The sequence below is a fragment of the Prauserella shujinwangii genome, from assembly GCF_003001955.1.
Classification (GTDB): Bacteria; Actinomycetota; Actinomycetes; order Mycobacteriales; family Pseudonocardiaceae; genus Qaidamihabitans; species Qaidamihabitans shujinwangii.
Map to the genome: position 1 here is coordinate 54,545 of NZ_PVNH01000011.1, position 56,814 is coordinate 111,358.

At 71.3% G+C, this 56,814-nt stretch carries 54 protein-coding genes and 3 tRNA genes (2 of these 57 only partly in view); 43 read left to right on the forward strand and 14 right to left on the reverse strand.

The features are described from left to right. Positions 1-228 carry the 3' end of a zinc metallochaperone AztD gene (gene aztD / locus B0I33_RS24420; protein ID WP_106181227.1) on the forward strand. Its footprint begins 951 nt before the window's first position, so the window shows 228 of its 1,179 coding nt (coding positions 952-1,179); its start codon lies beyond the left edge, outside the window; it ends in the stop codon at positions 226-228. 53 nt (positions 229-281) lie between these two features. Here the strand turns inward: aztD and B0I33_RS24425 are convergent, their stop codons facing one another. Next, positions 282-785, reverse strand: a complete 504-nt coding sequence (locus tag B0I33_RS24425) for a MarR family winged helix-turn-helix transcriptional regulator (RefSeq protein WP_106181228.1) — start codon at positions 783-785, stop codon at positions 282-284. A gap of 93 nt (positions 786-878) precedes the next feature. Here B0I33_RS24425 and B0I33_RS24430 point away from each other — a divergent pair, with 93 nt between their 5' ends. The 3 genes from B0I33_RS24430 to B0I33_RS24440 all read left to right on the forward strand — a co-directional run bounded on the left by B0I33_RS24430 (position 879) and on the right by B0I33_RS24440 (position 4,040). After that, positions 879-2,939, forward strand: coding sequence for an MMPL family transporter (locus B0I33_RS24430; RefSeq protein ID WP_106181229.1), 2,061 nt, complete (start codon positions 879-881; stop codon positions 2,937-2,939). After that, the gene (locus tag B0I33_RS24435; RefSeq protein ID WP_106181230.1) at positions 2,936-3,724 is read left to right on the forward strand and encodes a crotonase/enoyl-CoA hydratase family protein; all 789 of its coding nucleotides are present in this window, start codon (positions 2,936-2,938) and stop codon (positions 3,722-3,724) included. The genes B0I33_RS24430 and B0I33_RS24435 overlap by 4 nt, the downstream gene beginning before the upstream one ends. 61 nt (positions 3,725-3,785) lie before the next feature. After that, positions 3,786-4,040, forward strand: a complete 255-nt coding sequence (locus tag B0I33_RS24440; RefSeq protein WP_106181231.1) for a Prokaryotic metallothionein — start codon at positions 3,786-3,788, stop codon at positions 4,038-4,040. 50 nt (positions 4,041-4,090) lie between these two features. On the opposite strand, the gene B0I33_RS24445 is transcribed toward B0I33_RS24440, so the two are convergent. Beyond that, positions 4,091-5,017 carry a proline dehydrogenase family protein gene (locus tag B0I33_RS24445; RefSeq protein ID WP_106181232.1) on the reverse strand — a complete coding sequence of 309 codons (927 nt, stop codon included), beginning with the start codon at positions 5,015-5,017 and terminating at the stop codon, positions 4,091-4,093. A 24-nt stretch (positions 5,018-5,041) separates the two neighbouring features. Continuing rightward, the gene (pruA, locus tag B0I33_RS24450) at positions 5,042-6,667 is read right to left on the reverse strand and encodes an L-glutamate gamma-semialdehyde dehydrogenase (RefSeq protein ID WP_106181233.1); all 1,626 of its coding nucleotides are present in this window, start codon (positions 6,665-6,667) and stop codon (positions 5,042-5,044) included. 62 nt (positions 6,668-6,729) lie between these two features. Here pruA and B0I33_RS24455 point away from each other — a divergent pair, with 62 nt between their 5' ends. From B0I33_RS24455 to B0I33_RS24470, 4 genes are all read left to right on the forward strand, one after another. Then, positions 6,730-8,322: a PucR family transcriptional regulator gene (locus B0I33_RS24455; RefSeq protein ID WP_106181234.1), complete on the forward strand. Its 1,593-nt coding sequence runs from the start codon at positions 6,730-6,732 to the stop codon at positions 8,320-8,322. An 82-nt stretch (positions 8,323-8,404) separates the two neighbouring features. Next, on the forward strand, positions 8,405-8,764 hold the full coding sequence (locus tag B0I33_RS24460; RefSeq protein WP_106181235.1) for a BlaI/MecI/CopY family transcriptional regulator: 360 nt from the start codon (positions 8,405-8,407) through the stop codon (positions 8,762-8,764). Continuing rightward, a complete protein-coding gene (locus tag B0I33_RS24465; protein ID WP_106181236.1) occupies positions 8,761-9,648 on the forward strand; it encodes a M56 family metallopeptidase in 888 nt (295 codons plus the stop codon). Before B0I33_RS24460 ends, B0I33_RS24465 begins: the two co-directional genes overlap by 4 nt. Positions 9,649-9,679: 31 nt before the next feature. After that, entirely contained in the window at positions 9,680-10,030 is a 351-nt protein-coding gene (locus B0I33_RS24470; protein ID WP_106181237.1) for a hypothetical protein, read from the forward strand. Here the strand turns inward: B0I33_RS24470 and B0I33_RS24475 are convergent. Both B0I33_RS24475 and B0I33_RS24480 read right to left on the reverse strand, forming a co-directional pair. Continuing rightward, entirely contained in the window at positions 10,011-10,421 is a 411-nt protein-coding gene (locus B0I33_RS24475) for a hypothetical protein (RefSeq protein WP_245901012.1), read from the reverse strand. The genes B0I33_RS24470 and B0I33_RS24475 overlap by 20 nt on opposite strands. Further along, a complete protein-coding gene (locus tag B0I33_RS24480) occupies positions 10,414-10,779 on the reverse strand; it encodes a hypothetical protein (protein WP_106181239.1) in 366 nt (121 codons plus the stop codon). Before B0I33_RS24480 ends, B0I33_RS24475 begins: the two co-directional genes overlap by 8 nt. Positions 10,780-11,200: 421 nt before the next feature. Between B0I33_RS24480 and lanKC the strand changes: the two genes are divergently transcribed. The 4 genes from lanKC (at position 11,201) to B0I33_RS24500 (ending at position 17,558) form a co-directional block, all read left to right on the forward strand. Next, on the forward strand, positions 11,201-13,810 hold the full coding sequence (gene lanKC, locus B0I33_RS24485; protein ID WP_106181240.1) for a class III lanthionine synthetase LanKC: 2,610 nt from the start codon (positions 11,201-11,203) through the stop codon (positions 13,808-13,810). A gap of 21 nt (positions 13,811-13,831) precedes the next feature. Next, complete coding sequence (locus tag B0I33_RS24490; protein WP_106181241.1) at positions 13,832-13,972, forward strand: SapB/AmfS family lanthipeptide; 141 nt, start codon at positions 13,832-13,834, stop codon at positions 13,970-13,972. Positions 13,973-14,205: 233 nt separating this feature from the next. Continuing rightward, positions 14,206-15,825: an ABC transporter ATP-binding protein gene (locus B0I33_RS24495; protein ID WP_106181430.1), complete on the forward strand. Its 1,620-nt coding sequence runs from the start codon at positions 14,206-14,208 to the stop codon at positions 15,823-15,825. After that, on the forward strand, positions 15,822-17,558 hold the full coding sequence (locus B0I33_RS24500; RefSeq protein ID WP_106181242.1) for an ATP-binding cassette domain-containing protein: 1,737 nt from the start codon (positions 15,822-15,824) through the stop codon (positions 17,556-17,558). Before B0I33_RS24495 ends, B0I33_RS24500 begins: the two co-directional genes overlap by 4 nt. Here the strand turns inward: B0I33_RS24500 and B0I33_RS24505 are convergent. After that, on the reverse strand, positions 17,512-17,922 hold the full coding sequence (locus B0I33_RS24505; RefSeq protein ID WP_106181243.1) for an acyl-CoA thioesterase: 411 nt from the start codon (positions 17,920-17,922) through the stop codon (positions 17,512-17,514). The two genes, B0I33_RS24500 and B0I33_RS24505, sit on opposite strands and share 47 nt — an antisense overlap. A gap of 284 nt (positions 17,923-18,206) precedes the next feature. Here B0I33_RS24505 and B0I33_RS24510 point away from each other — a divergent pair, with 284 nt between their 5' ends. The 11 genes from B0I33_RS24510 to B0I33_RS24555 all read left to right on the forward strand — a co-directional run bounded on the left by B0I33_RS24510 (position 18,207) and on the right by B0I33_RS24555 (position 30,262). Beyond that, positions 18,207-19,148 (forward strand): acyl-CoA desaturase, encoded by a 942-nt coding sequence (locus B0I33_RS24510; protein WP_106181244.1) that lies wholly within the window; start codon positions 18,207-18,209, stop codon positions 19,146-19,148. 43 nt (positions 19,149-19,191) lie between these two features. Continuing rightward, a complete protein-coding gene (locus B0I33_RS30070) occupies positions 19,192-19,365 on the forward strand; it encodes a hypothetical protein (protein ID WP_181193438.1) in 174 nt (57 codons plus the stop codon). Between the two features lie 129 nt (positions 19,366-19,494). Beyond that, the gene (locus tag B0I33_RS24515; protein WP_106181245.1) at positions 19,495-19,698 is read left to right on the forward strand and encodes a cold-shock protein; all 204 of its coding nucleotides are present in this window, start codon (positions 19,495-19,497) and stop codon (positions 19,696-19,698) included. Between the two features lie 186 nt (positions 19,699-19,884). Beyond that, entirely contained in the window at positions 19,885-20,970 is a 1,086-nt protein-coding gene (locus B0I33_RS24520; protein ID WP_106181246.1) for an ATP-NAD kinase family protein, read from the forward strand. Beyond that, positions 20,927-21,922 (forward strand): thiamine pyrophosphate-dependent dehydrogenase E1 component subunit alpha, encoded by a 996-nt coding sequence (locus B0I33_RS24525; protein ID WP_106181247.1) that lies wholly within the window; start codon positions 20,927-20,929, stop codon positions 21,920-21,922. Before B0I33_RS24520 ends, B0I33_RS24525 begins: the two co-directional genes overlap by 44 nt. A 14-nt stretch (positions 21,923-21,936) precedes the next feature. After that, the gene (locus B0I33_RS24530; RefSeq protein ID WP_106181248.1) at positions 21,937-22,950 is read left to right on the forward strand and encodes an alpha-ketoacid dehydrogenase subunit beta; all 1,014 of its coding nucleotides are present in this window, start codon (positions 21,937-21,939) and stop codon (positions 22,948-22,950) included. Next, positions 22,938-24,065 carry an acetoin dehydrogenase dihydrolipoyllysine-residue acetyltransferase subunit gene (locus tag B0I33_RS24535; RefSeq protein WP_245901016.1) on the forward strand — a complete coding sequence of 376 codons (1,128 nt, stop codon included), beginning with the start codon at positions 22,938-22,940 and terminating at the stop codon, positions 24,063-24,065. Before B0I33_RS24530 ends, B0I33_RS24535 begins: the two co-directional genes overlap by 13 nt. Positions 24,066-24,135: 70 nt before the next feature. Further along, positions 24,136-25,419 (forward strand): GAF domain-containing protein, encoded by a 1,284-nt coding sequence (locus tag B0I33_RS24540; RefSeq protein WP_245901018.1) that lies wholly within the window; start codon positions 24,136-24,138, stop codon positions 25,417-25,419. Between the two features lie 107 nt (positions 25,420-25,526). Beyond that, complete coding sequence (locus tag B0I33_RS24545; protein ID WP_106181249.1) at positions 25,527-26,927, forward strand: hypothetical protein; 1,401 nt, start codon at positions 25,527-25,529, stop codon at positions 26,925-26,927. Continuing rightward, positions 26,927-27,883, forward strand: a complete 957-nt coding sequence (locus B0I33_RS24550; RefSeq protein ID WP_106181250.1) for a glutamate ABC transporter substrate-binding protein — start codon at positions 26,927-26,929, stop codon at positions 27,881-27,883. Before B0I33_RS24545 ends, B0I33_RS24550 begins: the two co-directional genes overlap by 1 nt. Before the next feature lie 9 nt (positions 27,884-27,892). Beyond that, positions 27,893-30,262, forward strand: coding sequence for a serine/threonine-protein kinase (locus B0I33_RS24555; RefSeq protein WP_106181251.1), 2,370 nt, complete (start codon positions 27,893-27,895; stop codon positions 30,260-30,262). Positions 30,263-30,274: 12 nt separating this feature from the next. On the opposite strand, the gene B0I33_RS24560 is transcribed toward B0I33_RS24555, so the two are convergent. The 3 genes from B0I33_RS24560 to B0I33_RS24570 are packed head-to-tail and all read right to left on the reverse strand — an operon-like array spanning position 30,275 to position 33,241. Continuing rightward, positions 30,275-31,438 carry a metallophosphoesterase gene (locus B0I33_RS24560; protein WP_106181252.1) on the reverse strand — a complete coding sequence of 388 codons (1,164 nt, stop codon included), beginning with the start codon at positions 31,436-31,438 and terminating at the stop codon, positions 30,275-30,277. Next, positions 31,438-32,019, reverse strand: coding sequence for a PaaI family thioesterase (locus B0I33_RS24565; RefSeq protein ID WP_106181253.1), 582 nt, complete (start codon positions 32,017-32,019; stop codon positions 31,438-31,440). Before B0I33_RS24565 ends, B0I33_RS24560 begins: the two co-directional genes overlap by 1 nt. Positions 32,020-32,047: 28 nt before the next feature. After that, positions 32,048-33,241: a L,D-transpeptidase gene (locus B0I33_RS24570; RefSeq protein WP_106181254.1), complete on the reverse strand. Its 1,194-nt coding sequence runs from the start codon at positions 33,239-33,241 to the stop codon at positions 32,048-32,050. Between the two features lie 453 nt (positions 33,242-33,694). On the opposite strand from B0I33_RS24570, the gene B0I33_RS24575 reads away from it, so the two are divergent. Next, positions 33,695-33,898 carry a cold-shock protein gene (locus B0I33_RS24575; protein WP_106181255.1) on the forward strand — a complete coding sequence of 68 codons (204 nt, stop codon included), beginning with the start codon at positions 33,695-33,697 and terminating at the stop codon, positions 33,896-33,898. A gap of 73 nt (positions 33,899-33,971) precedes the next feature. On the opposite strand, the gene B0I33_RS24580 is transcribed toward B0I33_RS24575, so the two are convergent. Then, a complete protein-coding gene (locus B0I33_RS24580) occupies positions 33,972-34,400 on the reverse strand; it encodes a hypothetical protein (RefSeq protein ID WP_106181256.1) in 429 nt (142 codons plus the stop codon). Positions 34,401-34,882: 482 nt separating this feature from the next. Here B0I33_RS24580 and B0I33_RS24585 point away from each other — a divergent pair, with 482 nt between their 5' ends. The 7 genes from B0I33_RS24585 (at position 34,883) to B0I33_RS24615 (ending at position 38,096) form a co-directional block, all read left to right on the forward strand. Next, entirely contained in the window at positions 34,883-35,134 is a 252-nt protein-coding gene (locus tag B0I33_RS24585; protein WP_106181433.1) for a hypothetical protein, read from the forward strand. A 178-nt stretch (positions 35,135-35,312) separates the two neighbouring features. Then, complete coding sequence (locus B0I33_RS24590; protein WP_245901019.1) at positions 35,313-36,107, forward strand: SCO6745 family protein; 795 nt, start codon at positions 35,313-35,315, stop codon at positions 36,105-36,107. Between the two features lie 141 nt (positions 36,108-36,248). Further along, positions 36,249-36,321, forward strand: a tRNA-Glu gene (locus tag B0I33_RS24595). Between the two features lie 22 nt (positions 36,322-36,343). Beyond that, positions 36,344-36,420, forward strand: a tRNA-Asp gene (locus tag B0I33_RS24600). 28 nt (positions 36,421-36,448) lie between these two features. Beyond that, positions 36,449-36,522 (forward strand) — tRNA-Phe (locus B0I33_RS24605). A 328-nt stretch (positions 36,523-36,850) separates the two neighbouring features. Beyond that, positions 36,851-37,204, forward strand: a complete 354-nt coding sequence (locus B0I33_RS24610; protein WP_106181257.1) for a YciI family protein — start codon at positions 36,851-36,853, stop codon at positions 37,202-37,204. Between the two features lie 190 nt (positions 37,205-37,394). Next, positions 37,395-38,096 carry a maleylpyruvate isomerase family mycothiol-dependent enzyme gene (locus tag B0I33_RS24615; protein WP_181193439.1) on the forward strand — a complete coding sequence of 234 codons (702 nt, stop codon included), beginning with the start codon at positions 37,395-37,397 and terminating at the stop codon, positions 38,094-38,096. Positions 38,097-38,162: 66 nt separating this feature from the next. Here B0I33_RS24615 and B0I33_RS24620 read toward each other — a convergent pair whose 3' ends face one another. Continuing rightward, complete coding sequence (locus B0I33_RS24620; RefSeq protein ID WP_106181259.1) at positions 38,163-38,936, reverse strand: sulfite exporter TauE/SafE family protein; 774 nt, start codon at positions 38,934-38,936, stop codon at positions 38,163-38,165. 1 nt (position 38,937) lies between these two features. Then, a complete protein-coding gene (locus B0I33_RS24625) occupies positions 38,938-39,744 on the reverse strand; it encodes an IclR family transcriptional regulator (protein ID WP_245901020.1) in 807 nt (268 codons plus the stop codon). A 125-nt stretch (positions 39,745-39,869) separates the two neighbouring features. On the opposite strand from B0I33_RS24625, the gene B0I33_RS24630 reads away from it, so the two are divergent. Together B0I33_RS24630 and B0I33_RS24635 are read left to right on the forward strand one after the other, a co-directional pair. Continuing rightward, positions 39,870-41,534 carry a RecQ family ATP-dependent DNA helicase gene (locus B0I33_RS24630; RefSeq protein WP_245901022.1) on the forward strand — a complete coding sequence of 555 codons (1,665 nt, stop codon included), beginning with the start codon at positions 39,870-39,872 and terminating at the stop codon, positions 41,532-41,534. Between the two features lie 193 nt (positions 41,535-41,727). Continuing rightward, positions 41,728-42,177: a DUF4383 domain-containing protein gene (locus B0I33_RS24635; protein ID WP_106181435.1), complete on the forward strand. Its 450-nt coding sequence runs from the start codon at positions 41,728-41,730 to the stop codon at positions 42,175-42,177. Positions 42,178-42,265: 88 nt separating this feature from the next. Here B0I33_RS24635 and B0I33_RS24640 read toward each other — a convergent pair whose 3' ends face one another. Next, a complete protein-coding gene (locus tag B0I33_RS24640; protein ID WP_219927258.1) occupies positions 42,266-43,345 on the reverse strand; it encodes a hypothetical protein in 1,080 nt (359 codons plus the stop codon). Between the two features lie 199 nt (positions 43,346-43,544). On the opposite strand from B0I33_RS24640, the gene B0I33_RS24645 reads away from it, so the two are divergent. Next, positions 43,545-44,477 carry an alpha/beta hydrolase fold domain-containing protein gene (locus tag B0I33_RS24645; RefSeq protein ID WP_245901024.1) on the forward strand — a complete coding sequence of 311 codons (933 nt, stop codon included), beginning with the start codon at positions 43,545-43,547 and terminating at the stop codon, positions 44,475-44,477. 28 nt (positions 44,478-44,505) lie between these two features. On the opposite strand, the gene B0I33_RS24650 is transcribed toward B0I33_RS24645, so the two are convergent. Then, the gene (locus tag B0I33_RS24650) at positions 44,506-45,516 is read right to left on the reverse strand and encodes a LacI family DNA-binding transcriptional regulator (protein ID WP_106181262.1); all 1,011 of its coding nucleotides are present in this window, start codon (positions 45,514-45,516) and stop codon (positions 44,506-44,508) included. A gap of 251 nt (positions 45,517-45,767) precedes the next feature. Between B0I33_RS24650 and B0I33_RS24655 the strand changes: the two genes are divergently transcribed. The 9 genes from B0I33_RS24655 to B0I33_RS24695 form a co-directional block, all read left to right on the forward strand. Next, positions 45,768-47,279: a sugar ABC transporter ATP-binding protein gene (locus B0I33_RS24655; protein WP_245901026.1), complete on the forward strand. Its 1,512-nt coding sequence runs from the start codon at positions 45,768-45,770 to the stop codon at positions 47,277-47,279. Then, positions 47,276-48,277, forward strand: a complete 1,002-nt coding sequence (locus B0I33_RS24660; RefSeq protein ID WP_106181264.1) for an ABC transporter permease — start codon at positions 47,276-47,278, stop codon at positions 48,275-48,277. The genes B0I33_RS24655 and B0I33_RS24660 overlap by 4 nt, the downstream gene beginning before the upstream one ends. After that, entirely contained in the window at positions 48,270-49,373 is a 1,104-nt protein-coding gene (locus tag B0I33_RS24665) for an ABC transporter permease (protein WP_245901028.1), read from the forward strand. The genes B0I33_RS24660 and B0I33_RS24665 overlap by 8 nt, the downstream gene beginning before the upstream one ends. Then, positions 49,370-50,458 (forward strand): rhamnose ABC transporter substrate-binding protein, encoded by a 1,089-nt coding sequence (gene rhaS / locus B0I33_RS24670; RefSeq protein WP_106181265.1) that lies wholly within the window; start codon positions 49,370-49,372, stop codon positions 50,456-50,458. The genes B0I33_RS24665 and rhaS overlap by 4 nt, the downstream gene beginning before the upstream one ends. A gap of 78 nt (positions 50,459-50,536) precedes the next feature. After that, positions 50,537-50,854: an L-rhamnose mutarotase gene (locus tag B0I33_RS24675; protein ID WP_106181266.1), complete on the forward strand. Its 318-nt coding sequence runs from the start codon at positions 50,537-50,539 to the stop codon at positions 50,852-50,854. A 25-nt stretch (positions 50,855-50,879) separates the two neighbouring features. After that, a complete protein-coding gene (gene rhaI / locus B0I33_RS24680; RefSeq protein ID WP_106181267.1) occupies positions 50,880-52,046 on the forward strand; it encodes an L-rhamnose isomerase in 1,167 nt (388 codons plus the stop codon). Between the two features lie 2 nt (positions 52,047-52,048). Next, positions 52,049-53,464 carry a BNR repeat-containing protein gene (locus B0I33_RS24685; protein WP_106181438.1) on the forward strand — a complete coding sequence of 472 codons (1,416 nt, stop codon included), beginning with the start codon at positions 52,049-52,051 and terminating at the stop codon, positions 53,462-53,464. Positions 53,465-53,474: 10 nt separating this feature from the next. Beyond that, positions 53,475-55,520 carry a bifunctional aldolase/short-chain dehydrogenase gene (locus tag B0I33_RS24690; RefSeq protein WP_245901030.1) on the forward strand — a complete coding sequence of 682 codons (2,046 nt, stop codon included), beginning with the start codon at positions 53,475-53,477 and terminating at the stop codon, positions 55,518-55,520. 38 nt (positions 55,521-55,558) lie between these two features. Continuing rightward, on the forward strand, positions 55,559-56,814 hold the 5' portion of the coding sequence (locus B0I33_RS24695; RefSeq protein ID WP_106181269.1) for a rhamnulokinase. Its footprint extends 157 nt past the window's final position; 1,256 of the gene's 1,413 nt are visible here — the first part of the coding sequence; the start codon lies at positions 55,559-55,561; its stop codon lies off the right edge, out of view.

The window sequence follows — 56,814 nt, forward strand, 5'->3', positions numbered from 1 at the left end:
AAGGCGAAGGTCGTGCGGACGATCCCGGTGCTGGCGGAGTCGTGGCGGGAGCCGCTGGACTGGCAGCAGCCGCGCCCGGCGATCTTCGTCCGTGGTGGCACGGCCTACGTGTCCGACCCGGCGAAGAAGGAGGTGCACGCGGTGGACCTCGCGTCGGGTGAGAAGACCGCCACGGTCACGTTGCCCCAGGCGCCCAACGAGCTCAGCGGCGTGCTCCACGGCCACTGAGTGCCTGGTCACCCCTCGTGAGTGCAGAACGTTGTTAGAACAACGGAAAGCACTCACGAGGGGTGGCCCTCCTCGCCCCGGGCCAGGCGCCCCCGGGTCCGCACGGTGGCCTCGATGGTGGCCGTCAGGAAGCGCCGGATCACCTGCCGCTCCTCGGGGGTGAACCCGCTCCACTCGCGTGCCAGCTCGGTGCCGAGGGGGCCGAAGAACCGTCGCCCGAGTTCCCTCGCCGGTTCGCGGATCCGGAGTTCGATGCGCCTGCGATCCTCGCCGCTGCGGTCGCGCACGACGTGGCCCGCCGCCTCCAGCCGGTCAAGCAGGGCCGTGGTGGCCGACGCGCTGAGATGCAGCGCCTCCGCCAGCTCTCCCGGGCTGAGCGACCGGCCACCGAGGGTGGCGTCCATGATCACGGTCAGCGCGTTCAGGTCCGTGCGGTGCAGGTGGTGGGCCGTGCGGAAGATCTCCGCGAAGTGATCGGTCTCCACCGTCAGCTGCCGCAGCTTCCTGATCAGCGCGGTGTCGTCGAAGCCCTCATCCTTTTCGTGAGCGGATGTCACGTTCGTCTCGCTCCCGTCGGTTTGCCGTAGCCCGGCGAGCCAGCATACCCTTTGACGCTGGGATAGTTCGACGATCGAATTAGGGAGATCCGGATGCCCCGACGCCGCTGGCTGATCCCGGCACTGCTCGTGCTCGCCTGGCTCGCCATCGGTGGTTTCGGTGGCCCGTACGCGGGCAAGCTCAGCGACGTCGCCGAAAACGAGTTCGCGGCGTTCCTCCCCGAGTCGGCGGAGGCGACGAAGGTGGCCGAGCTGCGGCGGCAGTTCGCGGGCACCGATGCCCTCCCCGCCATCGTCGTGGCCGAGCGCGAGTCCGGGATCACCCAGGCCGACCGGTCGTACCTGCGGCAGCGTGTCGCCGAGGTGGGTTCGGTGCGTGGCGCGCGGCAGCCGGCCTCACCGGTGATCCCGTCCGAGGACGGTCAGGCGCTGCAGGTCGTCGTCCCGTTCACGGACGAACCCGCGCAGGGCGTCGAACAGCTGCGGAACCTCCTCGAACAGGGGAAACCGGCCGGGCTCTCGGTATACGTGACCGGACCCGCCGCGCAGGTCGCCGACCTGGTGGACGCGTTCAGCGGCATCGACGGGCTGCTCCTGCTCGTCGCGGGCACCGTCGTGGCGCTCATCCTGGTGATCGTCTACCGGAGCCCGCTGCTCCCCGTCATCGTGCTGCTGTCCGCCCTCTTCGCGCTCGGCCTCGCGAGCCTCGTCGTGTACCTGCTGACCGACGCCGGTGCGCTCTCGCTCAACGGACAGAGCCAGGGCATCCTGTTCATCCTGGTCTTCGGGGCCGCGACCGACTACGCGTTGCTGCTCGTGTCCCGGTTCCGGGAGGAACTACGCGACACCGGCGATCGCTATCTCGCGATGCGGAAGTCGTGGCGCGCCACCATCGAACCCATCGCCGCCTCCGCGGGGACGGTGATCCTCGGCGTGCTCTGCCTGCTGTTCAGCAACCTCCGGTCGAACCAGGACCTCGGGCCGGTCGCCGCCATCGGGATCGCCGCGGCACTGCTGGCCTCCACCACGTTCCTGCCGTCCGCGCTCGCGCTGTTCGGCAGGTCGGCGTTCTGGCCGTTCCGGCCGAAGCTCGGCTCCGAGCACCCGGAACAGCGCGGGATCTGGCGGCGGGTCGCGGGCGGCGTCGACCGCCGCCCGCGCGTCGTCTGGGCGATCACCGCGCTCGTCCTGATCGGGTGCGCGGCGTTCTTCCCGCAACTGCAGGCCAGCGGGACCTCGCAGTCCGAGGTCTTCCTCAACAAGGTCGAGTCGGTGACCGGCCAGGAGGTCCTCGGCGAGCACTTCCCCGGCGGCGTCGGCGCTCCCGCGATCGTGCTCGCCGACGCCGACGCGGCGCAACGGGTGCTGCGCGAGACCCGGCAGGTGCCCGGCGTGGTCGAGGCGCGCGTCACCACCACGCCGGGCGGGCAGCCGCGGGTCGTGAACGGCCTGGTCCAGATCGAGGCCACGCTGGATGCGCCTGCCGACTCGGAGGCCGCGCTCGCGACCGTGCAGCGCCTCCGCGCGGCCGTACACGACGTGCCCGGGCCGAACGCGCTGGTCGGCGGCCAGTCGGCCGAGCTGCTGGACACGCAGCAGACGTCCGAGCGCGACCGCAGGGTGATCATCCCGATCGTGCTCGCCGTGGTGTTCGCGGTGCTGGCCCTGCTGCTGCGGGCGCTGCTCGCGCCACTGCTGCTCATCACCACCGTCGTGCTCTCGTTCGCCGCGACGATGGGCGTGTCCGCCCTGGTGTTCAACCACCTGCTCGACTTCCCCGGCGCCGATCCGGCGGTGCCGCTGTTCGCCTTCGTCTTCCTGGTGGCGCTCGGCATCGACTACAACATCTTCCTCATGACCCGGGTGCGGGAGGAGACCACGCGCATCGGCACCCGGGCGGGCACGTTGCGCGGGCTCACGGTCACCGGCGGGGTCATCACCTCGGCGGGCGTGGTGCTCGCCGCGACGTTCTCCGCGCTGGCGGTGCTGCCGATCCTGTTCCTGGCGCAGATGGCGTTCATCGTCGCGTTCGGGGTGCTGCTCGACACGTTCGTGGTGCGGTCGCTGCTCGTGCCCGCGCTCACCGTCGACATCGGCAAGCGCGTCTGGTGGCCGTCCGCGCTGGCCAGGCGGGATGAGAGCATGCGTTCATGACCGACCGAGTCACCGTCGAGCGCGACGGCCACGTCCTGCTGATCGGAGTCGACCGCGCCGCCAAGCGCAACGCCTGGGACCTGCGCACCATCGAGGAGGTCGGGCGCGCCTACGACGTGCTGGCCGACGACCCCGAACTGCGCGCCGGCGTGCTGTTCGGGCACGGTGACCACTTCAGTGCGGGACTCGACCTCGCCGACGTCTTCCCGGCCGTCACCGAGCACGGGCCCGGTGCGCTCTCGGGCGAGGGCAGGCACGACCCGTTCGGGTTGTGGAAGGAGCCCGTCGGCAAGCCGGTCGTGCTGGCCGTGCAGGGCATCGCCTTCACCCTGTCCATCGAGCTCGCGCTGGCCTGCGACATCGTGGTGGCCGCCGACGACGTGCGCTTCCGGCAACTGGAGGTCGGCAGGGGCATCCTGCCGTTCGGCGGGGCGACCATGCGGGCCCCCGCCCAGCTCGGCTGGGGCAACGCGATGCGGTTCCTGCTCACCGGTGAGGAGTTCGGCGCCGCCGAGGCCCACCGCATCGGGTTGGTGCAGGAGGTCGTGCCCGCGGGGACCCAGCTCGACCGGGCCACGGAACTGGCGCACCTCATCGCGGCGCAGGCGCCGCTCGGTGTCCAGGGCACGCTGGCCAACGCCAGGGTCGCGCTGCGGTCGGACTCCGAACGCGCCGCCGCCGACCACCTGCGGAGCGTCCTGCCCGGCATCGTCGGCAGCGACGACGCGCAGGAGGGGCTGCGCAGCTTCGTCGAGCGGAGGCAGGCACGGTTCATCGGCCGCTGACGTTTTCGCGCGCGCCATGCGGGAATGCCTATCTGCGCATACGGCACGGAGGTGACATCCCATGGCTACCTGTGAAGTCTGTGGCAACGAGTACGAGCTGGCCTTCGAGGTCCACACCGCGGGCGGCGGCAGGCACACGTTCGACTCGTTCGAGTGCGCCGTCCACCGGCTGGCGCCCATCTGCGAGCACTGCGGCTGCCGGGTGATGGGCCACGGTGTGCAGGTCGACGGCCAGTTCTACTGCTGCGCCCACTGCGCCCGGGAGACCACCCGGGAGGGTGTGCAGGCTCGCGACGCCGTCTCGACCACCAGCTGAGCGGTCCCCGGCTCGTGAGTGAGAATCGTGGTTCTCACCACGTTCTTCACTCACGAGCCGGAGCCGAGGGCACGGGCGAAGAAGGCCAGGTTCGCCGGCCGCTCGCCGAGGCGCCGCATGAAGTACGGGTACCACTCGGTGCCGTACGGCACGTACACGCGCATCCGGTGACCGCGTGCGGCGATCCGCCGCTGGAGGTCCGGGCGTACGCCGTACAGCATCTGGAACTCGTGGTCCCCCGCCGTCCGGCCCGCCCGCGCCGCGAGGTCCTCGGCGATCGCGAGCAGCCGGTCGTCATGGGTGGCGATCATGGGATGACCCTGACCGCCCAGCAGTACCCGGAGGCACCGCACGTAGGATCGGTCCACTTCGGACTTGTCCCGGAAGGCGACCGAGGCGGGCTCGTCGTAGGCGCCCTTGCACAGCCGCACCCGCGAACCCGGCCCGGCCAGGTCGGCGCAGTCGGCCTCGGTACGCCGCAGGTACGCCTGCAGCACCGCGCCCGTGCCGGGGAAGTCGAGCCGCAGGTCCCGCACGATCGACAGCGTCGAGTCGGTGGTCGTGTGGTCCTCCATGTCGACGGTCACCGTCGTGCCCGCCCCGGCCGCCGCCGCGCAGATCCGCCGCGCCGCGTCGAGCGCGACCTTCTCCCCGTCCACCGGCAGCGCCTGACCGAGCGCGGACAGCTTCACCGACACCTCGGCCCGCCCGGAGAGCCCGGCCCAGGCGAGCCGGGACAGCAGCGTCCGGTACGCCTCGACGGTGACCTCCACCTGCCGCCGGTCGGTCGTGTCCTCCCCGAGGTGATCGAGGGTGACGAACCGGTCGGTCGCCAGCTCCCCCGCCGTGCGCACGGCCGAGTCGACGTCGGTCCCCGCGACGAACCGGTCGACGATCGGGCGCAGGAACGGCGTGCGCTCGGCGGCCGAGCGGCAGTGCGGGGACCGGGCGGCGGCGAGCAGGGTCGAGCGCAGCATGGGGGCTCCTTCGGCGGAGGAGGATCAGAGCTGGTGCGGGTACGAGGAGCGCACCGGCGGAACGAACGTCTCCTTGACCGTGCGCGGGCTGACCCAGCGGAGCAGGTTGTAGACCGAGCCCGCCTTGTCGTTGGTGCCGGAGCCGCGGGCGCCGCCGAACGGCTGCTGCCCGACGACCGCGCCGGTCGGCTTGTCGTTGACGTAGAAGTTGCCCGCCGCGAAGCGGAGCACCTCCGCGGCCCGCTCGATGGCGGCCCGGTCGCGGGCGACGACCGCGCCGGTCAGCCCGTAGTCCGCGCCGCGGTCGATCTCGTGCAGCACGCGGTCGTAGTCGGCGTCCTCGTACACGTACACCGCGAGCACCGGGCCGAAGTACTCGGTGCGGAACACCTCGTGCGTCGGGTCGGAGCCGACGAGCACGGTCGGACGCACGAAGTAACCGCGGGAGTCGTCGGCGGTGCCGCCCGCGATCACCTCCAGCGAGTCGGTCTCGTGAGCCATCCGCTGCACGGCCGCGAGCCGGTCGAACGCACGCCGGTCGATGACGGCGCCCATGAAGTTCGAGAAGTCCGTGACGTCGCCGACGGCGAGCGAGTCCACCTCGGCGGCGAGGTCGTCGCGCAGCCGCTGCCACACCGACCTCGGGATGAACGCGCGTGAGGCCGCGGAGCACTTCTGGCCCTGGAACTCGAAGGCGCCCCGCACGAGCGCGGTGCGCAGCACGTCCACGTCCGCGCTGGGGTGGGCGACCACGAAGTCCTTGCCACCGGTCTCGCCGACCAGCCTGGGGTAGGTGCGGTAGCCGGAGATGTTCGCGCCCACGGTCGCCCAGAGGTGCTGGAACGTCCGCGTGGATCCGGTGAAGTGGATCCCGGCCAGCGCCGGGTCGGCGAGCGCCACGTCGGAGACGGCCAGCCCGTCGCCGGGCAGCAGGTTGATCACGCCCGGCGGGAGGCCCGCCTCCTCGAGCAGGCGCATCGTCAGGTGCGCGGCCAGCCCCTGCGTCGGCGACGGCTTCCACAGGACGGTGTTGCCCATGAGGGCGGGGGCGGTGGGCAGGTTGCCCGCGATCGCGGTGAAGTTGAACGGCGTGATCGCGTAGACGAAGCCCTCCAGCGGCCGGTAGTCCAGCCGGTTCCACGCGCCGGGCGCGCTCTCCGGCTGGCCGGTCATCAGCTGGCGCGCGTAGTGCACGTTGAACCGCCAGAAGTCGGCGAGCTCGCACGCGGAGTCGATCTCGGCCTGCGCCACGGTCTTGGACTGGCCGAGCATGGTGGCCGCGTTCAGCGTGTCCCGCCACGGGCCGGAGAGCAGATCGGCCGCGCGCAGCAGGACGGCGGCACGCTCGTCGAACGGCAGCCTGCGCCACGACTCGCCCGCCCGCAGCGCCGCTTCGACGGCCGCCTTCGCGTCCTCGTGGGTCGTGTTGGCCGTGGTGCCGAGCACGTGGGCGTGGTGGTGCGGCTGGACGACGTCGATCCGGTTACCGCTCGGCAGGTGCTGCTCGCCGTCGATCGTCGCGGTCAGCTCGAACCGCTGGCCGGCGAGGTCGGCGAGCGTGCGGGACAGGCTCTCCCGCTCGGGGGAGCCGGGGGCGTAGTCGCGCACCGGCTCGTTGCGCGGCGCGGGCGGGCTCGTGATCGCGTCCATAACGCATGACGGTAAGCAGCGGCGGGCTCGTGCCGCGTTGTCTGGTCGGCTAACGTTGTGCGATGTCCCTTGTCGGATCGAACAAAGGTGTCACCCTGCGGCAGTTGCTCGTCGCGATCGGCGAGCCGCTGGTCGAGTCGTGGACGCCGGCGTTGGACCCGGTCGTGCGGGGCGTCGCGATCCTCGATCCCGACGACGAGCCGGGCAGCTACCCGGGTGAGCTGGTGCTGGTGATCGGCGCCAGGGGCCGCGAGGCTGCCCGGTACGTCCGGGCCGCGGCGCGCGGTGGTGCGGCCGCGGTCGCGGTGAAGGCGGGCCCGCCCGCGGAGCGGCTGGCGGACGTGGCGGCCGAGGCCGGGGTGGCCCTCGTCGGCGTCGCCGCGGACATCCGCTGGGACCAGTTCGGCACGCTGGTCCGCGAGGTGCTCGACGCCGCCGCGCTCGCGGAGGGCCTCGGCGACGCCGAACCCGGCGACCTGTTCTCCCTGGCGCAAACGCTTGCGGTCCTGACCGCGGGCAGCGTGAGCATCGAGGACGCGGGCAACCGGGTGCTGGCCTACTCCCGTTCCGACGACGAGGTGGACGAGCTGCGCAGGCTGTCGATCCTGGGCTGGGAAGGGCCGGAGACCTACCTCGCCCTCCTCCGCGAGTGGGGCGTGTTCCAGCGGTTGCGCTCCGGCGAGGACGTGGTACGGATCGACGAGCATCCCGAGCTCGGCATCCGGCGCAGGCTGGCCGTCGGCATCCGAGCCGGCTCGCAGCACCTCGGCACGATCTGGGTGCAGGAGGGTCGCGAGCCGTTCGCCGAACGCGCGGAGAGCGCGCTGCTCGGCGCCGCCCGCCTCGCGGCCGTGCAGTTGCTGCGGGGCCGCAGCGGAGGGGACCGCTCGCCGCAGCGGCTGGTGACCGGCCTGCTCGACGGCACCGCGAGCGCCGACCTGGTGGCCGGCCGCCTCGGGCTGGACCCGGCGACACCCGCGGTCGTGGTCGCGTACGCCGTGCGGGAGGTGATCGCCGACCGCCCCGCCCACGAGCTGCACCGGGTCGAAGCCATCGACATGGTGTCGATGCACCTGGCTTCCTACCGGCGCGGGGCGCTGGTCGGCGCCTCCGGCTCCCGGATCTACGGGGTGCTTCCCGGCGTCGCAGGCGATGCGGACACCCGCCAGCTCGGTGCCCTCGTCGCCGACATCGCCCTGATCCTGCGGCGGCGGACGGGTGTGCGGGTGCAGGCGGGCATCGGTTCGCCCGTGACCGGGCTGGCCGAAGTGGTCACGTCGCGCGCCGAGGCGGATCGCGTGCTCGACGCGATGGGTTCCGACCGCGTGGCGGCCACGATCGCCGACCTGCGGGCCGAGGTGCTGCTCGGCGCGGTCGCCGCGCTGCTGCGGGAGCAGCCCGGCCTGCGCGACCCGGCGGTGACCGCGTTGACCAGGCACGACGCCGAGCACGGCACCGACATCGGGCCGACGCTGCTCGCCTACCTGGACGCGCTGGGGGACGTGCGGGCGGCGGCGAACGCCCTGCACGTGCACCCGAATACGGTGCGCCACCGGGTGCGCAGGGCGGCCGCGGTGAGCGGGGTCGACCTCGCCGATCCGCGGTCCCGGCTCGCCTGCCACCTCCAGCTCCTGCTCACCCAGAGGCCGGGTTAGGGGCCCGCCCGAACGTTCCCTGTCCGCGTGGCCTCCTACGGGCCGATTCGTGATTGAATCTCGGCTGACGAACGGCGAAAGGGTGGACGTGGCGAGGCTCGGAGAACTGGAGCGCGCGGTCATGGACGTGCTCTGGGCGCGGAACGAGCCGCTCAGTGTCCGTGCCGTACACGCCGAGCTGGCTGATCGGGACCTGGCCTACACCACCGTGATGACGGTGCTCACGCGGCTGGCGGCCAAGAACGTCGTGCGGCGCGAGCGCGCGGGACGCGCGTGGCTGTACGCGCCGGCGGCCAGCCGCGAGGAGTACGTGGCGGAGCTGATGCTCGAAGCGCTCAAGCTCACCGGCGACCGGGGTTCCGCACTGGTCAGGTTCGCGCAGTCGGTCAGCAACGACGAGGCGGACGCGCTGCGTCAGGCTTTGGAGCGGGGCGAGACGTGATCATCGTGGGGCACCAGCTCGCGGCCTTCGGGGTGGCCGCGATGGTGGCGCTCTGGCTCCTGCGGGGGCGCTGGACGCACGCGCACCCGCGGACCGCGCTCGTCCTCTGGCAGCTTTCCGGACTGACGCTCGTGGTGTCCACCATCGGCGCGCTGCTCGCGTTCGGCCTCGCGCCGTACCGCCGGGGGCTGGTCCCCGCGCTGGTCGACCTGCCTGGCCGGTGGCAGGTGCTGGACGCCTGGCATCTCACGGCGGTGGCCGCGGGCCTCACGCTCGCCGGGTGGCTCGTGGTCAACCAGCTGCTCTCGCTGGTGAGCACCGCTCGCGCCCGCGCCCGGCACCGCCTGCTCCTCCAGCTTGTCGCGAGGCAGGGGACGGACGCGCTGGTGGTGGATCATCCGGTCGCGGTCGCCTACTGCCTGCCCGGCCGCACGCCCCGGATCGTGGTGAGCGCGGGCGCGCGCCGCCTGCTCACCGACGCCGAGCTGGACGCGGTGCTGGCCCACGAGCGGGCGCACGCGAGGGAGCGGCACCATCTCGTCGTGGCCCCGTTCCAGGCGCTGCGCGGGCTGCTCCCCGGCAACGCGCTGCTCGCCCGCGTCTGCGAGACCATCGAACTGCTCGTCGAGATGTGTGCCGACGACAAGGCGGCACGGCAGCACGGCAGGGAACCACTCGCGAGCGCGCTGGAACGCTTCCACGCCAGCGGGTTCGGCGGCACCCCGGCCGGCGCGCTCGCGGTGGCGACCACCTCGGTGCAGGCTCGTATCCGGCGGCTGCGCGAGCCGGGGCGGCCCGGCTTCCCGCTCGGCCGGATGGTGGCGGGTTCGCTCGTCGTCTGCGCGCTCGCGACATCCACGGCGTTGTTCGCCGTGCCCCTCTGACTGTTACTACGTGATGTAGTAAATTTCCGCCATGGAAATCGTCTACGACGTACTGGTGGTCCTGCACCTGCTCGGCATGGCGGGCATCCTCAGCGGTGTCCTGATCCACTACACGGCGAAGGCCGCCGCGGCGTTCGCGGCCATGCTGCACAGCGCGATCCTGCAGGTGATCACCGGGCTGGCGCTCACCGGCATCGCCTCGGCCGGCCTGGTGGACTCGGACGTGAACAACACCAAGATCGCGGTGAAGCTCGTGGTCGCCGTCGCCGTGCTGGTGCTCGCGCTCGTGCTCTACCGCAGGCGGGATCTCGCGGACCGGGGCCTCGTCGCCGCGGTCGGTGGGCTCACCGTGGTCAACGTGATCATCGCGGTGTTCTGGTAGGCGCGGTGCGGCGCAGCCAGAGCAGTCCCACCACGGGAAGCACGAGCGGGATGAAGAGGTAGCCGCGTCCGAAGTCGGACCACACCGTCTCGTCGGGGAACGCCGCGGCGTCCGCGATGCTCAGCACCCCGACCGTCAGCACGCCGGCCAGCTCCACCGAGCAGGCGGCGAGCGCCACCCGCCACCAGGTCACGCCGGAGCGGGCCAGCGCGATGGTCGCGAGCACGTAGACGACCGCGGCGAACGCCGACAGCGCGTAGGGCAGCGGCGCCTCGTCGAACCTGGTGGCGATCTGGACGCCCGCGCGGGAGGTCGCGGCGACCGCGAAGATCGCGTAGACGGCCACGAGCACGCGGCCGGGCCCGCTGGCCGTGGCGGGAACGTCAGGCACCGGCTCCACCCCAGACCTCGTACAGGCGCAGCACCAGCACGGAGACGGTGACGCACGCGACGCCGAGCACCGCGGTCGCCGACCGGCTGCGCTCGGCCAGCGCCCACACGGTACCGAGCGGCAGTACCACGAGTGAGCCCGCCAGGTACCCGATGAAGGTCGGCATGCTGCCCGGCCGCTCCCCCGCGATGAGGAGCACGGCCGCGAGCACCGCCTGCGCGATCAGCAGGACCTCCACCGCGGCCAGCCCGGCCAGCAGGGCCCGCTGCGGGGGCCGGTTCCGGGCGACGAGCACGAAGCTCCACACCGCGACGGCGAGCGCGGACAGCGCCACCGCGACGGCGAACTCAGAGATCACGGTTCCTCCCGTCGGCCTACTACCTCGTGTAGCATAGTGGCCTCACTCGACAGCTCACGTGCGGCCCGCTGGTCCTTTGTGGATCGGGATCGGGTGCTACCTGCTCCGTCCCATGGGGACAACTCGAATTGGCCCCTCTTTCGAGCAGTTTCTGTGACCCTCTGCTCACCCGTGGCGACCAGCGAATTCGTTTTCCGGCCACCCGTGTTACACCGGCAACCGGGTGAAGCGAGGCCCGAGCGGGTTACGCAACGCTTGGATACCGGTTGGTAACCGTAATAGTCACGTCCCTGTTCAGCGGAGTCGAACCCCCTTGATGGCGGATTGGCCATGGCGGGTCCCGTGTGGGGGAATATTCCCGGGAGTCGTGGAAAGCAGCCGACCGGCGAGCTCTGTTCCGCTGGTCAGGAAAGGGATTTCGATGGACCTCCGGTACGAGGCATATTGCTTCGCCGATCCGCTTTTCTTCGACGAGCAGAGGGAAACGCGCACCCCGGAAGAGGACTTCTCCACGCTCCTCCCGCTGCCCGGGACCGGTTGGGTCCAGAAGGATCTCGGAGTGTGGCGGATGCTCGCGCCGGACGCGGTGGCGCTGCCGGGTCAGGGCTGGAAGATCCATGTGTCCTCTGGTCTGGACAACGCTGAGCGAATCCTTTCGCGAGTATACGAGTACTGCGTTCACAATGCGGTCGCGTTCAAGCACCTGCGGACGAAGTCAATCTTGCTCGCGCGCAATTCGAAATACGCGTCCCGCGCGGCAAGTGGAAAATTGATCACGATATACCCCGCCGACGACGACCGATTTGCTTCGATACTCGAAGAGCTTTCCGGGAAACTCGATGGAGAGCCCGGTCCGTACATTCTCAGCGATCTTCGTTACGGTTCTGGCCCCCTTTACGCACGGTATGGAGCATTCGTCGAGCAGTGGATGGAGCACGGCGGTTCCCGGGTGCTCGCCGTCACGAAACCGGACGGCACCAAGGCGCCCGACCGGAGGGAGCCCACGTTCTCGGTGCCGGAGTGGGTCACGCTTCCCGCGTGCCTCGAGCCACACCTGGCCGCCCGCCGGAGCGGTGATCCGGCCCAGTTTCCCTACCGGGTGCGCGGCTCACTGCACTTCTCCAACGGCGGAGGGGTGTACCGCGCGGAGCGGCTCTCCGACGGTAAGGAGCTCGTGCTCAAGGAGGCCAGGCCGCACGCGGGACTCGACCGGGGCGGGGTCGACGCCGTCGAGCGGCTGCGCCGGGAGCACCGGGTGCTCACCCGCCTCGCCGGGATCGACGGGGTGCCCGAGGTGTACGACCTGTTCGTGGTCTGGGAGCACCACTTCCTCGCCATGCAGGACGTGCCAGGGGTGCCGCTGGGCTCCTGGCTCGCCCGGAACTACCCGCTGACCAGGCGCGATGTGGGCGATGACCACGTCGCCGCGTACACCGAGCGGGCGCTCGCGCTGCTCGGCTCCGTCGAGCGGCTGCTGGCCGAGATCCACGAGCGCGGCATCGTCTTCGGCGACCTGCACCCGCTCAACATCATCGTCGAATCGGACGACGGTGCAGGCGGCGAGAACGGCGGCGACACCGTGCGCCTGATCGACTTCGAGCTCGCGTTCGACGTGACCGAGCCGGGCAGGCCCGCCCTCGGCGCGCCGGGCTTCCGCGCCCCCGCCGACCGGAAGGGCTTCGCCATCGACGAGCACGCCCTCGCCGCCCTCAAGCTCTGGCTATTCCTGCCGCTCAACGCCCTGCTCGAACTCGCGCCCGCGCGCCTGCCCGGGCTGGTCGAGTTCATCGAGCGCAGGTTCCCGCTGCCGTCCGGCTTCGGCGACGGCATCGTGCGCACACTCGCGCCCGCGGCGCCGGTCACACCCGCGCCGAACGAACTGGACGCGGCGGAGCCCGACTGGGGCGCCGTGCGCAAGGCCATCGCCGAGGCCATCCTCGCGAGCGCCACGCCCGAGCGGACCGACCGGCTCTTTCCCGGGGACATCGAGCAGTTCCGCGTCGGCGGGGCCGGCTTCGCCTACGGTGCGGCCGGGGTGCTGCACGCGCTGCACGTCGGCGGCGCGGGCCGCTACCCGGAGCACGAGCGCTGGCTGCTGGACTCCGTGCGGCGCGACCCGCCCGCCAGGCCCGGCCTCCTCGACGGCGCGCACGGCATCGCGCACGTACTGGAGAACTTCGGTTACCGCGACGAGGCGAGCGAACTCGTGTCCGGCGCGGCGAACCTCGTGGAGCAGACCGGCGACCATGGTTTCGAGAGCGGGCTGGCCGGTATCGGGCTGAACCTGCTGCACCTCGCGGAATCGCGGGGTGACGCCGGGTTCCGCGCCGAGGCGGAACGGATCGGCGACCGCCTCGCCACCACGCTGGAGTCGGCGGACGGCCCCGCCGACCACGCGCGTGCCGGGCTCACCCACGGCTGGTCCGGACCCGCCCTGCTGTTCGTGCGGCTGTTCGAGCGCACGGGCGACCGCGGCTGGCTGGCACTCGCCTGCCGGGCGCTGGAGCGGGACCTCGCCGAATGCGTGCCGGCCGACGACGGGTCGCTGCAGGTCCGTGACGCGGGCACCCGCACGCTGCCCTACGTGGGAGTGGGCAGCGCGGGTGTCGCGCTGGTGGCGGGTGAACTGGCCGAAGTGGACCCGGATTCCGCTGTGGCGCACCGGATTCCCGACCTGTTGCAGGCATGCCGCGGCGAGTTCGTCGTCCACCCCGGACTGTTGCTCGGCCGGTGCGGCCTGCTGGTCACGCTCGCGGCCGCGCATCGGCGGCGACCGGACGCCGATGTCGCCTCGGTGGTGGACATGCACCTGTCCCGGCTGCGGCTGCACGCGGTTCCGTTCGGTCCCGGCGGCCTCGCCTTCCCCGGCAACCAGTTGTTGCGGCTCTCGATGGACGTGGCCACCGGTGGTGCCGGTGTGCTGCTCGCGCTCGCGGCCGTGCAGGACGGTCACGGCGAAGCGCTGCCGTTCCTCGGCGGACCGCGGCGCCCCCAAGGACTTCCGGCCGATCCCCGACCGGAAGGCAAGTGAGGAACGAGGAAAGGAAGCACGATGGATCTGGTTCTCGACCTGCAGGCGATGGAGAACGCCGAGGCTCCCGAGTACGGCGGCGGCAGCAGCGGTGGCGCCAGCAACCTCAGCCTGATCGCCTCCTGCGCCAACAGCACCGTCAGCCTGCTCACCTGCCACTGACGGCAGGCGCGGGTGCGGGAGCGGCGCAGGAGAGGTGCGCCGCTCCCGCACCACCCCATTCTGCCCGACCGAGCCAGGTGGAGTCGTGCGTGAAAAGCCTTCGAGCGCAGCGGCACGCGGTGCCTCCGCGGGAACCGAAGGCCGGGCGAAGGGTGGGCCCGAACACCGTGAACGCACCCGACCGGCTCCTGCTCGACACCGTCCGGCACAGCGGCTACCGCGTCGTGCTGCTGATGCTCGCCGCCGCCGTCGCCGCGGCCGCCGGCCTGCTCCTGCCGGACGCGCTCGCCGGCGCGGTCGACGCCACGGTCTCCGGGGAGCGCAGCTGGCCGCAGGTCCTCTGGCTGCTTGCGGTGGGCGGGGCCGAGATCGCCGCCGACGTGGCGGCGGCCATGCTCACCGCGCGGGTCACCGCGGCCGACACCGCCTGGCTGCGGCGCCGCCTGACCCGGCACCTGGCCCGGCTCGGCACCGCGTCGCCCTACCCCGACGGCGACGCGGTGAGCAGGCTGACCACCGACTGCACCGGAGCGGGCACGGTCGCGTCGACCCTCGTCCAGCTCGGTTCCGCCGTCGTGGTGTCCACCGGCGCGGTCACGCTGCTGGCCGTCCTCGACTGGCGGCTCGCCGTCGTGTTCTTGGTCAGCGTCCCGCTCGCGCTCCGGCTCGCCCGCTCCCACCTGCGGCTCACCGCCGACGACCTCACCGCCTACCAACGGGTGTCCGGCGAACTGTCCGCGCGGCTGCTCGACGCGGTCTCCGGACTGCGCACCATCGCGGCCGCCGGGCTCGGCGAGCGTGAGTCCGCCCGGGTGCTGCGGCCGCTGCCCCAGCTCAGCGCGGCGGGTGCGGGGATGTGGCATACCCAGGCCCGCATGGTGTGGAAGGCGGGGCTGCTCCTGCCCGCCGTCGAGCTGGCCGTCCTCGGGGCGGCGGGCTTCGGTGTGCTCGCGGGCAGGCTCAGCGTCGGCGACGTGCTCGCCGCGCTCGGTTACGTGGCGCTCGGCATGAGCCTGGTCGGGCAGGTGCCGCAGCTGACCAACCTGTCCCGCGCCCGGTCGTGCGCGGGCAGGCTCGTGGAGGTGCTGGACACCGCTCCGCCGGAGGAGGGCACGTTCCGGCTTCCCGCCGGGCCGGGCACCGTCGAACTGCGCGGGGTGCGTGTCGGCGAGGTGCTCCGGGACGTGGACCTGACCGTGCCGGGCGGCAGCACGGTGGCGGTCGTCGGCCGCTCCGGCTCCGGCAAGTCCGCGCTCACCGCCGTGCTCGGCGGCCTGCGCCGTCCGGACAGCGGGGAGGTGCTGCTCGACGGCGTGCCCGTCGAGCGGACGCGCACCGAGGAGCTGCGGACCGCCGTCGGGTACGCCTTCGAGCGGCCGGTCCTGCTCGGCGCGACGGTCGCCGACGCCGTCGCCTACGGCAGCTGGGCCGGTTCGGCCGCCGTCGAACGCGCGTGCCGCACCGCGCAGGTGCACGATCTCGTCGTCCGCCTGCCCGAGGGGTACGCGAACCCGCTCGGGCACACACCGCTGTCGGGCGGGGAGGCGCAGCGCGTCGGCCTGGCCCGCGCGGTCGTGCGGAATCCCCGGCTGCTGGTGCTCGACGACGCCACGGCGAGCCTCGACACGGTCACCGAGGCCAGGGTCGAACGCGCGATCGGGGAGGCGCTGCCCGGCCGCACCCGGGTGGTGGTCACCCACCGTGCGGGCACCGCGAGCCGGGCCGACCGGGTGATCTGGCTGGCCGACGGCCGGGTGCGCGGCGTCGCGCCGCACGACGTGCTGTGGGCCGAGCCGGACTACCGGGCGGTGTTCACGGAGAGCGCCGAGGGCACGGAGGGCACCGACCCGTGAGGCTCTACTGGACGACGCTCGCCGCGCAGTGGCGCGGCGCCCTGGTACTGGCCGGCTGCTCCGTGCTGGAGAGCGTTCCCGCGTTCCTGTCCGGCAGGCTCGTCGAACGATCGGTCAACGCGGGGTTCGCGGCGGGCAGGCCGTGGCCGGGGGTCGCGTGGCTGCTCGTGTTCGCCGCCGTCTCGGTGCTCGGCGCGTTCGGATCGCGGCTGGTGTGGCAGCGGCTGGGCGAGATCATCGAACCACTGCGCGACGCGCTCGTCCGCGCCATCGTCCGGGGGGTCCTCGGCGGCAGCGCACCGCAGCGCAGCCGCCCCGACGCCAGCGGCGTCGCCCGGATCACCCAGCACGTCGAGGTGGTGCGGGACGCCACGGCCGGGCTCCTGGTGCAGGCGCGCGGCATGGTGGTGACCACGGTGGCGGCGCTGGCCGGGTTGTTCTCCGTCGCCGTGGAGCTGGCGTGGCTGGTGGCCATTCCGGTCCTGCTCTCGCTGGCGGTGTTCGCCTGCCTGTTGCCGACCCTGGCGAGCAGGCAGCGGGCCCTCACCCTCGCCGACGAGCACACCGCCGAGGCGGCGGGCACGGTGCTCACCGGCATGCGGGACGTGGTGGCGTGCGGTGCGGAGGCCGCGGCGGTCGCCTCGGTGTTCGGCGAGATCGGGAAGCAGGAGACCGCGGCCGTGCGGATGGGCACCGCCACCGCCGCCAGGACACTGGTGATCGCCGTCGGCGGCTTCGTCCCGCTGCTGCTAGTGCTCGCGCTCGCACCGGGCATGGTGGCGTCCGGTCAGTTGACGGCCGGTGCGGCGCTCGGTGCGGTGGTCTACCTCTCCGCCACGCTGCGGCCCGCGCTGCAGGGGCTGGCCGCCACGACGAGCACCGTGGTGCTCCGCCTGCTGGTGGCACTGCGCAGGCTGAGCGAGTCCTGCCCGGTTCCGGAGGCGGAGGACGGGACGGCGGAGCCCCGCGACGGCACGGTGGGCGTGCGCGGGGTGACCTTCGGCTGGGGCGAGCACGCGGAGCCGATCGTGCGTGACCTCGACCTGGAGCTGGAGCCGGGCGACCACCTGGCGATCGTGGGGCCGAGCGGCATCGGCAAGTCGACGTTCGCCGGCCTGCTCACCGGGATGCTCCGGCCGCAGCGGGGGCAGGTGCTGCTCGGCGGCGAACCGGTCACCGAGATCCGTCCCGCCCTGCGGCACCGGCTCGTCGCGTTCACCCCGCAGGAGTCCTACGTCTTCGCCGGAACCGTGCGGGAGAACCTGGCGCTGCTCGCACCGTCCGCCACCGACGCGCGGCTCCTCGCCGCGGCCGAGCGGGTGGGCGCGGCCGCGCTGGTCGACCGGCTCGGCGGGCTCTACGGCGAGCTGGGGCACGCGGCCGAGGGCCTTTCGGCGGGTGAGGCGCAGCTGCTGTCGCTCGCCCGGCTCTACGCGAGCCCGGCGGAGGTGATCGTGCTCGACGAGGCCAGCTCACACCTCGACCCCGCGGCGGAGGCACGGGCGGAGTGGGCCTTCGCCGAGCGTGGCGGGGTGCTCGTGGTGATCGCCCACCGGCTCAGCTCGGCGGTGCGGGCCAACCGGGTACTCGTCATGGACGGCCGGGAGACGCTGCTCGGCAGCCACGACGAGCTGCTGTCCTCCGCGCCCGCGTACGCTGAGCTGATGCGGGCGTGGACCGTCCCGGTCAGTCCGCGCGCAGCGCTGCCAGCGACTCGCGCAGCCGCCCGGTGACCTCCACCGGACGCCGCGTCTTCCGGTCGACGAAGACGTGCACGAAGTGTCCCTCCGCGATCAGTTCGGAGCGGTCCTCCCGGTGGATGCCGATCTCGTAGCGCACGCTCGACCGGCCGAGGTGGCCGACCCGCAGGCCCACGGCGAGACGCTCGGGGAACGCCACCGAGGCGTGGTAGTTGCAGTGCGACTCGACGCAGAGACCGATGACCTCGCCCTCGTGGATGTCCAGGCCGCCGTGCTCGATCAGCCAGCCGTTGATGACGGTGTCCATCAGGGCGTAGTGCACGACGTTGTTGACGTGTCCGTAGAGGTCGTTGTCCTTCCACCTGGTGGGGACCAGTTCCCAGTGCGCGTAGCTCACCGGGACGAATGTAGTGGTCACGTCCGGCGCATGGCGCCCCGGCGTGGCATCGGGTACGGTCGGAGATGTAGGTGATCGCGCGGCACGGCCGCCCAGGTGAGATCGGAGTGACCCCCGGCGGGGCCCGAGTGGCACGCTCGATGAACATTCTTGTTTAGGCCGGTGGGGTCCGGCCGAATCGGTTGAAAAGAGATTCCACTTTCTTTCGTTCGGTGTCTCCCGTCGTCGAATCGGCGGGCGGATTGTTGCGCCGTGTCACGAAGTAGAGAGAGCACGAGGTGTCTATGTCCGCAACCCAGACTCCGGCCAAACCGAGGCGTCCGAAACCGGTTATCTCAGGACGAACCTCACTATCCGAGCACGTCACGGTCAAGATTTTCGTTCTCGCGCCGCTGGTCGCGATGGCCGTCGCTGTTCCGTTCGCCTGGGGCTGGGGGCTGAGCTGGCTGGACATCGGTCTCGGTGCGTTGTTCTTCGTGCTGAGCGGGCTCGGCGTGACGATCGGTTATCACCGGCTGTTCACCCACGGATCCTTCAAGGCGAAACGGCCACTGCGGATCGCGCTGGCGATCGCGGGCAACTTCGCCGCGCAGGGACCCGTCACCACCTGGGTCGCCGACCACCGGCGGCACCACGCGTTCTCCGACCGGGCGGGCGACCCGCACTCGCCGTGGCTGTTCGGCACCGGTCCGAGGGCCCTCGCCAAGGGGTTCTGGCACGCCCACATGGGCTGGCTGTTCGACCGGGAGATCACCAACGCCGAGCGGTTCGCGCCCGATCTGTTGAACGACCGCGACATCCGCACCGTCGACCGCCTGTTCCCGGTCTGGGTGGCGGCGAGCTTCCTGCTGCCGGGCATCCTGGGCGGACTCATCACCTGGTCGGTCTGGGGCGGGGTGACCGCGCTCTTCTGGGCCGGGTTCGTCCGGGTCGGACTGTTGCACCACGTCACGTGGTCGGTGAACTCGATCTGTCACATGATCGGTGAGCGGCCGTTCACCAGCCGGGACAAGGCGGCCAACTTCTGGCCGCTGGCGATCCTGTCGTTCGGTGAGTCGTGGCACAACCTGCACCACGCCGACCCGACCTGCGCCCGGCACGGGGTGCTGCGCGGGCAGATCGACATCTCCGCACGGCTGATCTGGCTGTTCGAGAAGCTCGGCTGGGCGACCAACGTCCGCTGGCCTACCCCGGCCAGGCTGGACCGCATCACGGTCGCCCACTGAGCAGCACTGAATACTTGAGTACCAAGGAAATCGGGGAAACTTCATGACAAACGAGACATCGCGGCCCGAGGCCGCCAATCCGTCCGGTGTGGTACCGGTGCGGTTCAGCGCGGCCGACCGGGACTCCGCGAGCACGCCCGTCGTGTCCGAGACCGTGGGGCAGGACGTCGAGCGCTCGCCGTTCCGTGTCGCGGTGCAGGCCCGACGGGCCGGCTAGCACATGGGAAAGCACACGTTCGGCGGTATCGGGTTGGATTCCCGCCGGGCGTGTGCTTGACTAGGTGATGGCTCCGTTGGGCGTCGCCGATCGGAGCCCGTATTTATTTTTGTGATACAGGAGAATTTTATGACGCAGGGCACTGTCAAGTGGTTCAACTCCGAGAAGGGGTTCGGCTTCATCACGCCCGACAATGGTGGTGGCGACGTTTTCGTGCACTACTCGGAGATCCAGGGCTCCGGCTTCCGGAGCCTGGAGGAGAACGCCCGCGTTGAGTTCGAGATCGGCCAGGGCCAGAAGGGCCCGCAGGCCACCTCGGTCAGCGTTATCTGAGTTGCGCTGACCCCAGCGCTTTCAGGGAAGGCCGCCTTCACCGCGCCCGTCGCGGAGGAGGCGGCCTTCGCCATGTGTGCCCCTGGCGTTGCAACCTCCTGCAACCCTTTCGCCCGACGACCCGCGCGGGGTCCCCTGGGATCGTGCCGCCGGAAGTGACTCCGGCCACGTCCAGGGAGGTGCGTAGTGGGTGAGCCCGCGGTGACGGTCGGGGCCGTGGCGAACCCCGCCTCCGGACGGGACATCCGCCGCCTCGTCGCGCAGGCCTCCGTGTTCCCCACGGCCGAGAAGGCCAACATGGTGCAGCGCCTGCTCGCCGCGTTCGGCACGGTCGGCGTGGACCGGGCCCTGCTGTCCACCGACCTCGGCGGCATCTCCGCCGCCGTGCTGCGGGCCCTGCACCGGCGGCGCGGCCGCGACGGCGCCTGGCCGCAGGTCGACTTCTGCGCCGACGACGAGATCACCGGCACCGCCCAGGACACCGTCAACGCCGTGCGCCGGATGGTCGCGGCCGAAGCCCGGCTCATCGTCTGCCTCGGCGGTGACGGCACCGCGCGCGTGGCCGCCCAGGCGTGCGGCGACGTGCCCCTGCTCGCCCTGTCGACCGGCACCAACAACGCGTTCCCGCAGCTTCGCGAGGCCACCGTCGCCGGCCTCGCGGGCGGGCTCGTCGCCACCGCAGCGGTGTCTCCCGCGATCGGCACCCGGCGCGCGAGCGTGCTCGAGGTGAGTGCGGGCACCCGCACCGAGCTCGCCCTCGTCGACGTGTGCGCGTCCACCGAGCGGCACGTCGGCTCCCGGGCGCTGTGGCATCCCGGCACGCTGACCGAGCTGTTCTGCACGTTCGCCGAACCGGACGGGATCGGGTTGTCCAGCGTCGCGGGCCAGCTCTGCCCCAGCCCCCGCTCGACCCCCGACGGCGTCGCGCTCACCCTCGCCCCGCCCGACGAGGCGACGTGGGTGGTCCACGCACCGATCGCCCCCGGCCTCGTCGCGCCCGTCGGAGTCCGCTCGTGGCGGCCGCTGGTGCCCGGCGAGCGAGTGTCCCTCGGCGCGCGCGGCGGGGTGATCGCCGTGGACGGCGAGCGGGAACTGGAGTTGCGTGACGAGACCGCGACCGTGCTGCTGCGGGCGGACGGCCCGCGCTGCGTCGACGTGCGGGCCGTGCTGGCCGAGGCCGCACGCACGGGCCTGCTCAGGGTTCGGAATCCGGAAGGGAGCGTCAACGATGACGGACACCTTGTCCACGGCGGTCAGCCACGAGCTCGATGAGAACGCGTTGCTCGAGGCGTACCGCACGATGCGCACGATCCGCGCGTTCGAGGAACGGCTGCACGACGAGTTCGCGACCGGGGAGATCCCCGGCTTCGTGCACCTCTACGCCGGGGAGGAGGCCTCGGCCACCGGCGTGTGCGCGCACCTCGACGGGCGGGACTCGATCGCCAGCACCCACCGCGGGCACGGTCATTGCATCGCCAAGGGCGTCGACGTCAAGGCGATGATGGCCGAGATCTACGGCAAGAAGACCGGCTCGTGCCACGGCAAGGGCGGCTCGATGCACATCGCCGACCTGTCCAAGGGCATGCTCGGCGCGAACGGCATCGTCGGCGGCGGCCCACCGCTGATCTGCGGTACCGCGCTCGCCGCCAAGCAGCGCGGCACGGGCGGCGTCGGCGTCGCGTTCTTCGGCGACGGCGCCAGCAACCAGGGCACGACGCTCGAGTCGCTCAACCTGGCCTCGGTGTGGAACCTGCCCGCGATCTTCGTCGCCGAGAACAACGGCTACGCGGAGGCGACGTCCAGCTCGTGGTCGGTGGCGGCGGACAACATCGCCGACCGCGCGGCCGGTTTCGGCATGCCCGGCGTGATCGTGGACGGCTTCGACTTCTTCGCCGTGCACGAGGCCGCGGGCGAGGCCGTCCAGCGGGCCCGCGAGGGCGGCGGGCCGACGCTCATCGAGGTCAAGTTCACCCGCTACTTCGGCCACTTCGAGGGCGACCAGCAGACCTACCGGGCGAAGGAGGTGGCCGAGGCGAGGGCGAAGCTCGACTGCCTCAAGCGGTTCCGCGCCAGGGTCACCGAGACCGGGCAGGTGGACGCGGCCCGGCTCGACGCGATCGACACCCAGGTCGCCGACCTGATCGATGCCGCGGTGGAGGAGGCCAAGGCTGCGCCGAAGCCGACCGCCGCCGACCTCGAGACCGACGTCTACGTGAGCTACTGAGAAGGGGCACGATCATGGCACGCACGATCAGCTACCGCGAGGCGCTCAACGAGGCGCTCGCACAGGAGATGGAGCGGGACGAGTCCGTCATCGTGCTGGGTGAGGACAACGCGGGCGGCGCGGGCAGTCCCGGCGAGGACGACGCGTGGGGCGGCGTACTCGGCGTCACCAAGGGCCTCTACCACCGGTTCCCCGGCCGGGTACTGGACACGCCGATCTCCGAGTCGGCGTTCGTCGGTGCCGCCATCGGCGCGGCGACCCGGGGCCTGCGGCCGGTGGCCGAGCTGATGTTCATCGACTTCATGGGCGTGTGTTTCGACCAGATCTTCAACCAGGCGGCCAAGTTCCGGTACATGTTCGGCGGCAAGGCGGAGACTCCGGTCGTCATCCGCACGATGTACGGCGCGGGCCTGCGGGCGGCCGCGCAGCACTCGCAGGCGCTGTACCCGATCTTCACCCACATTCCCGGGCTGAAGGTGGTCGTGCCGTCCAGCCCGTACGAGGCGAAGGGACTGATGATCCAGTCCATCCGGGACAGCGACCCGGTGATCTTCTGCGAGCACAAGGCCATGTACGACACGACCGGTGACGTGCCGGAGGACAGCTACACCATCCCGTTCGGCGAAGCCAACGTCGTGCGTGACGGCGACGACGTGACGGTGGTGGCGATCGGCCGCATGGTCTCGGTGGCCGAGGAGGCCGCACGCGAACTGTCCACGTCGGGCATCGAGGTGGAGATCATCGATCCGCGCACGACGAGCCCACTGGACGAGGAGACCATTCTGGAGAGCGTCGAGAACACCGGCAGGCTCGTGGTCGTCGACGAGGCGACCCCCCGCTGCAACCTGGCGACCGACATCTCCGCCCTCGTCGCGAAGGAGGCGTTCGGCTCGCTCCGCGCGCCCATCGAGATGGTCACCGCACCGCACACGCCGGTGCCGTTCTCCGACGCGCTCGAGGATCTCTACATCCCGGATGCGCAGCGCGTCGCCAATGCCGTCAAGAGCGTCGCCGGATGGACGAGGTGAGCATGAACGACGCCATCAGGAAAGTGGTCATGCCCAAGTGGGGCCTCTCGATGACCAGCGGCAAGATCACCGAGTGGATCGTCGCCGAGGGCGAGGAGGTCTCCGACGGCGACGATCTCGCCGAGATCGACACCGACAAGATCGCGGGCACGCTGGAGTCCGCCGACGCGGGCGTCCTGCGCCGGGTCGTCGCCGACGTGAACGAGGACGTTCCCGTCGGCGCGACCATCGCGCTCATCGCACCGGCCGACGTGCCGGACTCCGAGATCGAGGAGGCCGCGCGGCTCGCCCGCGAGGAGCTGGAGTCCGGCGCGGTCGAGGAGGCGGCGGGCCCGGTGACCGGCACCGTCACCGTCGACGGCCGCTCCCTCGCCTACGCCACGCTCGGGGACGGCGCCGAGGTGGTGGTGCTCGTCCACGGCTACGGCGGCGACAAGAACTCCTGGCTGTTCGTGCAGGAGCCGCTGGCGGACGGCCGCACTGTGCACGCCCTCGACCTGCCGGGGCACGGTGAGTCGGCGAAGGACGTCGGTGACGGCTCGCTGGACACGCTGGCCGGTGCGGTGCTCGGCTTCCTCGAACAGCGGGGCATCGAACGAGCCCACCTCGTCGGGCACTCGCTCGGCGGCGCGGTGGTGACGGCGGCGGCCGTGGCCGACCCGGCCCGGGTCGCCTCGCTCACGCTCGTCGCGCCGGCCGGGGTCGGGCCGGACGTCAACGCGGAGTACCTGCGCGGCTTCGCGGAGGCCACGTCGCGGCGCGAGCTCAAACCGCACCTCGGCGCCCTGTTCGCCGACCCCGCGCAGGTCACTCGCCAGCTCGCGGACGACCTGATGAAGTACAAGCGGCTCGACGGCGTGGACAAGGCGCTGCGCACCCTGCTCGGCACACTGCTCGACGGGGACGCGCCCGCGCTGGACGTGGTGCCGCTGCTGGCGAAGGCGGAGCTGCCGGTGACCGTGGTGTGGGGCAGCGACGACGCGGTGCTGCCGGTGTCCAACGCGCGGTCGTTGCCGGACCCGGACGCGGTGCACGTCGTCGAGGGCGCGGGCCACATGGTGCACATGGAGAAACCGAACGCCCTGGTCGCCGTCGTGAGTGAGAAACGTCGTTAGAACCACGGTTGCCGCTCACGAGCCGAAGGGAAGGGTTCCACCACGGCGCATGGCTTGCGACACTGGCAGGGTGCGCCAGGAGCACCTCGAGGCAGCGTTGCCCGCGGGGGAGGACCCCCGCAGGTACGCGCGCGTCCTGGCGCGGATGCACGAGGCGGCGGTCAGCGGCGAGGCGCCGCCCGAGGCGCCGCGTCCCGTCATCGGCGCCTCGTGGCAGCGGATGCGCAGGCTCGGCCTCGATCCGGACCGCGGTCAGGAGCCGGCGCCGCTCGCCGTCGCGGAGCTGGAGGCCCGGCGGCGCGCGAGCGGGCTCGCCGACGCGCTGCCGATCCTGCGGGACGGCCTGATCAGCGTCGCCGAGGAGGCCGCGCACATCATGGTCGTCGTCGACCACGACGGCAGGGTCCTGTGGCGGGACGGCAGCACGGCCGTCCGCCGCAGGGCCGACGGGCTCGGTTTCACCGAGGGCGTGTCCTGGAACGAGGACCGCGTCGGCACCAACGCCATCGGCACCGCGCTCGTCGCCCGCCGCCCGCTGCAGGTGTACTCCGCCGAACACTACGTCCGCACCCACCACGCGTGGACGTGCGCCGCCGCGCCGATGCACGATCCGAGGGACGGCAGGCTGCTCGGGGTCGTCGACCTCTCCGGACCCGCGGCGACGGTGCACGCCACCACGCTGGCCCTCGTCGTGACCGTCGCCCGGCTCGCCGAGGCGCAGCTGCGCAACGCGCACCTCGCCGAGCTGGAACGGCTGCGGGCCGCGACCGTGCCGACGCTGTCGAAGGTGCCCGGCAGGGCGCTCGTCGCGGACCGGCACGGCTGGGTCGCCGCCGTCTCCGGCCTGACCCCGGTCGACCGCATCTCGCTGCCGAACAGCTGCCGTCCGGGTGAGGTGTGGCTGCCCGCGTTCGGCACCTGCCGGCTGGAGCCGGTGCCCGGCGGCTGGCTCGTGCGGCTCGCCGGGGAGGACGCGGAGCGGACGAGGCCGACCCGGGTGACCCTGGACGTGCGGTCCCCGCGCGGCTGCGTGCTCACCGTCACCGGGTCGAGTGGCACCTGGTCGCATCCGCTGAGCCCCCGGCACGCCGAGATGCTCTACGTGCTCGCCGCCCACCGGGAGGGCCGCTCGGCGGCGCAGCTCGCCCTCGACCTCTTCGGCGACCCGGCGCGGACCGTCACGGTGCGCGCCGAGATGTCCCGCCTGCGCAGGCAGCTCGGATCCATCCTGGAACGCAGGCCGTACCGCTTCGCCGACGACCTCGACGTGGTACTGGAGCGGCCGGCCGAACCCGAGCGGATCCTGCCGCATTCCGTCGCTCCCGCGATCCGTGCGGGCGGACACCAGCGCTGAAGGGTCACAGCCCCGCCACGATGTCGCTCCCATCGTGGAGCCGGTGGTGGCCGTCGCTCGTCCTCGACTACTTTCATGCGGGTGCCGAAACTGGGTGGAGGAATGCGATGACGAGCGCCGTGACCCGGCGCGGTCCGGATGCGCCGGGCACGGAACCGCCGGAAGAGCAACGGGGGACGCGCTCCGGTCTGGCCTGGCTGCTCGATCTGCCCGCGCACGCCGTCCGCGGGGTCACCCGTTCGGCGGCCACGACGCCCGGCAGGCTGTCCCTGATCGCGGCCGGTCTCGTGACCCTGTCCCTGCTCACCGGCCTGGTGGGGGCGCTGTCCGTGCAAGACCGCGGCAACACCATCGACGGGCTGATCGAGCACCGGGAGCCGCTCGCGGCCGCCGCGCAGCAGGTGTACCGGTCGCTGTCCGACGCGGACGCGACCGCGGCGAGCGCCTTCCTGTCCACCGGAGCCGAACCGCGACAGCTGCGCGAGCGCTACCAGTTCGACATCGCGAAGGCCGGAGCCGCGCTCGCGAAGGCGGCTTCCGACGCGGGCGGCGTGCCGAAGGCCGCCGCGCAGGTGGACATCCTCAGCAGGCAGCTGCCCGTCTACACGGGACTCGTCGAGACGGCGCGCGCCAACAACCGGCAGGGTTTCCCCGTGGGCGCCGCGTACCTGCGCGAGGCGTCGGAGCTCATGCGCAGTACGATCCTCCCCGCCGCGCACGAGCTCTACGAGATCGACACCGAGCGGCTGGTCGACGAGCAGGACGACGCGGCCGGGTTCCCGTGGCTGACCGCGCTGCTCGTGTTCGCGCTGCTCGGCGCCCTCATCGCCACCCAGGTCTACCTGAGGCGCAGGACCAACCGCGTGTTCAACGTCGGGCTCGTGGTCGCCACCGTGGCGGTCGGGGTCGCGATCGTGTGGAGCGCGGTCGGCATGACCGTGCAGAGCGTCCTGGTCAGCAGCGGCAGCAGCGGGGGCACCGAGCAGGTCGACGTGGTGGTGCGGGCGCGGATCGCGGCGCTGCAGGCCCGGGCGGACGAGACGCTCACCCTCGTGGCCAGGGGCGGCGGCAGCGAGTACGAGAAGGAGTTCTCGGCGCTGACCGCGCAGCTCGCGGGTGAGGACGGTACGGGCGGCCTGCTGGCGGAGGCGGCCGACCGGGCGCAGGGCGGTCCGGCGGCCGAGCACATCGACGCCGCCAGGGAGGACACCGCCGCATGGCTCCGCGCACACGAGCAGGTGCGCAGGCTCGAGGGCGCGGGTGACTACGAGCAGGCCGTGCGGCTCGCCATCGACGGGGGGAACGAGCAGAGCGCCGCGCACGCGTTCGCCCGGCTGGACGAGAACCTGGCGGCCGCGATCGACGCGGGCAGGCAGAACTTCCTCGACGACACGACGAACGGCGCTCGTGCGCTGACCCTGCTGGCACCCGGCTTCGCGGTGCTCGCGGTGATCGCCGCGCTGGGGACGACACTGGGAATCTGGGAACGCTTGCGGGAGTACCGCTGATGAGGGTCAAGAAACTGGCAGTGCTGGCGGCCGTTGCGGCGTTGCTCGGCGCGGGCTGTGGGTCACCGGGTGCGCCCGTCGACCCCGCCCCGGTCAGCTCGGTACGGCAACCGATGCCCGCGAACGCCACGGTGGAGACCACTGTGGAGGGCGGCGGGTCCACCGAGAACGGCTGCGATCCGGCGGCGAGCCTCCCGCCGAAGGGGGACATCCCCGACGGTTCCACAATGGACGAGATCAGGGATCGCGGTCACCTGCGGGTCGGTGTCGACCAGAACACCTTCCTCTTCGGCTTCCGGAACCCGACAACGGGCCAGCTGGAGGGCTTCGACATCGACATCGCCAGGTCGATCGCCGAGGCGCTGCTGGGTGACCCGGACGCGATCCGGTTCCGGGCGATCAGTTCGGCGCAGCGCATCCCGGTGCTCCAGAACGGCGAGGTGGACATCGTCGTGCGCACCTTCTCGATCACCTGCGACCGGCTGAAGGAGATCAACTTCTCGACCGTGTACTACGTCGCAGGGCAGCGGGTGCTGGTGCACCAGAACTCCGACGTCGAGAGCATCGACGACCTCGGCGGCAAGCGCGTCTGCGCCACCAAGTCGTCCACGTCGCTGAAGAACATCGCGAAGGTCGACTCGAAACCGGTCCCGGTCTCGGTCGACGACTGGTCGGACTGCCTCGTGCTGCTGCAGCAGGGCCAGGTCGAGGCGGTGTCCACGGACGACACGATCCTCGCGGGCATGGCCGAGCAGGACCCGACGACGAAGATCGTGGGCGACCGGTTCACTGACGAGCTCTACGGCATCGGGATCCCGAAGGAGGACGAGGACATGGTGCGGTACGTCAACGCCGTCCTCGAGTCCGTGCGGGGTGGTCCGTGGCGGCAGAGCTATGACCGGTGGCTGCGGGATCGCCTCGGTGCCGCCAACCCGCCGCAACCCCAGTACCGGTAGGAGACAGCAGTGTCGGAAGAGCCGTACCGTCCCCGGCATGCCGCGCCCGGCGACCAGGGCGAGCCGCCACCCACCAGCGTGCTGGCCGCCCCCGCACCGGAGACGCAGAGCATCACACCGCCCGGGCCGCGTCCCGAGCCCAGCGGGCCGGGACCGCTGCCCGACCCGGGGACGGAGAGCGTGCTCCCGCAGAGCACGAGCGGCCGCAGCGTGCCGGGCACCGGGCCCGGCACCGGACCGGGCACGGGTTCCGGCGCCTTTCCCGGCACGTCCCGCCGGACCTCGTCGCGGACCTCGCGCCGGGGCAGGCTCGGCGCCGGGCTGGTCGACGTCCCTTCCGTGCCGTACCGGGACCCGGCTTCGGCGGTGCTCACCGACCCGGTCGTCTCCGAGGAGAAGCGGTTCTGCGGCAACTGCGGCGCGAAGGTCGGCCGTGGCAGGGACGGCGAGCCCGGTGCCCCGACCGGTGTGTGCGACAAGTGCGGCACGGCGTACTCGTTCGTGCCCAAGCTGCGGCCGCGGGAACTGGTCGGCGGGCAGTACGAGGTGCTCGGCGCGCTGGCCTACGGCGGGCTCGGCTGGATCTACCTCGCGCAGGACCACAACGTCAACGGCCGCTGGGTGGTCCTGAAGGGACTGATCGACACCGGCGACGCGACCGCGCTCGCCGCGGCGGTGAACGAGACGCGCTTCCTGGCGCAGGTCGAGCACCCGAACATCGTCAAGATCTACAACTTCGTGCAGCACCCCGACCCGGACACCGGCAACTCCGTCGGCTACATCGTCATGGAGTACGTGGGCGGGCAGTCGTTGCGGCAGCTCGCGCTGGCTCACCACCGCGAGACCGGCCGCGCCGAGCCGCTGCCGATCGGCCAGGTCATCGCGTACGGGCTGGAGATCCTGCCCGCGCTCGGCTACCTGCACAGCCAGGGCCTGCTGTACTGCGACCTCAAGCCGGACAACGTCATCCAGACGCACGAGCAGCTGAAGCTCATCGACCTCGGCGCCGTGCGCCGCATGGACGACTACTCCAGCCCGCTGTTCTTCACCACCGGCTACAGCGCGCCGGAACTGCCGACGCAGGGCGCCTCGGTGGCGTCCGACCTGTTCACCGTCGGTCGCACGCTCGCCGTGCTCAGCTTCGAGTTCACCGGCTACACCACGAAGTACAAGACGACCCTGCCCAGCCGGGACGAGGTGCCGCTGTTCAGGCTGTTCGGCTCCTACTACCGGTTCCTCCGGCGCGCGACGCACACCGACCCGGAGCGGCGGTTCGTCTCCGCGGAGGACATGGCCGACCAGCTCACCGGCGTGCTGCGCGAGATCATGGCGCTCGGTACCGGCGAGCCGAGGCCGGGTGCCTCGACCGTGTTCGGCCCGGAGACCAGGACGTTCGGCGTCGACATGGTGGTGCCGGAGGTCGGCCGGAACGTGCCGCTGCCCGACCCCCGCGAGGTCGTGACGGGACTGCCGATCCCGCAGGTGTACACCGACGACGCGGGCGCGGGGGTGCTGGCCACCACGGCGTCGGCCGACCCGAAGACGGCGATCGAGGCGCTCGCGGGCGCGCCGAGGGAGTCGATCGAGGTCCGGCTGCGGATCGTGCGGGCGCGGATCGAGCTGGGCGAGCTTTCCGAGGCCAGCAGGCAGCTGCAGGCGGCGCAGTACCTGGCGATCAAGGCGGGCTTCCCGCACGACTGGCGCATCGACTGGTATCGCGGTCTGATCGAGCTGGCGGGCGGCCGGGCCCGTGTGGCGCATGCGGCGTTCGACGCGGTGTACGACGAGCTGCCCGGCGAGATCGCGCCGAAGCTCGCCATGGCCGTGAGCTCGGAGATGGTCGGCGACTACTTCGCGGCCGCCCGGCTGTACGAGCTGGTGTGGCGCACCGACCGGTCCTACGTCAGCGCGGCGTTCGGGCTGGCCAGGGTGTACCTCGCGCAGGGCGCCCGCGCGGGCGCGGTGGAGGTGCTGGAGTCGGTGCCGCCGTCGTCGACCCATCACGTGGCGGCCCAGGTCGCCGCCATCAAGATCAAGACTCGGGTGACCGGCGGCGGGCACGTCGAGGTCCGCGAACACGACTTCGTGGACGCGGCGGGCAGGCTGGAGCGGCTGGCCCTGGACGCGGAACGCCGGGCCCGGCTCACGGCCGAGGTGCTGGAGGCGGCGTTCGAGTGGGTCTGCGCGAGCGAGGCACGCAGGCAGGGGCAGGGCCTCACCCCGGGCACGAAGGTGCTCGGCTGGGAGCTCAGGGAGCGGGAGCTGCGGTTCGGGCTGGAACGCTGTTACCGGGCGCTCGCCCGGCTGGCAGGCAGCGCCGAGGAACGGATCGCACTGGTGGACAAGGCCAACGCCGTCCGCCCGCGCACCCTGACCTGACGTCGGACGCGGCTAGGCCCGCTGCCCGCTGACGAGCTCGACCACCGTGATGTCCGGCGGCGCGCCGACGCGCACGGGCGGGCCCCAGAAGCCGGCCCCGCGCGTGACGTACATCGTGGTGCCCTCGACGTCGTAGCGCCCGGCGACGGCACCCTGCTGCAGGCTCACGATCAGCTCGAACGGTGTCAGCTGGCCACCGTGCGTGTGCCCGGCGAGCAGCAGGTCGACGTCGTGGCGCACCGCGTTGTGCAGGTCCGCGGGCTGGTGCGCGAGCAGCACGACCGCCCGGTCCGGATCACGGCCGGCGAGGGCTTTCCCGACGTCGCCACCGTCGTGGTAGAGGTACGCCGTGGCGTCGTTGATGCCCGCGAGGTCGAACACGCCGCCGTTGTGCGTGATCTCCACGTGCTGGTTGCGCAGCGCCCGGATACCAAGTGTCGGCAGGTGCATCAGCCACTGCTCGTACCCGGAGTAGTACTCGTGGTTGCCGGTGACGAAGTAGGTGCCGTGCGTGCTGCGCAGATCGGCCAGCGGCGCCACGGCCTCCGCCAGGTGCTCGACGTCGCCGTCCACGAGGTCACCGACGATGGCCACGGCGTCCGGCCGCTCCGCGTTGATCATGTCGACGATCCGCTGGATGAACGCACGCCCGCTGATCGGGCCCAGATGGACGTCGCTGATGAGGGCGATCCGGAAACCGGAGGCACGCGGGTCGAGCCTGCGCAGCGTGATGGGCACCCGGGTGATCGAGGGGGGCCCCAGGGCCACCGAGGTCCCGTAGCCGACGAGACCCGCAGCCACGGCCCCGGCCACCGCCGCCGATCCCCTCGCCAGCAGCACCCGCCTGCTCACCCCCTGGCGCTCCCCGGTCTCCGGTTCCCGCCGGGCCCAGCGGCGCAGCGCCAGCCTCGGCACCTCCAGCACCAGCAGCGTGAGCAGCACGTAGAAACCCAACGCGAGCCACAGGTAGCCGGGCCAGGCGATCCACCGGGCGATGTCGGGGTCGACGGAGGTGCCGAACACGAGGGCGCCCACGACCAGCAGGAACAGCACGACCAGCGCCGCCGTGCCGATCCGGCGGGACCGGGTGCGCGGGGCCGTCGTGTCGGCGACGAGCCGTTTCCACAGGTACAGGTTGAGAAGGGCGACGACGCCGAACGCCACGACGAAGAACATCAGGGGTTGATGTCCCAGTCCTTCTCGGGCCGGGCCTTGCGGGCCGCCCGGAACTTCTCCAGCGCGTTCACGTCACCGTGCGTGGTGAAGTGCGTGAAGTCGACGCTCACGAACAACCCGCGGGCACGCACGGCCACCGGACCGTCGTCGGCGTCCAGCCTGCCCTCGGCGCTCGCGTAGATCTTGCGGCCGGCGACTCCGTCGAGCTTCGCGGCGATGTGCAGCGTCGAGCCGACCGGCACCGGCCGCCGGAAGTCGGTCTCCAGCTTGCCCGTGACCGCCGGCCTGCGCAGCAGGTTGCCGACGGTGGAGCCGAGCGCCTCGTCGAACGCACACGCCAGCAGCCCGCCGTGGGCGAGACCGGGAGCGCCCTGGTGTGCCTCGGTGACGGTGAACGTCGAGTGCACCACCATGCCGTCACCGACGGCGGAGCGGATGTGCAGTCCCGCGTCCACCTCGTCGCCGCAGCCGAAGCACTGCTCGTAGTGCTGCGGCAGCTTGCTGCCTGGACCGGGTGCGTCCGGATGCGGTTCCACCGGTTCGGTACCGGCCGGAGGCCAGCTTTGCCCAGTTTGCGTCACCCGGACACGCTAACCCGTCGCGAACGGGTCATTCGGCCAGGGCCGACATGGCGGTCCACTCCTGCCAGGAGTAGGTCCAGTCGTGGTAGTCGCCGTCCTTCGGGCCGAGCTGCTGGCTGCTGCCCTCGACCTCGAAGGGGTCGCCCATCAGCGCCATGTCGAAGTACTCCTTCGCGTTGCTGGGCGACAGGTTGATGCAGCCGTGGGAGACGTTGCGTTCGCCCTGGTCGGCCACCGACCAGGGCGCGGCGTGGGTGAACTCGCCGTTGTTGGAGATCCGCACGGCCCACTTCACCTCGAAGTCCTCGTAGCCGTAGCCGGGGTTGTTCATGAAGTACGTCTCGTGCTTGGACATCACGACGTGCGTGCCGCTGCGGGTGACCCGGCCCGGGTCGGACTCGAGACCGAAGCTCGCCGGGTAGTCGGCGATCTTCTCGCCGCCGCGGTAGACGGCCATCCGGTGGGTCTGCGTGTTGGCCTTCACGACCTGTGCCCTGCCGATCGAGAACCTGACCGTGAGGTCCTGCTCGCCGTACGCGCCGTCGGCGAGTTCGATGCCGTAAAGGGGGGCCTTCATGGTCACCTTCGTGCCGGGCGCCCAGTACTCCTTGGGCCGCCAGTGCACCGAGTGGTCGTTCTCCAGCCACGCCCACGAGCCTTGCGTCTCGGGCGTCGTCTCGATCTGCAGTGCCTTCTCGACGGCGGCCTTGTTGGTGACCTTGTCGTCGAACGTGATGCTGATCGGCATGGCGATGCCGTAGGTGCGGTCGTCGCCGACGTTCAGGCGCGCGCCGATGATCCGGTCCGGCTGCACGGTGCTGAAGGATCCCTCGATGGGCACCTGCTCGCCGTTGCCGCCGACGGCGTGACCGGACCAGGTGTAGGTCTTGCCGTAGCCCAGCGGTTCGGTGACCGTCCAGCTCGTGCCGTCGTCGGTGAGCTTGCCCGCGACCTTCTCGCCGCTCTCGTTCTTCAGCGCCACCGACTTGATCGTTCCGTCGGCCACCGTCACCCGCACCGGATCGCGCGGCGCGATCCCCTGCGCACCGTTCGCGGGCTCCGCTGTCACCTTGGCGGCGGGCTGCTGCTCCTCGGTCTCCGCCTGCCCCTGGCCGCCGGCGCCGCCGCCGCTGTCGCCGGTGCACGCGGTCAGCCCCAGCAGGATGGCCAGGACGAGCGCCGCGAGCCCGAACGGCCGCGATGCGCTGTGTGGTTGCCTCACTCGCTTACTCCCCTTGTGTCCCCGTGTACCCACTGACGCCGCACGGGAGCCGCCCGTTGCACGAGGAAGAAGGTGACTGCCGTCACATGTGGTGTTGTCGGGCAGTGGACGGGGTGTCCGCCGAAACGTCCCGTACACCAGTACTTGTCCGCTCGGTACCCATCGTCACTCCTGGCAAACGTCATCGCTCCGGTCGCGTGTTCCGCTACGGGTTCCGCCTCGAATTCCCCCCGGTCGGAGCAATACCCGGCCAAGCCGTGCCACCGGGCTCCGGATGCCGGTACGATCTCGATCAGGCCGTCGTTTTGCGTGTTCGTGGCTTCACACTCGCGGAACTTCTGACGCGAGCCTTGAGCCGTGTGCGCTCTGTCGCTCGTCTCGTTGGAACCGCCCGGGACGGCCTCGGTGTCGCTGACGCGGCATCGATGCGGATCTGTAACGAGGAGTTAGACGGTGGCGCAAGGCACTGTGAAATGGTTCAACGCCGAGAAGGGCTTCGGCTTCATCGCCCAGGACGGCGGCGAGGGCGACGTGTTCGTGCACTACTCGGAGATCCAGGGCACCGGTTTCAAGACCCTGGAGGAGAACCAGCGCGTGGAGTTCGAGGTCGGTCAGGGGCAGAAGGGCCCGCAGGCGCAGAAGGTTCGCGCCATCTGACGACCGAGCGCTTCGCTCGACGAAACGAGCCCCGGCGGTGCTTCCGCCGGCGCTCGCTCGTGTCCGGGGTCCGTCAGCGGAGGCTGCCGCGGATCGGCTGCTCCCACCGCTGGTGGTCGAAGTAGTGCTCGTCGGTCTGGGGTTCGGGGTAGGTGCCGGGCGCCGCCGACAGTGCCCGCGACTCCCACGAGAGGCGCTCGAGCACCCACTCCTGGGCCAGCGCCTGGGGCGATGTTCCGCGCTCGGCGGCGAGCTCCTTGAGCTGTTCGCTGGCCATCAGCGTCATGCGCAGCTGGTACACCTGGGCGCTGCCGAAGCGCTTGCCGGAGCCGGTGCTCTCCCGGTCGTCGGTGTCGGGGGCGAGTGCGGCGAGGTAGCTCGTGAGTTCGTGGTCGTCGACGACCTCGGTCTCACCACGGGAACCGGTGTCGCGGTGGCGACCGTGGCTCACGGGCTTGAGGTTGTTGCGGCTACCGAGCCGTCCGAATGAGGGAAGTGGCACGCGCCCACGATAACGGTTGAGTCTCGACGGCAACGTTGCTGTGACAGTCGCCACACGGCGTGTCGCGAAATTTCCCCTGACGCTGGGCTGTTCGGGGGATCACGACACGGACGTCCGCAGGAGGCGAGCACGCAGCGTCAGGGGGCCTTCACGGGGGCCGGGCGGAAAGGTGCGGACATGGAGAGGCCCCCGCGCCAGGGGGAGGAACGCGGGGGCCGGAGGGGATCTCCACAGGCGCTGACCGGGGGTGTGTCAGCACGTTGATTGTTACACGAGTTCCCCGGATGCCGCGAGGGTTGAATCCGAAAAAGCCTCCTGACCTGTCACTTTGCCGTTGCCGGGCGTTCACCTTCGCCGTCCCGCCCGGATGGCGGCTCAAGTCGACGGAGCGTGCCTGGAGTTTCACTCTCCGGGGGGCTGTGGGCCGCTTCGCGCGCTCGCTAGCCTCGCGGCCACAGATGTCCAGGACCGTGGGAGGAGCCATGAGCGGATCACTCGAAGTTCGACAGTTCCTCCTGCGCTACGACGGAGAAGCGCAGGGTGGCTCCGGCCTCGGTGGGGTGCCGGCGCAGCGCGCCGGGCACGGCGAGGCGCCGCGGATCTCGGACGACCAGGTGCGCAGGGCCCGGCTGGCCGTCGCACGCGGGGCGACCGACGTCGATGACTGCGCGGAGCTGCTCGACATGCTCGGGCTGAAGCCGGACCAGGACGGTCAGCCGCCCGTCCAGCGCTGACGATTGGGCTGCCCAGATGCGCACCCCCTGGTCGCGCACCTGGGCAGCACGGCTCAAAGGTACTGGTCCAGACCGTTGCTGGGCAATCTCCGGTAGTGCGGACCACCCTTGCTGCGCAATCTCTTTCGCTTTCGTGAATCTGGCGACAAGGTTTCCGTAACGCTGTTATCTTCGCGCGGTGTCGAGACGAAGCGACGAGGAGGCGGCGGGGACGCCGATCGAGGCCGCCCGGGTGAGCAGGCCGTTCGTGCAGCGCTGGGGCGGTGCGTTCATGCTCTCGGCGCAGCTCGCGGAGGTGGAACGGGGAGCCGGGCTCCGTTCGCGGGCGCTGTACTTCCGGGGCAGGGCGGGCGTGCTCGGCGAGGTGCCGCCCGCCGTGGTGGCGGATCTGTTCGGAATCTTTCCTGGCTGGTTGCTCGACGCGGTGCTGCCCGCGGCGGCGGAGGCGGTCGGGGCGGCCGAGGCGGTGACGGCGTACCAGGAAGCGGCGTCGCGCTGGGCGAGGGCGACGCTCGCCGGGCTGGCGGAGCCCGAGCGGCTGGCCGGGCTGTTGCGCAGGCTCGTGGAGGCGGCCGAGCCGAGTGGGCTGGCACTGTTCGGCGGCTGGCGCCGGGTGGCGTGGCCGGAGGGCGGCGCCGAGCGGGTGGTGCACGGGCTGAACGTGCTCCGGGAGTATCGCGGAGGCGTGCACTTCGCGGCTCTGCGTGCCGTGGGCCTGACCGTCCCCGAGGCGGTCGTGGCCGACCCCGAGGGCGGGCGCGGGCGGCTGCTGCGGACGGCGTGGCGGCCCGAAGCGGCGGAGGAGTTGATAGCCCGCGCCGAGGCCAAGCCGGGCCTGCGGGAGCGCTGGCACCGGGCGCAGCGGATGACCGACGAGCGGATGGGCGAGCTGATCGAGGACGGGCTGGCGGAGCCGGAGTGGGCGGAGTTGACCGGCCGCCTGCGCGCGCTCGACGCGACGGCGCGGAGCTGATCGGTGTTTGCGCAGGTGGCCGGGTCGCCGGAGAGTTAGGGGTACCCGCTTTGAAAGGGGTTGGGAGGGTGCCCTATGCTAGTAATCGCTCCCAGGGGGACCTGGGGAAGTGCGGTCGGTCGGTTCGCCGAAATCGACTGGGCTCCCATCGTCCAGCGGCCTAGGACTCCGCCCTTTCAAGGCGGCAACGCGGGTTCGAATCCCGTTGGGAGTACGCAGTACAGACAAGTACACATGGCCCTGTGGCGCAGTTGGTTAGCGCGCCGCCCTGTCACGGCGGAGGTCGCGGGTTCAAGTCCCGTCAGGGTCGCCAGAGCGTTCGGTTCCGTGCCGGCGTTTCCGGCCAGGTAGCTCAGTTGGTACGAGCGTCCGCCTGAAAAGCGGAAGGTCGCCGGTTCGACCCCGGCCCTGGCCACACCGTTGACCTGCAGAAAAGGCCCCCGTCTGAAGTTGGCGGGGGCCATTCCGCGTTTCAGGGTCCAGCCAGGGGCTCAGTTGGGGGTTCGGAAGTACCTGCCCCGAACCCCCGCTGTCCCCCAAGGCCACCTTGGTTGCGCCCACCCGTCTCCCACCGCCACCCAGAAGGAGACGCTCCGCGTCGCTGTGCTCGACTCCAGCAACCAAGTGGCCTTGGGGGACAAAGTGAGCGCGAGGGGAGATTCCGCGGGGTGGTGTCGATCGGGGCGGGTGGCGTTCGTGTACGGGGTGAGCGAACCTGTTGCCCAGCGAACGAGGAGGCCACCATGGCGCAGTACCTGCTCACCATCTACCAGCCCGACGGTGACCCGCCGCCGCCCGAGATCCTGGACCCGATCATGCGCGACGTCGAGGCCGTCAATGCCGAGATGCGCGAGGCGGGCGCCTGGGTGTTCTCCGGCGGCCTGCTCCCGCCGAGCTCGGCCACCGTCGTGCAGGTGAAGGAGAGCGAGGCCCTCGTCACCGACGGTCCCTACCTGGAGGGCAAGGAGCACGTCGGCGGCTTCACGGTGATCGAGGCGCCGGATCTCGACGCCGCGCTGGAGTGGGGGCACAAGCTGGCCAGGGCGATCACGCTGCCCATCGAGGTCCGGCCGATGGCGTTCGGTTTCTGCGGTTGAGGTCCGATCGTCCCATTGCCCTCGGTGCCGCCGGCAGGTAGACAGGGCTGCCCCGGCGGCACCACAGGGAGGACCGATCGATGCGTTTCCCGCTCATCCGCAGAGCCGACGAGGACATCGAGGGGCCGCAGCGCACGGCGAAGGGCGCGCGGGTGGGCCTGCGCGCCGGGCGCGCCGGGTAGGGACCGCGGTGGATGTCGAGACGCTGCTCGGCTGGGTCCGCGAGGGGCAGGAGCGCCTCGAGCGCACCGTCGCCGACCTGCCCGAGCATGCCGTCGCCGCCCCCTCGGCGCTGCCCGGCTGGACCCGCGGACACGTCCTCACCCACGTGGCCCGCAACGCCGACGCGCTGGTGAACCTGCTGACGTGGGCGCGCACCGGGGTGCGGACCCCGATGTACTCCTCGCCGGACCAGCGCAACGCCGACATCGAGGCCGGTGCCCGGCGGGCGCTCGCCGAGCAGCGGGCCGATCTGGAAACGTCCGCGCGGCGCTTCGCCGAGGCGGCCGGGTCGATGACGACCGACGACTGGGCGGCCACGGTCACCAACGCACAGGGCGTGGACATTCCCGCCGCGCAGATCCCGTGGTTGCGGGTGCGCGAGGTGTGGATCCACCACGTGGACCTGGATGCCGGTGTCGGGATGGACGTGCTGCCGGCGGAACTGGCCTGGGCACTGGTGCGTGAGGTCGCGGGCTGGATGTCGGCGAGGATCGACGGCGGCGTCGACCTCGTCGCCGAGGGGCACGGCCGCGTGCCGCTCGGCTCCGGCACCCGGGAGGGGGAGATCGCCGGAACACCACAGTTCCTGGCCGCCTGGCTCACCGGACGCGGGAACGCGGACCGGCTCCGGCCCACCGTTCCGGTTCCGGAGCTGCCGCGCTGGCTCTGACCCCCGATCGAGTTATCCACAGGTGGACGCCTTGTGGGCAAACCTGTGGATAACTTCGGGGTCCGCTCACCCGCCGGTCGCGGACAGCCACAGCCGCACCGCGAGGCCGAGGCCGGCGAGCGCGATCGCGATGCGCAACGGCCGCTCGGGCAACCGCCGCACGATTCGCGGCCCGGTCCAGCTGCCCACGAGGCAGCCGAGGCCCAGCAGGCCCGCCGCGGCCCAGTCGACCGGCGCCAGGAACGCGTACGCCACGGCCGCGGTCACGTTGGCCGCGCCCGTGACGATGTTCTTCACGGCGTTGGTCACCGGCAGCGGTTCCGTGACCGACACGGAGAGCACCGCCAGCATCAGCACTCCGGCCGCGGCGCCGAAGTACCCGCCGTACAACCCGATCAGCACCACGGCGACGGCGAGCCCGGCGGTCAGGCGCGGCGCGCCGCCGCGGGCGCTCGCCCGCTCGTCGGCCAGCCTGCGCACCGGTTCCCGGACCAGCAGCAGCACCGAGCCGAGCGCGATGAGCCACGGCACGATCAGCTCGAACGTCCGTGCCGATGTGGTGAGCAGCAGATAGGCCCCGATCGACCCGCCCACGGCGGCGAGGACCATCAGCCTGGCCAGCCGCAGCAACTGGCCGCGCAGCTCGCGCCGGGAACCGACGGCCGCGCCCACCGTGGTGGAGAACAGCGCCACCGTGTTGGTCACGTTCGCCGCGATCGGCGGCAGCCCGGCGGCGAGCAGGGCCGGGTAGCTGAACAGTGACGCCAGCCCGGCGACCGAGCCGGCCAGGCCCGCGCCGACGCCCGCGAGCACGAGCAACGCGATCGAGTCGAGGGCCAACCTAGATCCCGGTCGGCAGGTCCGCTCCGGACAGGTCGACCGGGGCCATCTGCTCGATCGCCAGCCGCGTGCGGCGCATCGCGTCGAGGATCTCCCCGGTGCGCCGCTCGTCGAGGCTGTGCACGGGGATCGAGCAGCTGATCGCGTCGATGGCCGGACTCGCGTACCGCAGCACGAATCCGAAACAGCGCACCCCGGCGGAGTTCTCCTCGTCGTCGATCGCGTACCCCCGCTCGCGCGTGCGGCGCAGGTCAGCCAGCAGCACGTCGTGGTCGACGATCGTCTTGGGGGTGAGCGGGGTCAGCTCCTGTGGGACGTGTGGTCCGATTCCGGACTCGAGCCGTTCGGCCAGCAGCGACTTGCCCATCGCGGTGCTGAACGCGGGCAGCCGCCTGCCCACCCGGCTGAACGGGCGCACGTACCTGGTCGACTCCTTGGTGGCCAGATAGACGATGTCCCCGCGATCCAGGCGTCCGAAGTGGATGGTCTCGTTCAGCTCGGCGCTGAGATCGGCGATGTGGGGCTGCGCGATGCGCAGGTAAGGATCCGTGTCCAAATAGGTCGTTCCCGCCAGCAGGGCTCTGATCCCGATGCTGTACTGCGTCCCCGTGGCGTCGGCCCGCACCCAGCCACGCTCGACGAGCGTGCGGATGAGCGCGTACACACTGCTGCGCGGGGCGTCGAGCGCGTCGCTCAGCTCACGCAGGCGGGCGGGCCGGTTCTGCCGCGAGGCGAGCAGCTCCAGCAGATCGACGGTCCGGGCGGCGGACTTGACCCCGCGCACGCCCCGCTCGGGCTCGCCATCCACGTCGTCCGCTCCTCCTCGTCGATGCCGCCGGTGTTCTCTCGAGGAGGTTACCAGCATGACACTTGTCTACATATGAAGACAAGGTGAGAGGGTTTCCGTCGCCGCCCGCGGGGAACACCGCGCGGGTGCCAGAGCATCCTCCCCGGCCGGGCCCACCGCGCGACGTGCGCGACCGCCTCCGCCGTACCGCCGAGGAAACCTTCGGCTGGTCGGACCTCTCTCCCGAACAGCTCGCGGCGATGGAGCACCTGCTCGACGGACGGGACACGCTCGTCGTCATGCCGACCGGTGCCGGCAAGTCCGCCATCTACCAGGTGCCCGCGTTGCTGCTGCCGGGCCCGACGGTCGTCGTGTCCCCGCTCATCGCCCTGCAGCACGACCAGGCCGCGCAGATCGGGGACAGCGAGGCGCCCGACGCCGTCGCCGTGAACTCGGCGCAGCGGCGCACCGACAGCGAGCGGTCCTGGGCGGCGGTGGGCTCGGGCGACGCCGAGTACCTCTTCCTCGCCCCGGAGCAGCTGGCCAAGGACGAGGTCGTCGCCGAGCTGCGGCAGGTGGGCCCGACGCTGTTCGTCGTGGACGAGGCCCACTGCATCTCGGTGTGGGGCCACGACTTCCGGCCCGACTACCTGCGGCTCGGGCACGTCGTCGAGCAGCTCGGTCACCCGAGGGTGCTCGCGCTCACCGCGACCGCGAGCCAGCCGGTGCGGGATGACATCGTCGACCGGCTCGGCATGCGGGACCCGGCGCGAGTCGTGGCCGGGTTCGACCGGCCCGAGCTGTACCTGGAGGTGCGCCGGTTCGCCGACGACGACAGCAAGCGCGCCGCGGTGGTGGACTGGACCGTCGCCGCCGACAAGCCGGGGCTCGTCTACGCGGCCAGCCGCAGGGACACCGAACGCTACGCCGCGGAACTCGCCGCGCGGGGCATCCGCGCCGCGGCCTTCCACGCCGGGATCGACCGCGCGGAGAAGGCACGCGTGCACGAGCGCTTTCTCGCCGACGAGCTGGACGTCGTGGTGGCGACCTCCGCCTTCGGGATGGGTATCGACAAGCCCAACGTCCGGTTCGTCGCGCACGCCTCGGCGCCGGAGTCGCTCGACTCCTACTACCAGCAGATCGGGCGCGCCGGGCGCGACGAACGGCGGGCCGACGCGGTGCTGTTCTACCGGCCGCAGGACCTCGGCCTGCAACGCTTCCTCACCGCACGGCGCTTCGACGCCGACAGCGTGCGTGAGGTGGCCGAGGCGGTGCGCGACCACGAGGGGCCGGCGAGCCCGCAGGACGTGGACCGGGAGGTCGGGCACAGTCACCGGAGGACGATGCGCAGCCTCGACCTGCTGTACGACGCCGATGTCCTCCGGCCCACCGCCGAGGGCCGGTTCGACCTCGGCCGCGAAGACCCGGGCACCGAGGAGGCCGTGGACCGGGTGGCGGGGGAGTTCGAGCGCCGCGAGCGTCTCGGCCGCTCCCGTATCGAGATCATGCGGCACTACGCCGAGACGCGTTCGTGCCGCCGCCGCTACCTGCTCGGCTACTTCGGTGAACCACTCGAACGGCCGTGCGGGTTCTGCGACACGTGCGCCGCGGGCACCGCGCAGGAACACACGACCTCGGCCGCCACCGACGCCGAGTTCCCCGCCGACACCCGCGTGCGGCACCGCGAGTGGGGCAGCGGCACGGTGGTCTACCACGAGGACGACCGGCTCACGGTCCTCTTCGACGACCTCGGCTACCGCACGCTGTCCATGCCCGCCGTTCGCCGGGGCCGCCTGCTCACCAGGGAGTGAGGGTTCACCGCTCGCCACCCGTGCCGGTGCGGTCCTCCAGCATCGTCCGGCCATCAGGTCTCCCCCGGCTGCGCCAAGGGCATTCACGTCGAGTACCACCCGGTCGATCGACGGAACCGGTTTGGCACGGGTGTCCGGCGGCTACTCCTGCGTCCCGGACGCAATTGCCCGTTCCCGAGTGAAGGGGGCCGCCGTGACCGAAGCACGCGCGAGTCGAACCAGGACCAGACCGGTACAGCGCGTCGCCGCGCTGGTCGGCGCGGTGTTCCTGGTGGTCGGCGTACTGGGGTTCATCCCCGGCGTCACCACCAACTACGACCAGCTCGAATGGGCGGGCCCGGACGCGGACGCGATGCTGTTCGGCGTCTTCGCCGTATCCATCCTGCACAACCTGGTGCACCTTGCCTTCGGGGTGCTGGGCCTGGCCGCGGCCATGTCCGCCGCGATGTCCAGGATCTTCCTGCTGGTCGGCGGCTTGGTGTACCTGATCCTGACCGCGTACGGCGTGTGGGTGGACCTGTCCAGCGACGCGAACTTCATTCCCGTCAACACGCCCGACAACTGGCTGCACCTCGGTCTCGGTGTCGGCATGATCGCCGCGGCGCTGGTGGCCACGGCGATCGAGCGCAGGCGGATCGGCTGACGGTCAGCGACGCCCGTACCAGGTGTCGCCGACGACGATGTCGGCGACACCCCGGGCCTCGCAGTACGCCAGCAGATCGGACATGCGGTTAAGAAAGCCGTTGCCCTTGTGGTTCAGCGAGGTGTTGCACAGGATGCCGGTGCCGCACCGCTCGGTGCCGTCCACCTGCGCCCGCTGCTTGATCTCGTTGAGCCGGTCCCGGGTGGCGGCCTGGAACGGCTCCGCGAGCAACGAGCGCGCGAGCGGTCCACCGCGCCGGGCCGGGTTCGGCGTCGTGCCGGAACTCGAGTCCGCTGTAGACATCCCAGTCGATGTGCGGGTCTCCCTCGATGATGCACGGCGGCACGAACACCGACGAGAAGCCGTCCCGCCGCCACCGTTCGCTCCAGTCGCAGTTGAGTCCGCAGCCACCGGAGATCCGCAGCGGCACACCCTCGGGCAGCTCGTCCCGAGCCGCCCGCGCGAACACCTGGTACAGCCGGTCGGTGAGCAGTGCGGCGGCGTGTTTGGCCACTTCGGACTCCACTCCCGCGTTGTACCCGGGGGAGTCGCGGAACCGCTCCTTCGGTGCCGGGTACAGCGAGTCCAGGGTGAGGATCCGCTCCACGGTGTCCGCGAGCAGCGGGTCGGCCGCCTTCGCGTCGCCGTACGCGGCCAGCGCCATGAGCTTGCCGCTCACGCCCAGATCGGGCACGGCGCCCGAGTCGGGGAAGGTGGGGTCGGCCAGTGCGTAGCGGAACGCGTACCTGGCGCCGGGCGCCGACAGCACCGGAATCTCCCGGCACACCCGGTACCGCTCGTCCACCAGGTAGAAGGCCCCGGTGACGCCCTCCCACACCAGGACGGCCTGCTGCCCGGGGCGTTCCAGCCGGGGAACCCTGCCCAGCGCCATCATGATGTGCGACCGGACGTGCGAGGACGAGAGGTACTCCGCCTGCCTGCCGAACCACGTCGTCCACCCGCGGCTCGGTGCGTGCGTGCCGTGGTACCCGGCCGCGATCGGTTGCCGTCCCGCCTGCCAGCCGCCGGGCGCCAGCACATCGGGCGGGGCGTCGATGGCCTCCGCCACGTCCCGGAGTGTGCTCGGGGTGAAGGCGGCGTGGCGCGGGAACGAATCCTTCTCCAACTCGATCGACAGGGCCAGTCGCCTGTTCTCGATGACGGCCATACCACCGTCGTGGCCCGGCTTCAGGTCGGCTACCAGCTCACATCCCTGTGCTCGTCTTCGGCAGGACCGCCCCTGCTGGTACCCCCGGCGCGCTGCGGCAAACGGTGCCCTGATGGGGCGGTACCTGTTTTGGCTGCGGCCCATTCGGGGACTTCCTTGGCGACCAGCTCGACGCGGACGAGGACCCGAGGAGGCTCGTGTGATCACCATCGCGGGGATGAGCCCGCAGGCGGCGATCCTGCTCGCCCGCCTGCGCCTCGCCCGTCGCAAACGCGTTTACGCCGACCTCGGCACGTTTCACGAGAGCATCAGGGAGAACCAGCGGAGCGACCCGGCACGGCCCCCGGCGTGGGTGCACGACCAGGTGTCCGTGCGCTGCACCGAGGTCCGGGGCAGGCCGTGTTACACGCTCGAACCGTTCCGCCCGGCACGTGGCAAGCACGTCCTGTACTTCCACGGCGGCGCCTACGTCCACCAGATCCTGAGCGACCACTGGGCGTTCTTCGTCCGGCTGATCGAGCGGACCGGGTGCACGGTGACGGCGGTGATCTATCCACTGGCGCCCCAGCACACCTGCGCGGACACGGTGCCCATGGTGGCGGCCGCCTACGACGAGATCCTCGGCCAGGTCGATCCCGCCGACCAGGTCCTCATGGGGGACTCGGCGGGCGGCGCGCTGACCCTGGTCATCGCCGAATCCCTGGAGGAGGCGGGCAGGCCACAACCCAAGGAGGTCGTGCTGCTCTCCCCGTGGCTGGACGTGACGATGACCGACCCCCGGCAGCCGGAGCTGGACCGCAAGGACCCCTACCTGGCCGTCAACGGGCTGCGTGCGGCGGGCCGGATGTACGCCGACAACCGGAACCCGCGCGATCCGCGGGTCAGTCCGCTGTTCGGGCCGCTGTCCGCCCTCGACCGCGTCAGCGTGTTCGTCGGCACGAGGGACGTCCTGCTCGCCGATGCCAGGAACCTGCGCGACGAGGCCGAGCGGCGCGGTGTCGAGATCGCCTACCACGAGTACGAGCAGATGATCCACGCCTGGCCGCTCATGTCGATCCCCGAGGGCAGGGACGCGCTGGAGCGCATCGCGAGCCTCGTCGAGCGCGCTCCCGTGCCTGGTCACCCCTCGTGACCGCGCAACGTGGTGAGCACCACGTTGCTCACTCACGAGTCGTGGAGTCCCGGATCACGAGCTCCGGTTTGAACATCACCTGCTGGTGGGCGTGGGTCTCCGGGTGGTCGCACTCCTCCACCAGCAGCTGGGCGGCCGCACGGCCGATCTGCTGCGTCGGCTGGCGGATCGAGGTCAGCGGAACGGCGGCGTCGGCGGCGAACTCGATGTCGTCGTAGCCGACGATCGCGAGGTCGTCCGGGACGCGGCGGCCCGTGTTCAGCGCCGCCCGCAGCACGCCGAGGGCCATCAGGTCGTTCGCGCAGAACACCGCGGTGGTGGCCCGGTCGTCGGCGAACCGGGCGCGGGCGGCGTCGTGCGCGGTGCGCGCGTTCATCGCCCGTTCCTCCACGACGTCGATCACCTCGCCGGGGTCGAGGCCGGCGGCGGCGACGGCCTGGCGCAGGCCGGTGAGCCGGTCGGCGCACTGCCGCAGGCCGAGCGGCCCGGTCAGGTACAGGATCCGCTCGTGCCCGAGGCCCAGCAGGTGCGCTCCGGCCAGCTCGCCGCCGACGACGTCGTCCACCGCCACCGAGCAGCAGTTGACGCGCGGATCGTGGCGGTCCACCAGAACGGTGGGCGTACCCCGCCTGCGCAGCGCGTCGAGCCGCTCCGAGCCGACCTCGATCGGCGTGATCAGCACGCCCCGCACCCGCTGCTCCTCCAGCACCTGCAGGTAGCGGTTCTCCCTGGACGGCTGGTCGTCGGAGTTGCACAGTACGACCGCGTAGCCGAGCTCGTCCGCGACGTCCTCGGCGCCGCGGGCGACGTCGTGGAAGAACGGGTTGGCCATGTCGAGCACGATCAGCCCGATGGAGCGGCTCGTGCCCGCCCGCAGCTGCGCCGCGGAGGAGTTGCGCACGAAACCGAGTGCGGAGATCGCGGCCTGCACCGCGGCCCGGGTGCTGTCGGCGACGCGTTCGGGGTGGTTGAGGACGTTGGACACGGTGCCGACCGAGACGCCGGCGCGTTCGGCGACGTCCTTGATGCTCGGAGACATTGCCTTCGATCCTCGCTCTTGAAACGTGTCAGCGCACAACCCGTGTGACACCCCGTGTCGTCGGGTGCACGCTAGCACGGGCGGCGCGGGACCTGGTACGCCGGATCGTTACCAACGGCCCGTCACTGGAGGTCTTGACGGGTGGGATCGCCTCCCCTACGTTGAGCGCCACTGTGTGAAACGTTTCATGCCGACACGTTTCCTGGTCTCCAACGAGGGAGGGCATCGTGGAAGCAACGGAGCATCCCTCCGTGCCGCTTCTTGAGCTGCGGGACGTCACCAAGTCGTTCCAGGCGGTGCGGGCACTGCGCGGCGTTTCGCTCGCGCTGCGTGCCGGAGAGGTGCACGCGCTCGCCGGGGAGAACGGTGCGGGCAAGTCGACGGTCGTCCGGATCATCGGTGGCGAGCACCAGCCCGACAGCGGCGAGGTCCTCCTCGACGGCGAGCCGGTGCGGTTCTCCGCTCCCCGGGACGCCCAGCAGCGGGGCGTCGCCGTCATCCACCAGGAGCCGATCCAGTTCCCCGACCTGAGCGTCGCCGAGAACGTCTTCATGGGCAGGCAGCCGCTGCGGCAGGGTCGCCGGATCGACCGGCGCGCCATGCACCGCGGTGCCGCCGAGGTGTTCGAGCGGCTGGGGGTGCCGCTCGACCCGGCCCGGCAGACCCGCGGCCTGTCCATCGCCGACCAGCAGATCATCGAGATCGCCAAGGCGCTCGTCGCCGACGCGCGGATCATCGTGATGGACGAGCCGACCGCCGCGCTGTCCGCCGTCGAGGCCGAACGGCTGTTCCGTGTCGCGCGCGGACTCGCCGAACGCGGCGCGGCGCTACTGTTCATCTCGCACCGGCTGGACGAGATGTACGCCCTGTGCGACCGCGTGACCGTGCTGCGCGACGGCGCCTTCGTCACCAGTTCCCGGATGAGCGAGATCACCAACGACGAGCTCGTGCGCTGCATGGTCGGCCGCTCGGTCGAGCAGCTGTTCCCCACCAGGGAACACGAGGCGGGTGCCGACGTGCTCGTCGTCGAGGGGTTGACGAGGGCGGGCCACTTCAACGACATCTCCTTCTCCGTCCGTGCGGGCGAGATCGTCGGCCTCGCGGGACTCGTCGGTTCGGGCAGGTCCGAGGTCGCACGCGCGGTCTTCGGGGTGGACGGGCGGGACGCGGGCACGGTCACCGTGAACGGCAGGCCACTGCGCGCCGGGGACCCGAAGGCGGCCATCGCCGCGGGTGTCGCGCTCGTCCCCGAGGACCGCCGGGAGCAGGGCCTGGTCCTGGAACTGCCGATCGAACGCAACACGAGCCTGGCCCGGCTGCGCCAGGTGTCGCCTGCCGGCATCACGCGGCAGTCGAGGGAACGCGCGCTCGCCGCCGCGTGGGGTGAACGCCTCGGTCTGAAGTACGGGCGACTCGCCGACCCCGCCGCGACGCTCTCCGGCGGCAACCAGCAGAAGGTCGTCCTCGGCAAGTGGCTGGCCACCGAACCGTCCGTGCTGATCGTCGACGAACCGACCAGGGGCATCGACATCGGCGCGAAGGTCGAGGTGCACGCGCTGCTCTCCGAACTGGCTGCCGAGGGGATGGCGGTGCTGCTCATCTCCTCCGAACTGCCCGAGGTGCTCGGCATGGCCGACCGCGTCCTGGTCATGCACGAGGGCAGGCTCACCGCCGAACTGTCCAAAGAGGAAGCGAACGAGGAGACCGTCATGTACGCGGCAACCGGGAACGGCCGCGCGGGCGAGGAAGGCAGCGCGGCATGAACCGCGTGCACTCGCTGCTGTCCGGCAGGGAGATGAGCATCGTCGGGGCGCTCGTCGCGGTCGTCGCCGTGACGGCGTTCGTGAACCCGTCGTTCGTCAGCCCGCAGGGCCTGCACGACATGTTCCTCAACGCCTCGATCATCGCGTTGCTCGCGATCGGCCAGACGCTGCTGGTCATCACCCGCAACATCGACCTGTCGGTCGGTTCGGTGATGGGGCTCACGGCGTACCTGTCCGGGCAGATGTTCATCGCCGACTCCGGCACCCCGGTGATCGTCGTGATGCTGGCAGGGATGGCGCTCGGCGCCGCGTGCGGTGCGTTCAACGGCGCGCTGGTCGCCATCGCGAAGGTGCCCGCCCTCGTGGTCACCCTCGGCACGCTCTATGTCTTCCGCGGAATCGACTACGGCTGGGCGAGCGCCACCGGCGTGCACCAGATCAACGCCGACCAGATGTCGCCCGAGTTCCTCAGCTTCGGCAGCGGCTCCGTCCTCGGCATCCCGCACCTGACGCTCATCGCCCTGGTCGCGCTCGGGATCGCCGGGTACGCGCTGCACAACTGGCGCTCCGGCCGGGAGCTGTACGCGATCGGCTCCAACCCGCAGGCGGCACGGCTGGCCGGTATCCCGGCGGGCAGGCGGGTGTTCACCTCGTTCGTGATCTCGGGCGCGCTGGTCGGCCTCGCCGGGGTACTGCACGCGTCCTACTTCGGCACGATCAACGCCTCCGTCGGCACCGGCAAGGAACTCGCCGTCGTGGCCGCGGTCGTGGTCGGCGGCGTCGCGATCTTCGGCGGCAGCGGGACGGTGCTCGGGGCCGCGCTCGGTGCGCTGCTGCTCACGACGATCACCGGTGCGCTGCCCATCCTCGGCGTCCCCGCGTTCTGGCAGCGCGCCGTGGACGGCGCCGCGCTGCTGCTCGCCATCTCGCTCGACCGGGCCGTGATGCTCCGGGTCGCCGAACGCCTGCGGAAGGAAAGGAGCCTGCGCCGTGTCTGACCAGAAGCTGGCGACGGTGCCCCGCCGGAGGTTCGGCGTCGGCGCGGTCCTGCGGTGGGAGACGATCCTGCTCGCCCTGTGCGTGCTGGTGTTCGTGTTCGGATCGGCGAGCACACCCGGTTTCGCCGAGGCCGACAACATCAGCTTCCTGCTGCTCGACTACACCGAGGTGGCGCTGCTCGCGATGGCGCTGCTGCCGATCATCCTCACCGGGCACATCGACCTCTCGGTCGCCTCGATCCTCGGCTTCTGCTCCGCGCTGACCGGAGCGCTCTGGAACGCCGGGGTCTCATTCGAGACGATCGTGCCCGTCGTGCTGCTGGCCGGCGCGCTGCTCGGCTCGGTGAACGCCGGGCTGATCGTGAAGTTCGGGCTGCCCGCGCTCGCGGTCACCATCGGCACGCTCGGCCTGTACCGGGGACTCGCGTACGTGGTGCTCGGCGACGGCGCGGTCACCGGCTTCCCCGCGAACTACCGGCCGCTCGCGACCGACACCGTGCCCGGCACGTTCCTGCCGTATCCGACGCTGCTCGTGCTCGTCGTGTGCGTACTCGCCGCGGTGGTGGTGCACTACACGCCGATCGGCCGCTCGCTGTACGCGGTCGGGCTCGGGGAGCAGACGGCGCGGTTCTCCGGAATCCGCGTGGAACGGCTACGGTTCACCCTCTACATCGTCTCTGGCGTGCTGTGCGCGGTCGCGTCGCTCGTCTACACCCTCCGCTACAACAGCGCCAGGGCGGACAACGGCTACGGCATGGAGCTGATCGCCGTGGCCGCCGTGCTGCTCGGCGGTGTCTCGATCTTCGGCGGGCGGGGCACGGTCATCGGCGTTTCGAGCGCGCTCCTGCTGATGGCAGGTCTGCGGAACGTGCTGTTCCTCAACGACGTCACCAACGAGATCCAGAACGTGATCAACGGCCTGCTGCTCATCATCTCCGTGCTCGTGCCGGTGATCGCGACCCTGCTGCGGCGCAGGCGCCCACCGGCACCGGCCGCCGCGGCGGACCCGGCACCCCCTGAGCCGGAACCGGTTTCCGTACCAGACCCCGATCCCGTGGGTGTGTCCCACGGACCCAACGAGGAGGACCAACGATGATCCGCTCCCGAACCAGAAGGGCTCGCGCCGCGCTGGCGGTGACCGGAGCCGGGCTCGCGTTCGCGCTGGTCGCGGCCTGCGGTGGCACGACGAAGGACTCGGCGCCGCAGGCCGACGCAGGCGGCTCGGGCACGGAGAAGGTCGCCGACCCCAACGCCCCCATCAAGGAGGGCCTGAAGATCGCCTTCCTGCCGAAGGAGATCGACAACCCGTACGAGAACCTCGTCGACCAGGGCGGCATCGCCGCCGTCGAGGAGCTCGGCGGCACGGGCAAGGAGGTCGGCCCCTCCGACGCGTCCGCCTCGTCGCAGGTGTCGTACATCAACACGCTGGTGCAGCAGAACCAGGACGCCATCGTGATCGCGGCCAACGACCCGAACGCGGTCGCGCCCGCGCTCAAGGAGGCGATGGCCAAGGGCATCGCGGTGGTGAGCTACGACTCCGATGCGGCGACCGACGCGCGCCAGGTGTTCGTCAACCAGGCCAACTCGGAGGACATCGGCCGCACGCAGATCAAGATGATCGCCGAGCAGATCGGCGGCAAGGGCAAGATCGCGATCCTCTCCGCGACGCCGAACGCCACGAACCAGAACACCTGGATCGAGTACATGAAGGACGAGCTGAAGAAGCCGGAGTACTCCGGCATCGAGCTCGTGAAGGTCGCCTACGGCAACGACGACGACCAGCAGTCCTTCCAGGAGACGCAGGCGCTGTTGAAGTCCATTCCGGACCTCAAGGGCATCGTCTCGCCCACGACGGTGGGCATCTCCGCCGCGGCCCGCTACATCTCGTCGTCGCCGTACAAGGGCAAGGTTGCGCTGACCGGGCTCGGCACGCCGAACCAGATGCGGCAGTTCATTAAGGACGGCACGGTCACCGAGTTCGCACTGTGGGACCCGGAGCAGCTGGGCTACCTGGCCGGCTACGCGGCCGCCGCGCTGGCTTCCGGGCAGATCACCGGCAAGGAGGGCGAGGTCCTCAAGGCCGGCGAGCTGGGTGAGCGCACGATCGGCAAGAACGGGGAGATCATCCTCGGTCCGCCGACGACGTTCAACGCCGACAACATCGACGACTACGACTTCTGACGGCGCACGGGGTCGTGAGTGGGGAACGTGGTTAGAACAACGATTTTCACTCACGACCCCACGGGGGAAGGTTCCACGATGCGACGGGTTTGTTTCCTCCTCAGGGTCAGGCGGGACCGGATGGAGGAGTACCGGCGACGGCACGCCGAGGTCTGGCCCGAGATGCTGGCCGCGCTGCGGGAGACCGGCTGGCACAACTACTCGCTGTTCCTCGCGCCGGACGGGCTCCTCGTCGGCTACTTCGAGACCGAGGACCTCGACGCCGCGCTCGCCGGGATGGCGTCCAGGGACGTGAACGCCCGTTGGCAGGCCGAGATGGCGCCGTTCTTCGAGAGCCTCGACGGCACGCCCGACGAGGGGATCGCCCCGCTCACCGAGGTCTTCCACCTCGACTGACGCCCACAGACCAGGGAGAGACTCCATGCCCGACATGCCAGCCATCAAGGCCGCGCTGCGCGCCCAGCACATCGAGACACCCTCGTGGGCGTTCGGCAACTCCGGTACCCGCTTCAAGGTCTTCGCGCAGGAGGGCATCCCGCGCGATGCCTACGAGAAGATCGACGACGCCGCCACCGTGCACCGGTTCACCGGCGTCGCGCCGAGCGTCGCGGTGCACATCCCGTGGGACAAGGTCTCCGACTACGGCGACCTCGCGCGGCACGCGGAAGCGGCCGGGGTGCGCGTCGGTGCGGTGAACCCCAACGTGTTCCAGGACGACGACTACCGGCTCGGCAGCCTGTGCAACCCGGACCCCGCCGTGCGCCGCAAGGCCGTCGACCACCTGCTCGAGTGCGTGGACATCATGGACGTCACGGGATCGCGGGACCTCTCGGTGTGGCTCGCCGACGGGCTCAACTACCCGGGCCAGGACTCCATCGCCGACCGCCAGGCGCGCCTCGAGGAGTCGCTCGCCACCGTGTACGAGCGGCTCGGCGAGCACCAGCGCATGCTGCTGGAGTACAAGTTCTTCGAGCCCGCGTTCTACGCCACCGACGTGCCCGACTGGGGCACCAGCTACGCGCACTGCCTCGAGCTCGGGCCGAGGGCGCAGGTGCTGGTGGACACCGGGCACCACGCGCCGGGCACCAACATCGAGTTCATCGTCGCGCTCCTGCTGCGCAAGAACCGGCTCGGCGGGTTCCACTTCAACTCCCGCTTCTACGCCGACGACGACCTCATGGTCGGCGCGGCCGACCCGTACCAGCTGTTCCGGATCATGGTGGAGATCGTGCTCGGCGGCGGGCTGTCCGCCGAGGCCGGAGTGGCGTTCATGCTCGACCAGTGCCACAACATCGAGCCGAAGATCCCCGCGCTGATCCGGTCGGTGATGAACGTGCAGGAGGCCACCGCGAAGGCTCTCCTGGTCGACGCGGAAGCACTGCGCGAGGCCCAGCTCGCCGGGGACGTGCTCGGGGCGAACGCCATCCTCGTGGACGCCTTCTCCACCGACGTGCGCCCGCTGCTCGGCGAGGTGCGGGAGGAGATGGGCATCGACCCCGATCCGATCGCCGCCTACCAGCGCAGCGGCCACGCCGAGAAGATCCGGGCCGAGCGGGTCGGCGGCACCGCGGCGGGCTGGGGGGTGTGATCATGCGGCGCGCACTGCTCGCCACCACACTGCTGCTGGCCACCCTGCTGGCGCCGGTCACGGCCGCCGCCGCGCCCAAGCCCGCGGCGCCCGGGGTCACCCTCCTCTCGGACACGCTGCTCGACCCCTCGGCGCTGTACTTCGTGTCCTACGACGGGCTGGTGAACAACGACTCGTTCCAGCAGGACGCCATCCTCACCTATGCCGGCTACCAGTACGCCACCTGGTACACCGGCAGCCGCGACGCCGTCGTGGCGCGAAGGGCGCTGCACGGCAGGAGTGCGTGGGAGACCGTCGTCCTGCCGCACAAGCTCACCGTCGACGACTCGCACAACGTCATCTCGCTCGGCATCTCGCCGCAGGACGGCAGGCTGCACGTGGCGATGGACACGCACAACTCGCGCCTCTTCTACGTCAAGTCCGTCGCCGGGCTCGCGTCCCGGCCCGCCGCGCACCGGTGGTCCCCGGACATGTTCGGCTCCGTGCGGCGCACGCTCGACGGTGTCGAGCTCGGCAACATGACGTACCCGCGGTTCGTCGTCACGCCCGAGGGCAGGCTGCAGTTCAGCTACCGCACCGGCGGCTCGGGCAACGGCGTGAACGAACTGGCCGAGTACGACGGCGGCACGTGGCGCAAGCTCGGCCCGTGGAGCTCCGCGACGGGCTCCTACACCGGCCCGAACGGCGTGGTGTCCAACACCCGGAACATGTACCTGCACGGGCTGACCTACGACGACAACGGTCGCCTGCACGCCGCGTTCACGTGGCGCGAGGGCAACTGGGACGTGCTCTGCCACCCGGGTGGGCTCACCAACCACGACACCGGCTATGTCTACAGCGATGACCGGGGCCGCACCTGGCGCAACGGGGCCGGGCGGGTCGTCGGCGTCACCGGCGCCGACCGGGTCGGCATCGACGACCCCGGCCTGGTCGCCGACCCGCTGGACCCCAACCACGGCCTGATGAACCAGGAGAGTCAGGCGGTCGACTCGCACGGCACGCCGCACGTGGTGATCAGCTACGTGCCCGGCAGGTTCACGCAGTGCGTGTCCGACTACTCCGCCCAGCGCGCGCGGTACGGCCGCACGTTCCACCTGGTGCGGGCCGCCGACGGCAGCTGGACCAAGCGCGAGGTGCCGGTCCCGCCGAACCACACCCAGCGCACCAAGATCGTGTTCGACAGCGCCGACAACGCCTACCTGGTCATGCCGAAGGGGCGCATCGTGGCCGCGAGCGCGGCCAGCGGGTGGACCGACTGGACCCTCGTGTTCGACCGGCCCTCGATGAACGCCTTCGGCGAGGTCAACGTGGACACCTCGCGGGTGGCGTCCGATGGCGTGCTCTCCGTGCAGTACCAGCAGACCTCGAGCGGCACCACGCCGTCGCCGATCCGTGTCGCCGACTTCCGACTCGGCTGATAGGAGCATCGTGAGTACCGAAACCCATCCGGCCGTCGCCGACCTGCTCGCCCGCTCGCACGAGCTCGGCGCCGACCGCCGCAACACCAACTACGCGGGCGGCAACGCGTCCGCGAAGGGCACGGCCACCGACCCCGCTACCGGCGGGGACGTGGAGCTGCTGTGGGTGAAGGGTTCCGGCGGCGACCTCGGCACCCTCACCGAGGCCGGGCTGGCCGTGCTGCGTCTTGACCGGATGCGCGCGCTCGTCGACGTCTACCCCGGCGAGGAGCGCGAGGACGAGATGGTGGCGGCGTTCGACTACTGCCTGCACGGCAGGGGCGGTGCCGCGCCGAGCATCGACACGGCCATGCACGGCCTCGTCGGCGCACCGCACGTCGACCACCTGCACCCCGACTCGGGCATCGCCATCGCCACCGCCGCCGACGGCGAGGAGCTGACCCGCAAGGTGTTCGGCGACCGCGTGGTGTGGGTGCCGTGGCGGCGGCCCGGTTTCCAGCTGGGGCTCGACATCGCGGCGGTGCGGGAGGCCAACCCGCAGGCGATCGGCTGCATCCTCGGCGGGCACGGCATCACGGCGTGGGGCGCGACCAGCGAGGAGTGCAAGCGCAACTCATTGGAGATCATCCGCACGGCGGAGGCCTACCTCGCCGAGCACGGGGAGCAGGAGCCCTTCGGCGAGGCCCTGCCCGGCTACGAGCCACTGTCCGAACCGGACCGGCGGGCCCGCGCGGCCGCGTTGTTCCCCGTGCTGCGCGGGCTCGCCTCCACCGACTCCCCGCAGGTGGGGCACTTCACCGACGCGCCGGAGGTGCTGGAGTTCCTTTCCAGGGAGAAACACCCCGCGCTGGCGGCACTCGGCACGTCCTGCCCGGACCACTTCCTGCGCACCAAGGTCGCCCCGCTCGTGGTGGACCTGCCTGCCACCGCGCCGCTGGAGCAGGTGGTCGCCAGGGTCAAGGAGCTGCACCACGGCTACCGCGAGGAGTACGCCGCCTACTACCGCAGGCACGCCACGCCCGACTCGCCGCCGATGCGGGGCGCCGACCCCGCGATCGTCCTGGTGCCCGGCGTCGGCATGTTCAGCTTCGGCCGGGACAAGCAGACCGCGCGGGTCGCGGGCGAGTTCTACGTCAACGCGATCAACGTGATGCGGGGCGCCGAGTCGGTGTCCACCTACGCCCCGATCCCGGAGTCCGAGAAGTTCCGGATCGAGTACTGGGAGCTGGAGGAGGCGAAGCTGCGGCGCATGCCGAAGCCCAAACCCCTCGCGACCCGGATCGCGCTGGTCACCGGTGGCGGCTCCGGGATCGGCAGGGCCATCGCGCTGCGGCTGGCCGCCGAGGGCGCGTGCGTCGCGGTGGCCGACCGGGACGCCGAGGCCGCGGCACAGGTCGCGGCCGAGATCGGCGGCGCCGACCGGGCGGTGGCGGTCGCGGCGGACGTCACCGACGAGGCGGGGGTCGCCCGCGCGGTCGCCGACTGCGCGCTGGCCTTCGGCGGGATCGACCTCGTGGTGAACAACGCCGGGCTGTCCATCTCGAAGCCGCTGCTGGAGACCACCACCGCCGACTGGGACCTGCAGCACGACGTGATGGCGAAGGGTTCGTTCCTCGTCTCGCGCGAGGCGGCGCGGGCGATGATCGAGCAGGGCATGGGCGGCGACATCGTCTACATCGCGAGCAAGAACGGCGTGTTCGCCGGGCCCAACAACATCGCCTACGGGGCGACGAAGGCCGACCAGGCGCACCAGGTGCGGCTGCTCGCCGCCGAGCTCGGCGAGCACGGCATCAGGGTCAACGGCGTGAACCCGGACGGGGTGGTCCGCGGCTCGGGCATCTTCGCCTCCGGCTGGGGCGCCCAGCGGGCCGCCGTGTACGGAGTGCCGGAGGAGGAGCTGGGCGCGTTCTACGCCCAGCGCACCCTGCTCAAGCGGGAGGTGCTGCCCGAGCACGTCGCCAACGCGGTGTTCGTGCTGACCGGCGGGGAACTGTCGCACACGACGGGCCTGCACGTCCCGGTGGACGCCGGCGTAGCGGCGGCCTTCCTGCGCTGACCCGGCTGAGTTCACCATCAGCGGACGAGGAGGTGGAGATGGAGAGGGAACCCGCGTTCGTCGCGGTCGACCTCGGTGCGAGCAGCGGGCGGGTGATGCTCGGCCGCGTCCGGAACGGCGCCGTGGATCTCACCGAGCTGCGCCGCTTCACCACCGGTCCGAGGGAGCGGCCCGGTGGTGGCCTGCGCTGGGACGTCGAGGAGATGTACGGCGAGGTGCTCGCCGGGTTGCGGGAGGCCGCGCCCTCGGCCCCGGTCTCGGTCGGCATCGACTCGTGGGCGGTGGACTACGGCCTGATCGGTCCGGACGGCAAGCTGGACGGCGACGTGCGGTGCTACCGCGACTCCCGCACCGACGGCATGGCCGGGCGGCTGCGGGAGCGTGTCGACGACGAGACGCTGTACGCCGTCACCGGGCTGCAGTACCTGCCGTTCAACACGATCTACCAGCTGCTGGCCGAACCTCCCGGTCGACTTGTCGACAGGACGCTGCTGCTGTTGCCGGACCTGCTCGGCTACTGGCTGACCGGTGAACTGGGCGCCGAGGTGACCAACGCGTCCACCACGGCCCTGCTCGACGTGACCACGCGGCAGTGGTCGGCCGAGCTGATCGAGCGGGCAGGCCTGCCCGCGGGGCTGCTGCCCCCGCTGCGGCAGCCCGGCGACCGGATCGGCACCGGCCCGGACGGCGTCCCGGTGCTCGCGGTGGCCTCGCACGACACCGCCTCGGCGGTGGCCGCGGTGCCCGCGAGCGGCGAGAACTTCGGCTACGTCTCGTGTGGCACGTGGTCGCTCGCCGGGCTGGAGCTGCCCGGGCCGGTGCTCAGCCCGGCCGCGCGGGCCGCCAACTTCACCAACGAGGCGGGTGTCGACGGCACGGTCCGCTTCCTGCGCAACACCATGGGGCTGTGGCTGCTCAGCGAGTCGCTGCGGGTGTGGCGGGAACGCGGCCTCGCGATTACCCTCGGCGAGGTGTTGGACGCGGCCGCGAGAGAACCCCAGTTCGTGTCCATTGTGGATCCGGACGATCAGGCGTTTCTGCCGCCGGGTGACATGCCGGAGCGGATCGCGCGCGCGTGCCGCGAGTCGGGTCAGCCCGCGCCGGAGCGGCCCGCCGCCGTCGTGCGAACCATCCTGGAGTCGCTGGCGCTGGCGCACGCGGCGTCGCTGCGCACCGCGGCCCGGCTGGCCGACCGGGAGATCGACGTCGTGCACGTCGTGGGCGGCGGTGCCCGCAACGCGCTGCTCTGCCAGCTCACCGCCGACGCGTGCGGCGTGCCCGTGCTGGCCGGCCC

Bases quoted from the DNA above. Each gene is read 5' to 3' on its own strand.
- B0I33_RS24430 (WP_106181229.1), top strand. From the start codon at position 879: ATGCCCCGACGCCGCTGGCTGATCCCGGCACTGCTCGTGCTCGCCTGG.
- B0I33_RS24435 (WP_106181230.1), top strand. From the start codon at position 2,936: ATGACCGACCGAGTCACCGTCGAGCGCGACGGCCACGTCCTGCTGATC.
- B0I33_RS24440 (WP_106181231.1), top strand. From the start codon at position 3,786: ATGGCTACCTGTGAAGTCTGTGGCAACGAGTACGAGCTGGCCTTCGAG.
- B0I33_RS24445 (WP_106181232.1), bottom strand. From the start codon at position 5,017: ATGCTGCGCTCGACCCTGCTCGCCGCCGCCCGGTCCCCGCACTGCCGC.
- pruA (WP_106181233.1), bottom strand. From the start codon at position 6,667: ATGGACGCGATCACGAGCCCGCCCGCGCCGCGCAACGAGCCGGTGCGC.
- B0I33_RS24455 (WP_106181234.1), top strand. From the start codon at position 6,730: ATGTCCCTTGTCGGATCGAACAAAGGTGTCACCCTGCGGCAGTTGCTC.
- B0I33_RS24470 (WP_106181237.1), top strand. From the start codon at position 9,680: ATGGAAATCGTCTACGACGTACTGGTGGTCCTGCACCTGCTCGGCATG.
- lanKC (WP_106181240.1), top strand. From the start codon at position 11,201: ATGGACCTCCGGTACGAGGCATATTGCTTCGCCGATCCGCTTTTCTTC.
- B0I33_RS24490 (WP_106181241.1), top strand. From the start codon at position 13,832: ATGGATCTGGTTCTCGACCTGCAGGCGATGGAGAACGCCGAGGCTCCC.
- B0I33_RS24495 (WP_106181430.1), top strand. From the start codon at position 14,206: ATGCTCGCCGCCGCCGTCGCCGCGGCCGCCGGCCTGCTCCTGCCGGAC.
- B0I33_RS24510 (WP_106181244.1), top strand. From the start codon at position 18,207: ATGTCCGCAACCCAGACTCCGGCCAAACCGAGGCGTCCGAAACCGGTT.
- B0I33_RS30070 (WP_181193438.1), top strand. From the start codon at position 19,192: ATGACAAACGAGACATCGCGGCCCGAGGCCGCCAATCCGTCCGGTGTG.
- B0I33_RS24515 (WP_106181245.1), top strand. From the start codon at position 19,495: ATGACGCAGGGCACTGTCAAGTGGTTCAACTCCGAGAAGGGGTTCGGC.
- B0I33_RS24525 (WP_106181247.1), top strand. From the start codon at position 20,927: ATGACGGACACCTTGTCCACGGCGGTCAGCCACGAGCTCGATGAGAAC.
- B0I33_RS24530 (WP_106181248.1), top strand. From the start codon at position 21,937: ATGGCACGCACGATCAGCTACCGCGAGGCGCTCAACGAGGCGCTCGCA.
- B0I33_RS24535 (WP_245901016.1), top strand. From the start codon at position 22,938: ATGGACGAGGTGAGCATGAACGACGCCATCAGGAAAGTGGTCATGCCC.
- B0I33_RS24545 (WP_106181249.1), top strand. From the start codon at position 25,527: ATGACGAGCGCCGTGACCCGGCGCGGTCCGGATGCGCCGGGCACGGAA.
- B0I33_RS24550 (WP_106181250.1), top strand. From the start codon at position 26,927: ATGAGGGTCAAGAAACTGGCAGTGCTGGCGGCCGTTGCGGCGTTGCTC.
- B0I33_RS24560 (WP_106181252.1), bottom strand. From the start codon at position 31,438: ATGTTCTTCGTCGTGGCGTTCGGCGTCGTCGCCCTTCTCAACCTGTAC.
- B0I33_RS24585 (WP_106181433.1), top strand. From the start codon at position 34,883: ATGAGCGGATCACTCGAAGTTCGACAGTTCCTCCTGCGCTACGACGGA.
- B0I33_RS24610 (WP_106181257.1), top strand. From the start codon at position 36,851: ATGGCGCAGTACCTGCTCACCATCTACCAGCCCGACGGTGACCCGCCG.
- B0I33_RS24640 (WP_219927258.1), bottom strand. From the start codon at position 43,345: ATGGCCGTCATCGAGAACAGGCGACTGGCCCTGTCGATCGAGTTGGAG.
- B0I33_RS24650 (WP_106181262.1), bottom strand. From the start codon at position 45,516: ATGTCTCCGAGCATCAAGGACGTCGCCGAACGCGCCGGCGTCTCGGTC.
- B0I33_RS24660 (WP_106181264.1), top strand. From the start codon at position 47,276: ATGAACCGCGTGCACTCGCTGCTGTCCGGCAGGGAGATGAGCATCGTC.
- rhaS (WP_106181265.1), top strand. From the start codon at position 49,370: ATGATCCGCTCCCGAACCAGAAGGGCTCGCGCCGCGCTGGCGGTGACC.
- B0I33_RS24675 (WP_106181266.1), top strand. From the start codon at position 50,537: ATGCGACGGGTTTGTTTCCTCCTCAGGGTCAGGCGGGACCGGATGGAG.
- rhaI (WP_106181267.1), top strand. From the start codon at position 50,880: ATGCCCGACATGCCAGCCATCAAGGCCGCGCTGCGCGCCCAGCACATC.
- B0I33_RS24685 (WP_106181438.1), top strand. From the start codon at position 52,049: ATGCGGCGCGCACTGCTCGCCACCACACTGCTGCTGGCCACCCTGCTG.